53 protein-coding genes and 1 tRNA gene (2 of these 54 running past the window's edge) are annotated in these 55393 nt (G+C 65.0%); 22 read left to right on the top strand and 32 right to left on the bottom strand.

The window, feature by feature from the left end:
- The 5 genes from phnK to phnG all read right to left on the bottom strand — a co-directional run.
- A protein-coding gene (gene phnK, locus ACLI1C_RS07620) for a phosphonate C-P lyase system protein PhnK (protein WP_411396274.1) crosses the window boundary here: on the bottom strand, window positions 1-652 show its 5' portion. 125 nt of this gene lie to the left of the window's left edge; only the first 652 of its 777 coding nucleotides appear in the window; its start codon is at window positions 650-652; its stop codon lies off the left edge, out of view.
- 180 nt (window positions 653-832) lie between these two features.
- Window positions 833-1705 (bottom strand): alpha-D-ribose 1-methylphosphonate 5-phosphate C-P-lyase PhnJ, encoded by an 873-nt coding sequence (locus ACLI1C_RS07615; protein WP_411396273.1) that lies wholly within the window; start codon window positions 1703-1705, stop codon window positions 833-835.
- A 181-nt stretch (window positions 1706-1886) separates the two neighbouring features.
- Window positions 1887-2975, bottom strand: a complete 1089-nt coding sequence (locus ACLI1C_RS07610; protein WP_411396272.1) for a carbon-phosphorus lyase complex subunit PhnI — start codon at window positions 2973-2975, stop codon at window positions 1887-1889.
- 1 nt (window position 2976) lies between these two features.
- Window positions 2977-3576, bottom strand: coding sequence for a phosphonate C-P lyase system protein PhnH (gene phnH, locus ACLI1C_RS07605; RefSeq protein ID WP_411396271.1), 600 nt, complete (start codon window positions 3574-3576; stop codon window positions 2977-2979).
- Window positions 3576-4031 carry a phosphonate C-P lyase system protein PhnG gene (phnG, locus tag ACLI1C_RS07600; protein ID WP_411396270.1) on the bottom strand — a complete coding sequence of 152 codons (456 nt, stop codon included), beginning with the start codon at window positions 4029-4031 and terminating at the stop codon, window positions 3576-3578. The genes phnH and phnG overlap by 1 nt, the downstream gene beginning before the upstream one ends.
- Before the next feature lie 76 nt (window positions 4032-4107).
- Between phnG and phnF the strand changes: the two genes are divergently transcribed.
- Window positions 4108-4833, top strand: coding sequence for a phosphonate metabolism transcriptional regulator PhnF (gene phnF, locus ACLI1C_RS07595; protein ID WP_411396269.1), 726 nt, complete (start codon window positions 4108-4110; stop codon window positions 4831-4833).
- Window positions 4834-5045: 212 nt separating this feature from the next.
- On the opposite strand, the gene phnN is transcribed toward phnF, so the two are convergent.
- The 5 genes from phnN to ACLI1C_RS07570 all read right to left on the bottom strand — a co-directional run bounded on the left by phnN (window position 5046) and on the right by ACLI1C_RS07570 (window position 11462).
- Window positions 5046-5609 (bottom strand): phosphonate metabolism protein/1,5-bisphosphokinase (PRPP-forming) PhnN, encoded by a 564-nt coding sequence (phnN, locus tag ACLI1C_RS07590; RefSeq protein ID WP_411396268.1) that lies wholly within the window; start codon window positions 5607-5609, stop codon window positions 5046-5048.
- Window positions 5606-6754: an alpha-D-ribose 1-methylphosphonate 5-triphosphate diphosphatase gene (locus ACLI1C_RS07585; protein WP_411396267.1), complete on the bottom strand. Its 1149-nt coding sequence runs from the start codon at window positions 6752-6754 to the stop codon at window positions 5606-5608. The genes phnN and ACLI1C_RS07585 overlap by 4 nt, the downstream gene beginning before the upstream one ends.
- Window positions 6755-6951: 197 nt before the next feature.
- Complete coding sequence (locus tag ACLI1C_RS07580; protein ID WP_411396266.1) at window positions 6952-9135, bottom strand: esterase-like activity of phytase family protein; 2184 nt, start codon at window positions 9133-9135, stop codon at window positions 6952-6954.
- A gap of 87 nt (window positions 9136-9222) precedes the next feature.
- A complete protein-coding gene (locus ACLI1C_RS07575) occupies window positions 9223-10056 on the bottom strand; it encodes a YoaK family protein (protein ID WP_411396265.1) in 834 nt (277 codons plus the stop codon).
- Window positions 10057-10190: 134 nt separating this feature from the next.
- Window positions 10191-11462, bottom strand: a complete 1272-nt coding sequence (locus tag ACLI1C_RS07570; RefSeq protein ID WP_411396264.1) for an O-acetylhomoserine aminocarboxypropyltransferase/cysteine synthase family protein — start codon at window positions 11460-11462, stop codon at window positions 10191-10193.
- A gap of 212 nt (window positions 11463-11674) precedes the next feature.
- On the opposite strand from ACLI1C_RS07570, the gene ACLI1C_RS07565 reads away from it, so the two are divergent.
- The 6 genes from ACLI1C_RS07565 to ACLI1C_RS07540 all read left to right on the top strand — a co-directional run bounded on the left by ACLI1C_RS07565 (window position 11675) and on the right by ACLI1C_RS07540 (window position 19383).
- Window positions 11675-12478 (top strand): hypothetical protein, encoded by an 804-nt coding sequence (locus ACLI1C_RS07565; RefSeq protein ID WP_411396263.1) that lies wholly within the window; start codon window positions 11675-11677, stop codon window positions 12476-12478.
- Window positions 12479-12717: 239 nt separating this feature from the next.
- Entirely contained in the window at window positions 12718-13449 is a 732-nt protein-coding gene (locus ACLI1C_RS07560; protein WP_411396262.1) for an ABC transporter ATP-binding protein, read from the top strand.
- 2 nt (window positions 13450-13451) lie between these two features.
- Window positions 13452-15815, top strand: a complete 2364-nt coding sequence (locus ACLI1C_RS07555) for an ABC transporter permease (protein ID WP_411396261.1) — start codon at window positions 13452-13454, stop codon at window positions 15813-15815.
- Between the two features lie 4 nt (window positions 15816-15819).
- Window positions 15820-17001: an efflux RND transporter periplasmic adaptor subunit gene (locus ACLI1C_RS07550; RefSeq protein WP_411396260.1), complete on the top strand. Its 1182-nt coding sequence runs from the start codon at window positions 15820-15822 to the stop codon at window positions 16999-17001.
- A 44-nt stretch (window positions 17002-17045) separates the two neighbouring features.
- Window positions 17046-18299, top strand: a complete 1254-nt coding sequence (locus ACLI1C_RS07545) for an MgtC/SapB family protein (RefSeq protein WP_411396259.1) — start codon at window positions 17046-17048, stop codon at window positions 18297-18299.
- 109 nt (window positions 18300-18408) lie between these two features.
- Window positions 18409-19383 carry an alpha/beta fold hydrolase gene (locus tag ACLI1C_RS07540; RefSeq protein ID WP_411396258.1) on the top strand — a complete coding sequence of 325 codons (975 nt, stop codon included), beginning with the start codon at window positions 18409-18411 and terminating at the stop codon, window positions 19381-19383.
- A gap of 16 nt (window positions 19384-19399) precedes the next feature.
- Here ACLI1C_RS07540 and ACLI1C_RS07535 read toward each other — a convergent pair.
- From ACLI1C_RS07535 to ACLI1C_RS07525, 3 genes are all read right to left on the bottom strand, one after another.
- Window positions 19400-19490 (bottom strand) — tRNA-Ser (locus tag ACLI1C_RS07535).
- A 117-nt stretch (window positions 19491-19607) separates the two neighbouring features.
- On the bottom strand, window positions 19608-20306 hold the full coding sequence (locus tag ACLI1C_RS07530; RefSeq protein ID WP_411396257.1) for a glutathione S-transferase N-terminal domain-containing protein: 699 nt from the start codon (window positions 20304-20306) through the stop codon (window positions 19608-19610).
- 96 nt (window positions 20307-20402) lie between these two features.
- Entirely contained in the window at window positions 20403-20843 is a 441-nt protein-coding gene (locus ACLI1C_RS07525) for a glyoxalase superfamily protein (protein WP_411396256.1), read from the bottom strand.
- 335 nt (window positions 20844-21178) lie between these two features.
- Between ACLI1C_RS07525 and ACLI1C_RS07520 the strand changes: the two genes are divergently transcribed.
- The gene (locus ACLI1C_RS07520; protein WP_411398258.1) at window positions 21179-21946 is read left to right on the top strand and encodes a sulfite exporter TauE/SafE family protein; all 768 of its coding nucleotides are present in this window, start codon (window positions 21179-21181) and stop codon (window positions 21944-21946) included.
- A gap of 136 nt (window positions 21947-22082) precedes the next feature.
- Here ACLI1C_RS07520 and ACLI1C_RS07515 read toward each other — a convergent pair whose 3' ends face one another.
- The 7 genes from ACLI1C_RS07515 to ACLI1C_RS07485 all read right to left on the bottom strand — a co-directional run bounded on the left by ACLI1C_RS07515 (window position 22083) and on the right by ACLI1C_RS07485 (window position 30143).
- Window positions 22083-24173, bottom strand: coding sequence for a molybdopterin-dependent oxidoreductase (locus ACLI1C_RS07515; RefSeq protein WP_411396255.1), 2091 nt, complete (start codon window positions 24171-24173; stop codon window positions 22083-22085).
- Between the two features lie 707 nt (window positions 24174-24880).
- A complete protein-coding gene (locus tag ACLI1C_RS07510; protein WP_411396254.1) occupies window positions 24881-25480 on the bottom strand; it encodes a hypothetical protein in 600 nt (199 codons plus the stop codon).
- A gap of 243 nt (window positions 25481-25723) precedes the next feature.
- Window positions 25724-26038 carry a quaternary ammonium compound efflux SMR transporter SugE gene (gene sugE / locus ACLI1C_RS07505; RefSeq protein WP_411396253.1) on the bottom strand — a complete coding sequence of 105 codons (315 nt, stop codon included), beginning with the start codon at window positions 26036-26038 and terminating at the stop codon, window positions 25724-25726.
- Window positions 26039-26172: 134 nt separating this feature from the next.
- The gene (locus ACLI1C_RS07500; protein WP_411396252.1) at window positions 26173-26979 is read right to left on the bottom strand and encodes a hypothetical protein; all 807 of its coding nucleotides are present in this window, start codon (window positions 26977-26979) and stop codon (window positions 26173-26175) included.
- A gap of 23 nt (window positions 26980-27002) precedes the next feature.
- Window positions 27003-28973, bottom strand: coding sequence for a DEAD/DEAH box helicase (locus ACLI1C_RS07495; protein ID WP_411396251.1), 1971 nt, complete (start codon window positions 28971-28973; stop codon window positions 27003-27005).
- Between the two features lie 261 nt (window positions 28974-29234).
- Window positions 29235-29657, bottom strand: a complete 423-nt coding sequence (gene ndk, locus ACLI1C_RS07490; RefSeq protein WP_411396250.1) for a nucleoside-diphosphate kinase — start codon at window positions 29655-29657, stop codon at window positions 29235-29237.
- A gap of 108 nt (window positions 29658-29765) precedes the next feature.
- Window positions 29766-30143 (bottom strand): hypothetical protein, encoded by a 378-nt coding sequence (locus ACLI1C_RS07485; protein ID WP_411396249.1) that lies wholly within the window; start codon window positions 30141-30143, stop codon window positions 29766-29768.
- A 194-nt stretch (window positions 30144-30337) separates the two neighbouring features.
- On the opposite strand from ACLI1C_RS07485, the gene ACLI1C_RS07480 reads away from it, so the two are divergent.
- The 3 genes from ACLI1C_RS07480 to ACLI1C_RS07470 all read left to right on the top strand — a co-directional run bounded on the left by ACLI1C_RS07480 (window position 30338) and on the right by ACLI1C_RS07470 (window position 33576).
- On the top strand, window positions 30338-32209 hold the full coding sequence (locus ACLI1C_RS07480) for an ABC-F family ATP-binding cassette domain-containing protein (RefSeq protein WP_411396248.1): 1872 nt from the start codon (window positions 30338-30340) through the stop codon (window positions 32207-32209).
- Window positions 32206-32637, top strand: coding sequence for a cupin domain-containing protein (locus tag ACLI1C_RS07475; RefSeq protein ID WP_411396247.1), 432 nt, complete (start codon window positions 32206-32208; stop codon window positions 32635-32637). Before ACLI1C_RS07480 ends, ACLI1C_RS07475 begins: the two co-directional genes overlap by 4 nt.
- A 75-nt stretch (window positions 32638-32712) precedes the next feature.
- Window positions 32713-33576: a DUF4344 domain-containing metallopeptidase gene (locus ACLI1C_RS07470; RefSeq protein WP_411398256.1), complete on the top strand. Its 864-nt coding sequence runs from the start codon at window positions 32713-32715 to the stop codon at window positions 33574-33576.
- Here the strand turns inward: ACLI1C_RS07470 and ACLI1C_RS07465 are convergent.
- From ACLI1C_RS07465 to ACLI1C_RS07455, 3 genes are all read right to left on the bottom strand, one after another.
- On the bottom strand, window positions 33569-34186 hold the full coding sequence (locus ACLI1C_RS07465) for a YitT family protein (protein WP_411396246.1): 618 nt from the start codon (window positions 34184-34186) through the stop codon (window positions 33569-33571). The two genes, ACLI1C_RS07470 and ACLI1C_RS07465, sit on opposite strands and share 8 nt — an antisense overlap.
- Entirely contained in the window at window positions 34183-34629 is a 447-nt protein-coding gene (locus ACLI1C_RS07460; protein ID WP_411398255.1) for a DNA polymerase III subunit chi, read from the bottom strand. The genes ACLI1C_RS07465 and ACLI1C_RS07460 overlap by 4 nt, the downstream gene beginning before the upstream one ends.
- Before the next feature lie 233 nt (window positions 34630-34862).
- Complete coding sequence (locus ACLI1C_RS07455) at window positions 34863-36344, bottom strand: leucyl aminopeptidase (protein ID WP_411396245.1); 1482 nt, start codon at window positions 36342-36344, stop codon at window positions 34863-34865.
- Between the two features lie 210 nt (window positions 36345-36554).
- On the opposite strand from ACLI1C_RS07455, the gene ACLI1C_RS07450 reads away from it, so the two are divergent.
- The 6 genes from ACLI1C_RS07450 (at window position 36555) to rsmA (ending at window position 43939) form a co-directional block, all read left to right on the top strand.
- Window positions 36555-37625 carry an LptF/LptG family permease gene (locus ACLI1C_RS07450; protein WP_411396244.1) on the top strand — a complete coding sequence of 357 codons (1071 nt, stop codon included), beginning with the start codon at window positions 36555-36557 and terminating at the stop codon, window positions 37623-37625.
- Complete coding sequence (locus tag ACLI1C_RS07445; protein WP_411396243.1) at window positions 37622-38692, top strand: LptF/LptG family permease; 1071 nt, start codon at window positions 37622-37624, stop codon at window positions 38690-38692. The genes ACLI1C_RS07450 and ACLI1C_RS07445 overlap by 4 nt, the downstream gene beginning before the upstream one ends.
- A gap of 59 nt (window positions 38693-38751) precedes the next feature.
- Window positions 38752-41001 (top strand): LPS-assembly protein LptD, encoded by a 2250-nt coding sequence (locus ACLI1C_RS07440; protein WP_411396242.1) that lies wholly within the window; start codon window positions 38752-38754, stop codon window positions 40999-41001.
- A 97-nt stretch (window positions 41002-41098) separates the two neighbouring features.
- On the top strand, window positions 41099-41998 hold the full coding sequence (locus ACLI1C_RS07435) for a SurA N-terminal domain-containing protein (protein ID WP_411396241.1): 900 nt from the start codon (window positions 41099-41101) through the stop codon (window positions 41996-41998).
- A gap of 91 nt (window positions 41999-42089) precedes the next feature.
- Window positions 42090-43088, top strand: coding sequence for a 4-hydroxythreonine-4-phosphate dehydrogenase PdxA (pdxA, locus tag ACLI1C_RS07430; protein ID WP_411396240.1), 999 nt, complete (start codon window positions 42090-42092; stop codon window positions 43086-43088).
- Entirely contained in the window at window positions 43085-43939 is an 855-nt protein-coding gene (gene rsmA, locus ACLI1C_RS07425; protein WP_411396239.1) for a 16S rRNA (adenine(1518)-N(6)/adenine(1519)-N(6))-dimethyltransferase RsmA, read from the top strand. The genes pdxA and rsmA overlap by 4 nt, the downstream gene beginning before the upstream one ends.
- Here rsmA and ACLI1C_RS07420 read toward each other — a convergent pair.
- The 8 genes from ACLI1C_RS07420 to fabD form a co-directional block, all read right to left on the bottom strand.
- A complete protein-coding gene (locus ACLI1C_RS07420; protein ID WP_411396238.1) occupies window positions 43936-45177 on the bottom strand; it encodes an MFS transporter in 1242 nt (413 codons plus the stop codon). The genes rsmA and ACLI1C_RS07420 overlap by 4 nt on opposite strands.
- A gap of 34 nt (window positions 45178-45211) precedes the next feature.
- Window positions 45212-45850 (bottom strand): guanylate kinase, encoded by a 639-nt coding sequence (gmk, locus tag ACLI1C_RS07415; RefSeq protein WP_411396237.1) that lies wholly within the window; start codon window positions 45848-45850, stop codon window positions 45212-45214.
- Window positions 45851-45860: 10 nt separating this feature from the next.
- A complete protein-coding gene (locus tag ACLI1C_RS07410; RefSeq protein WP_411396236.1) occupies window positions 45861-46751 on the bottom strand; it encodes a YicC/YloC family endoribonuclease in 891 nt (296 codons plus the stop codon).
- Window positions 46748-47869: an endolytic transglycosylase MltG gene (mltG, locus tag ACLI1C_RS07405; RefSeq protein ID WP_411396235.1), complete on the bottom strand. Its 1122-nt coding sequence runs from the start codon at window positions 47867-47869 to the stop codon at window positions 46748-46750. The genes ACLI1C_RS07410 and mltG overlap by 4 nt, the downstream gene beginning before the upstream one ends.
- Window positions 47870-48033: 164 nt before the next feature.
- Window positions 48034-49296, bottom strand: coding sequence for a beta-ketoacyl-ACP synthase II (fabF, locus tag ACLI1C_RS07400; RefSeq protein ID WP_411398253.1), 1263 nt, complete (start codon window positions 49294-49296; stop codon window positions 48034-48036).
- Between the two features lie 41 nt (window positions 49297-49337).
- The gene (locus tag ACLI1C_RS07395; RefSeq protein WP_035100440.1) at window positions 49338-49574 is read right to left on the bottom strand and encodes an acyl carrier protein; all 237 of its coding nucleotides are present in this window, start codon (window positions 49572-49574) and stop codon (window positions 49338-49340) included.
- Between the two features lie 250 nt (window positions 49575-49824).
- Window positions 49825-50562: a 3-oxoacyl-[acyl-carrier-protein] reductase gene (gene fabG, locus ACLI1C_RS07390; RefSeq protein WP_411396234.1), complete on the bottom strand. Its 738-nt coding sequence runs from the start codon at window positions 50560-50562 to the stop codon at window positions 49825-49827.
- Between the two features lie 56 nt (window positions 50563-50618).
- Window positions 50619-51569, bottom strand: coding sequence for an ACP S-malonyltransferase (gene fabD, locus ACLI1C_RS07385; RefSeq protein ID WP_411396233.1), 951 nt, complete (start codon window positions 51567-51569; stop codon window positions 50619-50621).
- Window positions 51570-51752: 183 nt separating this feature from the next.
- On the opposite strand from fabD, the gene ACLI1C_RS07380 reads away from it, so the two are divergent.
- Window positions 51753-52133, top strand: coding sequence for a VOC family protein (locus tag ACLI1C_RS07380; RefSeq protein WP_411396232.1), 381 nt, complete (start codon window positions 51753-51755; stop codon window positions 52131-52133).
- A gap of 114 nt (window positions 52134-52247) precedes the next feature.
- On the opposite strand, the gene ACLI1C_RS07375 is transcribed toward ACLI1C_RS07380, so the two are convergent.
- On the bottom strand, window positions 52248-52613 hold the full coding sequence (locus ACLI1C_RS07375; RefSeq protein ID WP_411396231.1) for a hypothetical protein: 366 nt from the start codon (window positions 52611-52613) through the stop codon (window positions 52248-52250).
- A 303-nt stretch (window positions 52614-52916) separates the two neighbouring features.
- Between ACLI1C_RS07375 and rpsF the strand changes: the two genes are divergently transcribed.
- The 4 genes from rpsF to ACLI1C_RS07355 form a co-directional block, all read left to right on the top strand.
- On the top strand, window positions 52917-53318 hold the full coding sequence (gene rpsF / locus ACLI1C_RS07370; protein WP_411396230.1) for a 30S ribosomal protein S6: 402 nt from the start codon (window positions 52917-52919) through the stop codon (window positions 53316-53318).
- Between the two features lie 18 nt (window positions 53319-53336).
- Window positions 53337-53591, top strand: a complete 255-nt coding sequence (rpsR, locus tag ACLI1C_RS07365; protein WP_046169334.1) for a 30S ribosomal protein S18 — start codon at window positions 53337-53339, stop codon at window positions 53589-53591.
- Window positions 53592-53825: 234 nt separating this feature from the next.
- Window positions 53826-54398, top strand: a complete 573-nt coding sequence (rplI, locus tag ACLI1C_RS07360; RefSeq protein ID WP_411396229.1) for a 50S ribosomal protein L9 — start codon at window positions 53826-53828, stop codon at window positions 54396-54398.
- 268 nt (window positions 54399-54666) lie between these two features.
- Window positions 54667-55393: the 5' end (the start) of a replicative DNA helicase gene (locus tag ACLI1C_RS07355; RefSeq protein WP_411396228.1), read on the top strand. The gene runs 761 nt beyond the window's last position; 727 of the gene's 1488 nt are visible here — the first part of the coding sequence; the start codon lies at window positions 54667-54669; its stop codon lies off the right edge, out of view.

Below are 55393 nucleotides of genomic sequence, written 5' to 3'. Positions count from 1 at the left end.
GCAGACGGGCCACGGCGAGGTCGTGGGTGACGACGATGGCGGCGAGGCCGAGTTCGCCGACGAGGCCGCGCAGCAGGTCGAGGAGACGGGCCTGCACCGAAACGTCGAGGCCGCCGGTGGGTTCGTCCATGAAGACCAGGCGCGGGCCGGTGACGAGGTTGCGGGCGATCTGCAGGCGCTGGCGCATGCCGCCGGAAAAGCTGCGCGGCTGGTCGTCGATGCGGTCGGCGGCGATTTCCACCCGGCCGAGCCAGTCCAGCGCGGTTTCCCTGATGTGCCCATAGTGCCGGTCGCCCACCGCCATCAGGCGCTCCCCGACATTGGCGCCGGCCGAGACGGTCATGCGCAGGCCATCGGCCGGGTTCTGATGCACGAAGCCCCAATCGGTGCGGATGAGGAAGCGGCGTTCGGCCTCGGAGAGGTCGTAGATATTGCGCCACTCGCCGTCGCGCATGCGGTAGAGAGTCCGGCCCGAGCTGGGTTCCAGCGTGGCTGACAGGGAGTTCAGCAACGTGGTCTTGCCCGAGCCGGATTCCCCCACAATGGCCAGGACTTCGCCCGGCCAGAGCTCGAAACTCACATCGGCGCAGCCGAGGCGGCTGCCGTAATACTTGGTCAGGCTGTCGACGCGGAGAAGGGGTTCAGTGGTCATTGGAGGTCTCGCTTTCTTCACCTCTCCCTCTGGGGGAGAGGTCGACCCTCTTGGGTCGGGTGAGGGGGCCTTTTCCACGCACCGCACCAATCAAAGGCCCCCTCACCCGGCCTGCGGCCGACCTCTCCCCCGAAGGGAGAGGTGAAGAGGTGCCCAACCCGATATTTCCTGCAGCGCCGATCATTCCGCCGCCTCCACGCCCAGCGCGCCTACATGTCCCGCCGTGCGGCGCTCCTCGCAATGGTCGGTGTCGGAGCAGACATACATATGCCCGCCGCGGTCATCGAGAATGACCTCGTCGAAATAGACCTGTTCGGCGCCGCAGAGGGCGCAGGGCTGCTCGAAATGCTGGATGGTGAAGGGGTGGTCCTCGAAATCGAGGCTCACCACTTCGGTATGGGGTGGGACGGCGTAGATGCGGTGCTCGCGCCCTGCCCCGAACAGCTGCAGCGCTTCGCTCATGTGCATCTTTGGGTTGTCGAATTTGGGCGTCGGCGAGGGGTCCATGACGTAGCGGCCCTCGACCTTGACCGGATAGGCATAGGTAGTGGCGATGCGGCCGTGGCGGGCAATGTCCTCGTAGAGCTTGACATGCATGAGGCCATATTCTTCCAGCGCATGCATCTTGCGCGTCTCGGTTTCGCGCGGTTCGAGGAAGCGCAGAGGCTCGGGGATCGGCACCTGATAGACCAGGATCTGTCCCTGCCCCAGCGCCCTTTCGGGAATGCGATGGCGGGTCTGGATGATGGTGGCATCGGCAGTGTGGGTGGTGGTTTGCACCTGCGCGACCTTGGCAAAGAAGGCACGGATCGAGACGGCATTGGTGGTGTCGTCGGCGCCCTGGTCGATGACCTTGAGCACGTCATCCGGGCCGATGATCGAGGCCGTCACCTGCACGCCGCCGGTGCCCCAGCCATAGGGCATGGGCATTTCGCGGGAGGAGAACGGCACCTGATAGCCCGGAATGGCGATGGCCTTGAGAATGGCCCGGCGGATCATCCGCTTGGTCTGCTCATCGAGATAGGCGAAGTTGTATTGGGCGATGGCGGTCATGCTGAAGCTCCCATGATCGATGCTTGGAGGACCCCCCACCCAACCTCCCCCTGGAAGGGGGAGGAGCCGCGCCGCGACTGGGGCAAAATCGAGCCAAACACACCAGCCAGTCCCTCCCCCTTCCAGGGGAAGGTTAGGTGGGGGTACGTCCGCATACGCGGCATTCTGGAAACCAGCCGCGTCACTCTGCTGCCTCCTGCATCTCTGCGGCTTCATGCTCGGCGCGCATGCGGCGGATCAGATCGAGTTCGGCCTGGAAATCGACGTAGTGGGGGAGCTTGAGGTGTTCCACGAAGCCGGTGGCCTGGACGTTGTCGGAGTGGGAAATGACGAATTCCTCGTCTTGCGCGGGAGCCACGATGTCTTCGCCGAACTCGCGGGCCCGCAGGGCACGGTCGACGAGGGACATGGCCATGGCCTTGCGCTCGGCCTGGCCGAAGACCAGGCCATAGCCGCGGGTGAATTGCGGGGGCACTTTCGCGCTGCCCTTGAACTGGTTGACCATCTGGCATTCGGTGACGCGGATGCGGCCGAGATTGACGGCGAAGCCGAGCTCGGGAACGTCGAATTCGACATCGACTTCGCCGATGCGGATTTCGCCGACAAAGGGATGGCTGCGGCCATAGCCGCGCTGGGTGGAATAGCCGAGCGCGAGGAGGAAACCCTCGTCGCCGCGGGCCAGGGCCTGGAGGCGCAGGTCGCGGTCGAGCGGGAAATCCAGCGGTTCGCGGGTCAGGTCACCCACTTCGCGGTCGGGATCGGTCTCGCCATCGGGTTCCATCAGGCCCTGGCGGCCGAGCATGTCGGTCACCCGCGGCGCCTGTTCGGCATCTGCCTCGCGGGTGGCGGGCTGAGGCACCTCGCCGGTAGCGATGGCGGGATCGAGCAGGCGGTGGGTATAGTCGAAAGTCGGCCCGAGCATCTGGCCGCCGGGCAGGTCCTTGAAGGTGGCCGAGATGCGGCGCTCGATCAGCATGGTGCCGGTATCGACAGGGTTGGAATAGCCGAAGCGGGGCAGCGTGGTGCGATAGGCACGGACGAGGAAGATGGCCTCGATCAGGTCGCCGCGCGCCTGCAGCAGCGCCAAAGCGGCCAGTTCCCTGTCATAGAGCGAGCCTTCGCCCATGGCGCGGTCGACGGCGAGGCCGAGCTGCTCGACGATCTGGTCGAGGCGCAGGGCCGGCACCGAGCGGTCGCCGCGGCGGCGATCGGCCAGGAGGGCATGGGCATTGGCAATGGCGGCTTCCCCGCCTTTGACGGCAACATACATGTCAGTGTCCTTCCTCGAGGCGGGTGCTGCGCGGCAGGCCCATGACCTCGCCATCGGCCACCAGCAGCAGGTCTATGCCGCGCGGGAACAGGTCGCGATTGGCGGACCATTGCGCGACGAAATCCAGGGGCAATCCGAGGGGGCTGATATGACCGTGGCCCTTGATGCCAGGACCGCGCGTGATGAGCATCTCACCACCGGTCAGCGCGGGTACGGCCAGGACGATGGTGGTGGAGCGATCGGGATATTCCTGGGTGCCGAGATTGAACTGGTCGAGGCGCGGCAGGTGGGCGGGACCGGTGGCAAAGGCGAAGACCGCCCTGCCCGGCTCTGGCACCACGCCGGCACCGGTGTGGAAATTGACGAAGTCGAGGACGCCCGCATCGGCACGCAAAGTGTCATCCAGCCAGAGGCCGGTATCATGATCGGCCAGGGTCAGCAGGATGCTGGCCAGTCCGGGGGGCAGGCTGCTGTGGAGCGAGGGCGGCGTGACGAGCCGGCGGGGCGTGCCGGGATTGGCCAGCGCGTCCATGATGGCGCGGAAACTGCCCTGTGCCTGCAGCACCGGATCGGCAAAGCCGCCGTCGAGACCGATATCCATCAGTTATCCCCCCGCACCATGGTGAAGAAATCGACGCGCGTCGCGGCGGTCTCGTCGCGGCGCTGCTGGTCGGCGTCTGCCGCAAGCGTCTGCAGCGGCGCGATGATTTCGGCCTGGACGCGTGCCGGTTCGCGCTGCCACAGGGCGTCGATCACGGCAATGACCTCGGCCTTGGCCATGTCGCGGCCAAGGCAATAGCCGTGTCCCACTTCGCCACTGGCAATACGCACGCTGGCGCGGCTCACTGTCGCTTCGCCAAGGTTGAACGGCGCGCCGCCGCCACCGGCCCGGCCGCGCACCATGACGAGGCCGATCTCGGGCCCGCGTACCTTGGCGTGAGCGGGTTTGTCGGCCCAGCGGTCCCACAGCGCGGCCAGGGACCGGGTCGGAGCGCTGGCCAGTACGTCCAGCACCGCCTTGCGCGCGTCACTGCCGGTTGAAGATCGGGTCTGCATGCTTGCCTCTATTTGTCTAATGAAATAGACAACTATTGTCCTCAATCCGGTCCTACGCTTCTCGTGTGAAAATGCAATGACAGTTGCGAAAGACATTTCTGGCGGGGTCGCCCTGTGGCGGCGCATCGCCGATGCCATCCGGCTCGATATCGTGGGCGGCAAGCTGGCGAGCGGTGACCGGCTGCCGACCGAGGCTGTTCTGGCGGAGCGGTTTTCCGCCAATCGCCACACGGTGCGCCGGGCGCTGGCCGTGCTGGCCGATGAGGGCGTCGTGGGAGCCGAACAGGGGCGCGGCACCTTCGTGCGCTGCGCAAGGCGGCTGAGCTATCCCATCGGCAAGCGGACACGGTTTTCGGAAGGGCTGGCCGGCCAGGCCAGGATCACCAGCGGGCAATTGCTGTCGAGCCGCATCGAGAATGCCAGCGCCGCGGCCGCCACGGCGCTGGGTATCAAGGCCGGGGCCAAGGTGGTGCGCATGGAGACGCTGTCGCTGGCCGACGGGCGACCGCTATCGCGTGCCACGGCCTGGCTGGACTATCGGAGCTTCGCCGACTTTGCGGGGCGCTACACGGCGCTCGGCTCGTTCACGGCGGTGTTTGCCAGCTATGGCGTTGCCGACTATTCACGCGCCTCGACGCGCATTTCGGCGCGCCATGCCGACGTGGAGGAGACCAAGCTGCTGGGCCTTACGCCCGGCGCCATCCTGCTGGTTTCGGAGGCGGTGGATGTCGATGCGGCGGGCAATCCAATATCCTACGCGCTCAGCCGGTTTCCGGCGGAGCGGATGGAGCTGGTGGTTTAGGGTTTCGGGGGATAACCCCCACCTCGCCTCCCCCCGGAAGGGGGAAGAATCCGGATGGTGCTGGTCGCAGATGGTGCCCTTGAGGTGAATCGGTCAGGGGGCCTTCCCCGCGCACCGTATCAAGAAGAGGCCCCCTCACCCGGCCTGCGGCCGACCTCTCCCCCAGAGGGAGAGGTGATCCGGTGCATGGCCTGCAGGTTGGGGAGTGTGGACTAGGCGCGTTCCACCAGCTTGGCGGCGTCTTCGAGGAGGCGCACGAACTGGTCGCCCGCGGTCTCCAGCTCTCCGGAATTGTCGATGCGGATGGTGCTGGCCGGAAGGCGGCTGTCGACGCTGCGGTCGAGGCGGCGCTGGATGGATTCGGCGGTTTCGCGGCCGCGATTGGCGAGGCGCTGGGCGATGACGTCGCGGTCGGCGGTGACCGAGACGACCAGGGCCTCGGGATAGCGGGCGACCAGCGCCGGGATCACGCCGCGGGAGAGGTTGGCGACCACGACCTTGCCGGCGGCCAGATCGCGCTCGAGGGCGATGGGCAGGCCATAGCGCAGGCCATGCGCATCCCAGCTGAGGGCGAAGGCGCCATCGCGCTCGGCCAGTGCGAAGGCTTCGGCATCCATGCTGTCGTGATCTTCGCTGCCGCCATCGGCCTGGCGCGTCACGACGCGGCGCACGAAGACGACGCGGCCGGTTGCCGCCAGGCGTTCGCGGGCAAAGCCGATCAGGCTGTCCTTGCCGACACCGCTCGGGCCGACGACGGCGACGAAGGTTCCGGTCATATCACCCGCCTGCCCTGCCGCCAGACGGTGCGCACGATGGGAATGCCATCTTCGACGCGCACCTGCACGAAATCGGCGCGCTTGCCGATGGCGACTTCGCCGCGATCGTGGAAGCCCGCGGCCTCGGCCGGGCGCTTGGTGACCATCTGGATGGCCCGGGCGAGGTTGATCGCCTGGACATTGTCGGCGAGGGAGAAGGCCGATTGCAGCATGGAAAAGGGGATGTAGTCGGAGGAGAGGATATCGAGCAGATCGGCCTCGGCCAGGGCGCGGGCCGAGACATTGCCGGAATGGGAGCCACCGCGGACGACGTTGGGGCCACCCATCAGGATGGCCATGCCGGCCTGGCGCGAGGCCCTGGCCGCTTCGAGCGTGGTGGGGAATTCGGCGACTTCGGTGCCCAGGGTAACGGCTTCCTCGACATGGTCGCGAGTGGCGTCGTCGTGGCTGGCGATGACGATGCCCTTGTCGCGGCAGATTTCGGCAATGGCGCGGCGATGCGGCCCGGCATGGGCAATGGACTCGGCGTTGCGGCGCTGGATGAAGTCGTCGAGGGCCGCGTCGCTCATCTTGAGCTTGCCCTGGTAATAGACCCGGTAGGCATCGGCGCTGGCGAACTGGCGCTGGCCGGGCGCATGGTCCATCAGCGAGGCCATGCGCACCTGCGGATCGTCCTGGAGCACGGCGAAGCTTTCGAGGCAATCGGGGGCCGAGACTTCGCAGCGCAGGTGGATGTGATGCTCGGCGCGCAGGCGGCCGGCGGCATTGCCGGCGCTGATGGCGTCGGCCAGGGTCTTCATCTCGGTGGCGCCGAGGTCGGCATGCTCATCCATGCCGACGCGCAGGGCGTCGAGCACGGTGGTGATGCCGGAGGCGGCGATCTGGGCGTCATGGGCCTGCACGGCGGCGACCGGGTTCCAGCGCACCTTGGGGCGCGGGGCAAAGTGGGTCTCAAGATGGTCGGTATGCAGTTCGACGAGGCCCGGGATAAGGTAGTCGCCATCGAGGTCGTGACCGGTGCGCGAGGATGGGCCGATATCGGTGATGATGCCGCCATCGACCCGGACCGAACCATCCAGCACGGTGTCGGCCAGGACGATCCGGGCATTGGTCAGGACGAGTTCCCCAAGGGCGACGGTGTTCATGGTGCGGACGATTCTGCGGTTCGTGAAAGCGGTTATTGCGCCCTGCGGTAGCCCAGTTTGATGACAGTTTGGCGACTTTGCGGTGCAGCCTATCGGGCAGCCCTGAAGGAACCGTAGCCAGTCGTCGCGCGTGGGCGGCCGAAAAGCAAGGGGCCGGATCCGCGGATCCGACCCCTGTTTGTTTGGATGCGGAACGGCTAGAGCGCGCCGATGGACCAGAAGAAGGTCTCGCCCGAGCTGTCGTCCACGCCGTCATTGTCGGTGATGACGTAACCGGTGCCGGTGGAGTCGATGGCCAGGCTCTCGACCTTGTCGACGACGTAGCCGTTGAAGGCCATGAGGTCGGGCACGAGGTCACGCACCAGTTCCTTGCTCACGACGGGCAGTTCGCCATCGAGCGGGGCCGAGACCAGTTCGCTGACCGGCACGCGATAGATGGCCTTGAGCTGGGCATTGGCGGCGATCTGGTTATCGCGCTCGACGATATAGGCGAAATCGCCATGCACGGTGATTTCCGACAGGCCGACCCAGGCACCCTCAGCAGGGGCCTCGAGCGGATAGCGGACGGCGCCCCATTCCTCGCTGGCCGGGTTGTAGGAGACGAGCTTGACGAAGCCCTTTTCGTCATTCTTCCACTCGCGCTGGATGGCGATCCACAGGGTCATGTCGTCGCCCTCGCCGATGGCGGCAATGCCTTCCGAACCCGAGCGGATTTCATGGGCCAGCAGAGCGGCCGGGAAAGCGATCTCGTCTTCGATCTCGCCATCGGCATTGACGTGGAACAGGGCATGCGGGGTCAGATCGCCGGTATCGCCTTCGGAGGCGAGCCAGAAGCCGCCTTCGCCGTCCAGCGTGATGCCTTCGAGGTCGAGCTTCTGGGCCGGCGCACCGTTGCGGGTGATGACGGTTTTCTTGACGATGCGGGCCGGCTTGGCAGTGGCGTCGATCTCGTAGATGGCGGCTTCGGCGAAGACGCTGTCGCTGACGGCATAGAGAATGCCGGGCTTTTCGGCATCGCCAACGGCGCCGGACAGGGCAGCCCAGCCGATCGGCTTAGCGTCGGCATCGAGATCGGACATGATGGTCGGATAGGCCGGCTCGCCTTCGGCAAGCTCATAGATCATGACATGGGCCGGCGCGGCGCCATCGGGCGACAGGTCGGTCTCGTTGGCGGTGACGTAGAGATTGCGCGAGGGGATGGCCAGGGCGCCTTCCGGGCCGACGCCGGAGGGCAGCGACTGCCAGTATTCCGGCACATCGCCGGTGTCCTTGTAGACAGCGACCAGCGAGGAGCGTTCCTGGTTGACGAAGATGAAGCGGGTGTCGCCGAAGGTGCCGACTTCCATGCCTTCGGGCTCGACGCCCTTGGCATCGGACCGGCCTTCCGGATAGTGGCCCAGCTGGGCGGCGATATATTCCATCGAGACGCCGCTCTCGTAGAGCTCGGTGCCGTCCTTGTGGAAGATGGTGAAGCCGCGCGAGCCGCCTTCGTAGTCGCCTTCATTGGCCGTGATGATGCGGTTTTCATCGAGCCACTGCACGGCATCGGGCTCGCGCTTGCGACCGGGCTGGCTCTCGGTGAAGCTCAGCTTGCCGTCTTCGGTGGCGTCAATGCCGTCCAGATCGACAGTGCCAGCGCTGAAGTCGTTGATGATTTCGCCGGTCTTGCCGTTCAGAACCACGATGTGGTTGTTTTCCTGCAGGGTGACGACCAGTTCGTCGAGGCTGTTGAAATCGGTATATTCCGGCTCGGCATCCTCGCCGGCGAAGTCGGCGACGCCGGCCAGTTCGGTGACGCGCATGGTGGCGCAATCGACGGAGCCTTCGGCGACGTCGAAGAAGGTGATGTTGCCACTGGGCAGCTGCGGAAGGGCACCGTCGTTGAGGTCCTCGTCGCGCTGGTTTTCCATCGAGATGGCGATCAGCGAGCCATCCATGTTCTTGGCGATGGCGTCGGGCTGGCCACCCAGTTCGCAGGTGACTTCAACAGCCTTGCTCGCCTGGTCGATGACCGCGAGATAGCCCTTGGGCGCGGTGAAATCTTCAGTCGTGTCGACGGTGACGAGCACCTTGCCGCCGATGAAGGTGACCGAGGTCGGACCGCCTTCGAGCGTGACGAAACCGCCGGCCTTGGGCGCGGTCGGGTCGGTGATGTCGACAAAGCCGATGCCGCCCAGCAGCGCGTTGGAATAGACCAGGGTCATGCCATCTTCGCTGGCGTTGATAATCTCAGCCGAGTTCTCGACGCCCTCTTCGGCATCGGGATTGTTGAGAGCGACCGGGAAGCTGGCAATGCGGTTGAAGTATTCGGCGGAAGTGGCCGACGCCGTCGTGGCCAGCAGCGTCGCGGTCAGCGCGAGCAGGAATTTGGATGAAGACATGATGGAGCCCCTGTTGCAGTGGGCTCCGCATAGGGCGGCCATGCTACAGGCCGATGACGTGGATATGACGGCTGCATGACAGCCGGCTCAGGCGCCGGGCGCGCGCCCGACGGCGTCGTTCAGCAGGCGCGGCGCGGCCATGACCATGAGCACGGCGGCCAGCGGAATGGAGAAGACATAACCGAGGTGGCCGAAGCCAAGGGCGCCCACGACGCCGCCGAGGAAGAACATGCCGACGACGCGCAGCAAGATGCTCAGCTTCTTGCGGTCTGCCGTGACCCGGAGAGCCTCGGCCTTGGTCTTGTCCCTGTGCCAGTAGAGATATTTGCCCAGCTCGATGCCGATATCGGTGACCATGCCGGTGAGGTGGGTGGTGCGCATGCGGGCGCCGGAAATCTTGGTAATCGTGGCGTTCTGCAGGCCCATGATGAAGCAGAGCAGCGGCGCAGCGAGCGCCATGAACTGCGGCGCTTCCTGGCTGGCCGTGCCCAGCACGCCGAAGGCCAGCAGGAGCAGTGCCTCCAGGGCGATGGGATAGGCATATTGCCGGGTCCGGGCGTTGCGACGGCCCCAGTTGATGAGGACGGCGGAGCAGCCCGCGCCCGCAGTGAAGGCCACGAGGGCGACGATGCCGGCCCCGACAATGCCAAACAGGCCCAGAGCCAGGTTGTCGGCAATGGACGAGACAATGCCCGTCATGTGGGAGGTGTATTGGCCGATGGCGAGAAATCCGCCGGCATTGATGGCGCCCGCGACGAAGGCGAGAACCACGCCCAGAATCGTGTCGGTCACGCCCGATCGCCGATGGGCGACGGCGGTGCGCAGAAACTGCATGCGACTGCGGCGGCGGGGACGGTGTTCGATGGCAGTTCCGATCTGATGCCCTGAAACGGCGCGATCGGCCGAGCGGGTGCTCGGCATGGCGCGTCCAGTGCTGATGACGCTGGGGTGGTGCCGATGTTGGCACGCGCCCTGCCCGCGCTCAAGAGCACGCAACCTTGGAACAGGTGGCCCGGCGATGGCCTGCGTCAGCAACCATCGCCGGGACGACAGGATCAGGACTTGGCGAGTGCCTGCTCGATATCGGCGAGGATGTCATCGATATGCTCGATGCCCACCGAGATGCGCACCAGATCCTCGGAGACACCAGCGCGGGCCAGCTCTTCAGGATTGAGCTGGCGATGGGTGGTCGAGGCCGGGTGGCAGGCCAGCGACTTGGCGTCGCCGATATTGACCAGCCGCAGGATCATGTTGAGCGCGTCGATGAACTTGCCGCCGGCTTCCTGTCCACCCTTGATGCCGAAGCTGACAATGCCCGAGGCCTTGCCCTTGGTGATGCGCTTGGCGACCGCGTTGTACTTGTTGCCGGGCAGCGCGCCGTAATTGACCCAGCTCACCTTGGGGTGGCTCTCCAGGAACTCGGCCACTTTGAGCGCATTCTCGCAATGGCGGTCCATGCGCAGGCCTAGGGTCTCAAGACCCATCAGGAACAGGAATGCGCTGTGTGGCGACAGGGCGGCCCCGGTATTGCGGAGCGGCACCACGCGGCAGCGCCCGATATAGGCTGCAGGCCCCAGCGCCTCGGTATAGACCACGCCGTGATAGGAGGGATCGGGCTCATTGAGCACGGCAAAGCGCTCCTTGTTGGCCTTCCAGTCGAACTTGCCGCTATCGATGATGATGCCGCCGATGGAATTGCCATGACCGCCGATATACTTGGTCAGGGCATGCACAACGATGTCGGCGCCGAAATCGAAGGGGCGGCAGAGATAGGGCGTCGCCACGGTGTTATCGACGATGAGCGGCACGCCATGCTTGTGCGCGATCTGCGCCAGCCTCTCGATGTCGACGACATTTCCGGCCGGATTGCCGATGGATTCGCAGAACACGGCCTTGGTCCGGCCGTCGATGGCCTTGTCGAGGGCGTCGAAATCATCGCCCGCGGCCATGCGCACTTCGATGCCCTGGCGTGGGAAACTGTGCATGAAGAGGTTGTAGGTGCCCCCATAGAGCTGGCTGGTGGCGACGATGTTGTCGCCCACCCCGGCAATGGCCTGGATGGCATAGGTGATGGCCGACATGCCCGAGGCAACCGCCAGGCCGGCAATGCCGCCCTCCATTTCCGCGACGCGCTTTTCCAGCACATCGGTCGTGGGGTTCATGATGCGGGTATAGATATTGCCGGGGACCGCCAGATTGAACAGGTCGGCGCCATGCTTGGTATCGTCGAAGGTGAACGAGGTGGTCTGGTAGATGGGCACTGCCGCAGATTTCGTCGTCGGGTCAGGCGTATAGCCGTGGTGCAGCGCCAGTGTTTCAAGCTTCATGGGTATTCTCCTCCGTCAGGCCAGTGCCGGCCCAAATCAGGGCGCCACAATAGCGGCCAGCGACTTTATGCCAAGCCCATGGTGGAGGAGGTGGGGCTCGGGGTTGCATGTGTGGCGGGCTGAGCGACTGTAGTTGCGATGGGGACAAAGACGGCCCAGCGCTAGGCGAAAAACACGACATCAGCTAACTGTCGACCTAGTGAGGACCCTTAATGCTGATGCTAGTTCCGCGCCCGCTTAGGATAATTGGCAACGCCATATTGCTATTTTTTGCGGTTTTGGGCGGTATCCTGTCGCTAGCGCAGCTCCCGCAATTCTGGCAGCCGGTTGACGCGCGGACGGTGATCCTAAGGCTAGAGGACATCGTAGTAGTAACTCCAAGCGTGTTTGGACCTCGGCTGCAGTTTGACGACCGAGCACTGGGTAACGATCAATTAGTTGAGACGACCATCACCCTCTGGCGTGACGGGGGAGCCCCGATAGAACCCGACATGATCCGTCGCCCCTTGCAGTTTAAGATGCCCGCTGGGTCGCGCGTCGCTGCAGCGAAAATTGTTGACCAATATTCCAGCATACCGAACAACTTCAGTGTTGCACACTCGGACGATGAGGTGGTCATTGGATGGAAAGTATTCGACCCCGACATGGCCGTGAAGGTCGCAATAGCCCGCATAGGCTCCGAAGACTCCCCCACCTACCTGGACAACATTGGCCCAGGAATCAACGTGACGAATAATAGGTACAACACCGCTAAGACGGTTTATTATTGGGGAGTGCTGGGAGTGGCCTTCGTTTTGGCCGGCGCTTTTATATCAGGCGCTAACTTGGGCGCGCTCGACAGAATGGCTACTTGGGGCGACAAAAGAATTGAGCGTCTTCCAAAACCGATCCAGATCGCGGTTGCATTGGTAACTACAGTCATTGTCATATTCGGGCTAGTTGCGGCCCTTGTTGGTTCGTTTCGCTTCATCCCATGGCTGCAAGCGCTAGTGGTGCCTCCGATACCGTTCACCTGATCCTTGCCTGGAATGGGGCCCCGGCCCACCCTCGTCGTAGCCACGCCTCAAGATCCAAGCTAGCCGGCACGACATCTTCCCGAAGACCGCAACTCGCCACCGATTTGACATGCGTCAATCACTGGGTGGCGGAAGATGCTTAGCTTGGGCCAGCAGGGCGCGTATCGTGTCCTGGGTCATGTCCACGGACCGTGGTGTCCGGCAGGTCCCGCAGATGCGGCAATATGGCGGAATATTGCATGCCCGATGAGCCAGCAGACGATGCCCGCGCCCACCTGCTCCGAACGGAGAAGCTGACCAAGACCTATGCCATGGGCTCGACGACAGTCGTTGCCCTGGACGCAGTGGACTTTGCCGCGCGCGCCGGAGAGTTCATCGTCATTCTCGGCCCGTCCGGTTCGGGGAAATCGACCTTTCTCAACCTGGTGGGAGGCCTCGATACGGCCACGTCCGGACAGGCCTGGTTCCGGGACCAGCAGATCACCGGGCTGGGCGACGCCGCCCTTACCCGCTACCGGCGCAACAGTGTCGGCTTCGTCTTCCAGTTCTACAATCTGGTGCCGAGCCTGACGGCACGGGAGAATGTGAAGCTGGTCACCGAAATCGCCAAGACGCCGATGCGGGCCGAAGAGGCACTGGACATGGTGGGGCTGGCTGATCGCATGGACCACTTTCCGGCCCAGCTATCGGGCGGCGAGCAGCAGCGGGTTGCCATTGCCCGCGCCATTGCCAAGCGCCCTGACCTGCTGCTGTGCGACGAACCGACGGGGGCGCTCGACTCCAAGACCGGCATTGTCGTGCTGGAGGCGCTGACCAAGGTGAATGCGGAAATGGGCACGACGACGCTGGTCATTACCCACAATGCCGCCATTCGCACCATAGCGCATCGTGTCGTGAGCTTTGCCGACGGCCGGATCGCCTCGATCGAGCGCAATGCCGACCGGCAAGCGGCCGCATCGGTGCGGTGGTAGCGATGAGCGCCCTCCACATCAAGCTGTTCCGGGAGATGCGGCGCCTGTGGGCGCAGGTGCTGGCAATCGCGCTGGTGATGGCTGCAGGCGTGGCGACGCTGCTGATCGGCGTGGGCACCTACCAGTCGCTGGACCAGACGCGCAATGCCTATTACCAGGCCAATCGCTTCGCCCATGTGTTCGCGACGGTGACGCGGGCACCCCGTTCGGTGCTGCAGGATATTGCCGATATCGATGGCGTCCTGTCGGTGGACGGGCGCATTTCCAAGATCGCGCTGGCAGATATCGAAGGGGTCGAGGAACCTGCTTCGGTGTTGCTGGTGTCGCTCGCCGAGGACGGCGTGCAGGGGCTGAACCGGCTCTATCTGCGGAGCGGACGGCTGCCCGAACCATCCGGCGCCACGGAGGCGGTGGTCAGCGAGATTTTCGCCGCGGCGAACGGCTTTCGCGCAGGGTCGCAGCTCAAGGTCGTGATGAATGGGGCACAGCGTCAGCTGACGCTGGTCGGCGTCGCGCTTTCGCCAGACTATGTCTATGCGGTAGCACCGGGCGAGATCATGCCGAATGAGGGCCGCTTCGGTGTGGTCTGGGTGCCTGAATCGGTGCTGGCGGGGGCGTATGACCTGAGTGGCGCCTTCAATGCCGTCTCCGTCCGGCTGCTGCCGGGGGCCTCGGAGCGGGAGGTGATTGCGCGGCTTGACCGGCTGCTGGCGCCGTTTGGCGGCCAGGGCGCCTATGGACGGGCGCAGCAGACCTCGCACGCCTATCTCGACTCCGAACTGATGCAGCTGCAATCCATGAGCCGGGTGCTGCCCCCGGTATTCCTGCTGGTGGCGGCGTTCCTGGTCAACATGACGCTGACCCGGCTGATTGCCCTCGAGCGCGAGCAGATCGGCCTGCTCAAGGCGATCGGATATTCGGCATGGTCGATTGGCTGGCACTATGTCGAATTCGTGCTGCTGATCGCGGTGCTGGGTATCGCCATCGGCCTGGCGCTGGGCACCTGGGCCGGGGGTGCGCTCACCGAGCTTTACGCGCGGTTCTACAGCTTCCCCGTGCTCGTGTTCAGCCGCGAGCCCAGCCTCTATCTCATTGCCGGGGGCACGACGATGGCGGCCGCGGTGCTGGGGGCGCTCCGCGCGGTGCGCGCCGCGGCGCGGCTGCCACCGGCCGTTGCGATGTCGCCGCCGGCGCCCCCGGCCTATCGCAACCTGCTCGCGGGCCGGTTCGGCTTGGTGATCGAGCTGCGCAAGACCTGGGTCATGGTTTCGCGCCACCTGCTGCACTGGCCCTGGCGCACCGCCGGCGGGGTAATCGGGCTGGCGCTTTCGGTGGCGGTGCTGGTCGGATCGCTGTGGTCGGTGGGCGGGGTCGACTACATGATCGACTACACGTTCAACCGGACCGAACGGCAGGATGCGACGATCAATTTCCTGGGCACCCGCCCCGCCTCGGCAGCGCAGGCGGTGGAGCGGCTGCCCGGCGTGCTGGCGGCGGAGCCGTTCCGGGCCTTGGGGGTGGAGATCGGCAGCGGGCACGTGACCCGCCGGATCGCCATTATCGGCCGTCCGGCGGCGGCCAGCCTGACGCGGCTGCTGGACACGAACCTGACCCGGGTGGGCATTCCCGAATCCGGTCTGCTGTTGACGCGGTCGCTGGCGGACATCCTGCGCGTGGGGCCGGGAGACATCGTCAACATCCGCCCGCTGGAAGGGACGCGCCAGAGCCGTCCGGTCCATGTCTCGGCGCTGGTGGAAGGCTATCTGGGCCTTGGCGCCTATATGGAGCTGGGCGCTCTGCAGGACCTGGTGGCCGAGGGAGACCAGATTTCCGGGGTCAATATCTCGGTGGATACGCTGATGCAGGACGCGCTGTTCGCGCGGCTCAAGCAGACGCCGTCGCTGGGGCAGATCTCGATGCAGACCGTGGCATTGCAGCAGTTTCGCGCGACCATGGCGCAGAACCTCTATGTGATGATCGGGGTGCTGGTAGGCTTGGCGGGCATCATAGCCTTTGGCGTGGTCTACAACTTCTCGCGCATTTCGCTCTCCGAGCAAGGCCGGGAGATGGCCAGCCTGCGGGTACTGGGTTTCACCCGGGCGGAGGTTTCCACCCTGCTGCTGGCCGAAATTGCCGTGCTGACGCTGCTGGCCCAGCCCCTAGGCTGGGGGCTGGGGTTCCTGGTGGCATTCGGCATGGTGGAGGGGTTTTCTAGCGAGATCTTCACCATGCCCTTCGTCATCGGGCCGGAGGTGTTCGCCTATTCGAGCCTTGTCGTGATGACCGCCGCGCTGGTGTCCGGATTGATCGTGCGGCGGCGCATCGACCGGCTCGACATGATCGCCGTTCTCAAGACCAGGGAGTAGACACATGTGGAGCCGCATCGTCAGCATCGCGGTCGTTCTGGCCCTTGCCTCGGCCGTGGCCTGGGCGCTCTGGCTACGGCCGATCAGCGTGGAAACGACAACCGTCGCGACCAGTGACCTCGTGGTTACGGTTGAGGTCGATGGCACCAGCCGCATAAGGGAAGTGTTCCAGGTCTCGGTGCCGGTCGCCGGGCGGCTGACGCGGGTGGGCCTGCATGCCGGGGACGGCGTCGAGGAAGGCCAGACGCTGGCATCGATCCAGCCGGTCGATCCCGGACTGCTCGACGAGCGCTCGCGTCGCATCGCGGAAGCCGCGGTGCAGGCAGCGCTGGCGGGCATTGCCGTGGCCGAGGTGGGCCTGGCCCAGGCCGAGACCAACAGCGCCTTTGCCCAGGCAGAACGGGAGCGGACCACCACACTGGCGGAACGCGGGCTGGTCTCGACGCAGGCGGAGCAGCGGGCGGTCCTGGCTGCCGAGACGGCGCAGAAGAGCGTCGAGGCGGCGCGCGCCACGCTGGTGATGCACCAGCGGGAGCTGGAAAGCGCCCAGGCCGCGCTGATCGAGGGGGGCAGCGCGCCGACCGGGGCGTGCTGTGTCGACGTGAAATCGCCGGCGAGCGGACAGGTGCTTTCGGTTCTGGCCGAGAGTGAACAGGTGATGCAGGCGGGCACGCCCCTGATGGTCATCGGCGATCCGGACGACCTGGAGGTGCAGGTGGATGTGCTGTCCAATGACGCGGTGCGCATCGTCACCGGCGCGCCGGCAAGCATCGAAGGATGGGGCGGGGACCCGCTGCGTGCCGAGGTCGTGCTGATCGACCCCATGGCCGTGACCAAGGTGAGCGCCCTTGGAATCGAAGAGCAGCGGACGGGGGTAACCCTGCGCTTCCTCGACGGACCCGAAAGCAGGCCCGGCCTTGGCCATGGCTATCGCGTCACCGCCAGTATCGTGGTGTGGGAGGGCAAGGATCTCGTGACCATTCCGCTCGGCGCGCTGTTCCGCAGCGGGCAGGACTGGTCGGTCTTCGTGGTGGAGGACGGGGTTGCGCGCCTCCGGATATTGACGCTTGGACAGCGCAATGCCGAGCTGGCGGAGGTGGTCAGCGGGCTCGCGCCCGGCGAGACGGTCATCATCCACCCCGGCGACAATGTTGCCGATGGTCGGGCGGTGACGCCATGGAACTGACGCAAGTCGGGCCCCTCTCCTTTCCGGTCGTGCGGTAGGCGGCGATGGAGCAAACCGATCTCCTCAGCCGTCTCGGCGTCGCCCTCGCCATCGGCCTGCTGGTCGGGCTGGAACGGGGCTGGAGCCAACGCGGCCACGAAGACCACCGGCGAGCCGCCGGCTTTCGCACCTTCGCGCTGTCGGGCCTGCTGGGCGGAGTGGCCGCGCTGATATCGGCCAGCACCGGTGGCGTCGTGCTGGGCCTCATCTTTGTCGCCTATGCGGGGGTGTTCGCCGCCTTCCACTGGCTGGAGGCCACGGTGGACCAGGATGTGAGCGTCACCTCGGTGATCGCCGGCCTGCTCACATTCCTGCTCGGCTCGCTGGCCGTGCTGGGGGACATCGGGGTTTCGGTGGCGGGCGCCGTGGCGATGACGGCGCTGCTTGCCTTCCGGGAGCAGCTGCACCGCTGGGTCAAGACCCTGACCTGGGCGGAGATCAGCTCGGTTCTCATCCTGCTGGCGATGACCTTCCTGCTGCTGCCGCTGCTGCCGAACCGGACGATCGACCCATGGGGGGCGATCAATCCCTACGAGGTCTGGTTGCTCACCATCCTGATCGCCGCGGTGTCCTTCATCGGCTATGTAGCGGTGAAGATCTTCGGCGATCGCATGGGCATATTGCTCGCGGCGGCCTTCGGGGGGCTGGCGTCATCCACGGCGACAACGCTCGCGCTGGCCCGGATGAGCAAGGAGCGGCCGGAATCGGCCCGGCTGCTGAGCGCCGGGATCCTCCTGGCGGGCGTTGTGATGATGGCGCGGGTGGCGGGCATTACCCTGCTGCTCAACGCCCCGCTGGCAAGCCAGACCATCGGGCCGATTGCGGCGGCCGGCGCCCTCCTCGGGCTGGGCGCATTCCTTTTGACGCTGGGCCATGGCGGGCCGACCGATCCACTGACCACCACCAGGAATCCGCTGGCGATAGACACGGCGCTCAAGCTGGGCGCGGTGATTGTCGCCGTCATGCTGGCGGCCGGCTATCTGCGCACGGTCCTGGGCTCGGCCGGGGTGGTGCTGGTGGCGGCGGTGTCCGGGATCGTGGATGCCGACGCGCTGACAATCTCGATGGCACATATGGGCGGGAACGGGGTGGAGCTGCGGGTCGCCGCCCAGGCGATCATGGTCGGGGTTGCCGTCAATACCGTCACCAAGGCCGTGCTGGCCTTTTCAGTCGGAGACCGGGGCCTTGGCCTGACTGTCGCCGCCGGGAGCCTGGCCGCGCTCGCGGCAGGTCTTGGTGTCGCACTGGTGGCGGCCTGACGGCCCGGCCATGGAGGGCGCGACCCATCGTTCGATGGCTTGATCCGGGTCAAAGACACTCGGCCTGGCGACCGGCACCCTGCGACAAGAGCTTCCGAGAGGCCTCGTGATGAAACCACTTCGCGTTGCAGCATTGGCTGGCCTAGTCGTCCTGGTGGTCGCAGGCGTGACGATCTATCTGTCCTTCGCGGCTGATATGCGAAAGGCCTATGCCGCAATCACCGGCCGGAGCGCGATTGTCGAGACGGCCGCGGGGCCGATCGAATATGCGGAGGCCGGGACTGGGCCCGACCTGCTGACCATTCACGGCGCGGGCGGCGGGTTCGACCAGGGGCTTGAGAATGCCGCGTCCATGCTGGGCACGGGCTTCCATCTGGTTTCGCCCTCCCGCTTTGGCTATCTCGCGACCCCAGCGCCACAGGACGTGTCGCCCGCCGCCCAGGCCGACGCCCATGCCGCCCTGCTTGATGCGCTGGATATCGAGAGGGCTGTCATCCTGGGGGTTTCGGCCGGGACCCGGTCGGCGCTCGAGCTGGCGCTGCGTCACCCCGACCGGGTGAGCGCGCTGGTTCTGGTGGTGCCGGCCACCTATGCCGCAGACATGGTGCCCCTAGAGACGCAGCGGGAGGCGGACTTTCCCTTCGTGCTGTGGCTCGTCAATGCCGGGGCCGATTTCGCCTGGTGGGCACTTGAGCATGTTTCGCCGGATACGCTGATCCGCTTCATCGGCGTCCCCCCGGAACTGGTGCACGACGCCTCTCCCGCCGAGCAAGAGGCGGTGATGACGATGGTGCGGAGCATCGAGCCGCTGTCGGCGCGGTTTGCCGGCATCAACATTGACAGCAATCCCGACCTGACCGAGCGGCCGCTGGAGAGCCTGGCCGTCCCCACGCTGCTGATCACCGCAAAGGACGATCTGTTCAACACCTGGCCCTCTGCAGAGTACGCGGCGGCGCACATTCCCGGCGCACGGCTCATCGTCTACGATAGGGGCGGACACTTGCTGGTGGGCCATGGCGAGGCGGTGCGCAAGGAGATCGCGGATTTCCTGGCCGAGGCCGGGGTAGCGGCTGGCAGGGACTAGTCGGGTTTGGGGGAAGTGGCGGAGAGGATGGGATTCGAACCCACGAGACCCTTTTGAGATCTGCGCCCTTAGCAGGGGCGTGCCTTCGGCCACTCGGCCACCTCTCCGTCACCGGGTGGATAGCGGGCGGGGTGAGGCATGGCAAGCGGTTTTTGGCCCGCTGGGGATAGTGGCCCGGTTTGCAGGGGCCGGGTCCGGTTGGTGCCGGACCCGACTGGTTGAGATCAACGCTGGTTGAACAGAATCTTCTGGGCGTCCTTGTCCTCGGCCAGGCTCTTGGCGGGGACATCCTTGCCCCAGGCCAAGCCGCGGGCGACGGCCGGACGGGCGTTGAGGCGCTCGATCCAGGCCAGGGCATTGGGGTATTCGGCCCGGGTGATGTTATAGCGCTCCCAGGACTGGGCCCAGCCAATGGAAGCGATGTCGGCGATGGAATAATCGCCGGCTATGTAGTCGCGGCCCTCGAGCTGGGTGTTGAGCACGCGGAACAGGCGATGGGTCTCGTCGGTGTAGCGCTTCATCGCATAGGGGATTTTCTCGGGCGCATAGACGTTGAAGTGGTTGTTCTGGCCCAGCATGGGGCCGAAGCCGCCGACCTGCCAGAACAGCCATTCATCGACCTTGACCTGCTGGCGCAGGTCTTCGGGATAGAACTGGCCGAACTTGATGCCGAGATACTTGAGGATGGCGCCCGACTCGAAGATCGCGATCGGCGCCCCGCCCGGGCCCTCGGGATCGACAATGGCCGGGATCTTGTTGTTGGGCGAGATGGCCAGGAATTCCGGCTTGAACTGGTCGCCCTTGCCGATATCGATGCGGTGATAGGTCCACGGCACGCCCAGTTCCTCGAGCATGATATGGACCTTCTGCCCGTTTGGCGTGGGCAGCGAATAGGCTTCGATCGGCTGGGTCTGAGTGGTCATTGCCGGTTCCATTGTTGATTTGATGCGTCAAACTATCGGCATTTGACGATGAAGGGCAAGGCAACAAAATTCGTTGCCCTGCCCATATGTAGCTCATCATGCCCGCTTGAGGATCATCTGTGGATTGCCATTGCCCCGCAGCGCCGAGGAGATGCCGTGCCTGTCGATGGTGGACACGACGCGGTGGCGCAGGGCCGCGAACATGAAGGTGGGCGTGACATTGACGGGGGTGTCGAAGGTCACGGTCACCGTCATGTGCTGCATGTCGCCCAGGAGCTGGACGCCGATGAGCAGGCCGGTAAAGGGCTGATCGAGATAGAGCCCCTTGACCCGCATGCCGACCTGGAAGGGCACGGCCACCCGATCGGGCAAGGCGGCGCGGGCAGTGTTCCAGTCGCGATAGCCATGGGCGCGGGCGACGGCTTCGAGCGCGGCGCCATGCGACAGGGTTTCGCCGGCCAGGGCGCGCTCCTGACGGAGGGACTTGGCTTCGGATTTCAGGGTCTGGGCGGAAGGGGTGTCGAGTGAAAACGACATGACGAGGTCCTCTCATGCAAATGGGGCGACTGTTTCCATGGGGGCTCGCTTTGCCATGATGCGCCTTGCAGGGGATGAACCGGAGTTCGTTCTCATGCGCGGAGACTGGACTTCACCATCGGAAATGCTTCCGGCGAGCGGCGGGTGCCAGCGACCTGAGCCGGATATGTGCGCGACGGGGCGCTTTGTCAACGGCATGGCGGGCATGCGATCAATCGCGGTGATGGGGTGATCAGCGATTTGTGTTGGGCGAACTGATGCGACCAGCGTATGTGCGCAGACCAAGACCCCAACCCGACCTCCCCCTGAAGGGGGAGGAGAAGAGGCCCGTGACCATGATCGAAACACTGTTCCTGTTGATTGCCGGCCTATTGGGCGGGGCGGTCAATTCGCTGGCGGGCGGAGGGTCGTTCATCGTGTTTCCGGCCCTGCTGTTTGTCGGGGTGCCGCCGGTGATCGCCAATGCGTCCAACACCTATGCGGCCCTTCCCGGCTATGTGAGCGGGACGGTGGGCTATTGGCATGCCATGGCCAAGCACAAGGACAGGCTGGTGCTCTATGCCATCATGGCGGCGGTGTTCGGCTATGTGGGTGCCGAGCTGCTGCTGGTGGTATCGGACGAGCTGTTTTCGCTGGTGGTGCCCTGGCTGATGGGCTTTGCCGTGCTGCTGTTCATCTTCGGCAACCGGATCAATGGCCTGGTCGCGTCGCTGCATGGCGGGCGGCGGGGGATGAAGGTGCTGGGCCAGGCGCTGCTGATGGCGTTCCTTGCCGGCGTCTGCGTCTATGGCGGGTTCTTCAATGCCGGGCTGGGCATTCTGCTGCTGGCCTTTCTCGCCACGGCGGGGATGAGCGACATCCATGCCATGAACGGGCTCAAGCTCTATATCTCGGCCATCGTGGCGCTGGTGGCGGTGGCGCGGTTTGCGCTGAGCGAGTCGATCGACTGGTATCACGGCTCGATCGCGCTGGTGGGCGTCGTGATCGGCGGCTATCTGGCGGCCAAATATGCGCATCACATTCCGACACAATGGATTCGGATGGCCGTGATTGTCTATGGGGTGTTCATGACCGGGTATTTCTTCTGGGGGGCTTACGCCTAGTCCCCGCCATTCGGGCATAGCCCTCATGGCCTTCTTGGCTTGAAAGGCTCCACCGGAGCCTTTCATCCGCTGCGCGGATCGCCGGCGAAGTCACCTCAAATCGCTCCACTGGAGCGATTTGCCCGCTGGGACGGCTCTAAGCCCGCCTGATCCAGACCGCGGCGTCGTGGAAGGCAGCGCCGCCGAAGGGGGGGGCGGGCGTGGCGTTGGTGAGGGTGTTGATGCCCCTGCCCCCGCGATGGGCCTTGTTCTGGTGCAGGCCCTCGGCGATGAGGACGCCGGTGGGCAGGCCGGTGCGGATGCGGGCAGTGAGGTCGACCGAACCGCGGCGATTGCCGAGGGTGACGAACTGGCCCTCTTCGATGCCGAGACGGGCGGCGTCATCGGGATGGATGAAGACCGAGGGCACGCCTTCGCGCTTCCGGCTGCCGGGCGTTTCGTTGAAGCTTGAATTGAGGAAGGCGCGGGCCGGGCTGGTGGCGAGGCGGAACGGGTGCTCGGCATCGGTGGCCTCGGTGATAGCCCAGTGGTCGGCGAAGCGCGGCATGTCGGCCGGGTCGCAGGTCCAGAGATAGCCCTTTCTGTCGGCGACATCCTGCCAGTTCGGGGCGAAGCGGAAGCGCTGGTCGGGCCAGGCGAAACCATCGGCAAAACGAGCCGCGGCGTCGGGGCGTTCGCGATCGACGAAGCCGGTCTTTTCCACTTCATCGAGCGCGGGATAGCTGGAGCGACGGAAGGTTTCGGCGACGACGTCGCGGTCCGCCATGTGGAAGCTCTCGTCTTCGAGGCCGAGGCGCAGGGCCAGGGCGTTGATGACTTCGTGGTTGGAGCGGGTCTCGCCGGGACGCTGGATCAGCGCGGGGCCGTAGAGCACGCGGGTATGGCCGCCGCGGGTGTAATAGTCGTTATGTTCGAGGAACATGGTGGCGGGCAGGACGATGTCGGCCAGTTCGGCCGTCTCGGTCATGAACTGCTCATGCACGACGAGGAAGAGGTCGTCGCGGGCGAGACCCCGGCGGGTCAGCGTCTGGTCGGGGGCGACAGCGGCGGGATTGGTGTTCTGGACGATCATGGCCCTGACCGGACCGCCCTGCTTGAGCGCCCTCGGGTCGCCAGTCAGGATCGGGCCGATCTCGGACATGTCGAGCCAGCGCGGATCGCCCTTTTGCAGATGCGTGCCGGTGAGGCGGGACTTGTCGAGTTTCCAGGTGCCCGAATTGGAGTGGAAGGCACCGCCGCCGCGATGCTGCCAGGCGCCTGTCATGGCAGGAATGCAGAGGGCGGCATGCATGGCGGTGGAGCCATTGCGCTGGCGGGTGAAGCCATAGCCGAGGCGGAAATAGGAGCGCGGCGTGGTGCCGACGAGATGGGCGAAGGCCTCGATCTCGGCCACGGTCAGGCCGGTGATTTCGGCGGCCCATTCGGGCGTCCTGCCGGCGAGGTGGGCTTCGAAATCGGGCCCGAAATCGGTGTATTTGGCCATATAGGCGCGGTCGGCCAGACCATCGCGCAGCAGGACATGCATGACGGCGACGGCCAGCGCGCCATCGGTGCCGGGGCGGAGGATCAGGCCCAGATCGGCCTGGGCCATGGTGGCGGTCTGGTAGATGTCGATGACGACGACCTTGGCCTTGCGCTCCTTTTTGGCGCGCATGGCATGGGTCATGACATTGACCTGGGTATGCACGGCATTGGTGCCCCAGATGACGACGCAGTCGCTCTCGGCCATCTGCTCGGGATTGACCCCGCCGAGCATGCCGGTGCCGGCGATGTAGCCAGGCCAGGACGTGCCGGTGCAGATGGTGTCATATTGGCGGGAATAGCCCTTGGCGGCGCGCAGGCGGTCGATGCCGTCGCGATGCACATGGCCCATGGTGCCGGCATAATAGTAGGGCCAGATGGCCTCGGCGCCGTGCTCGGCTTCGATCTGGGTGAAGCGGGCGGCGATCTCGTCGAGGGCTTCATCCCAGGAGATCCGGGCGAACTGGCCGCTGCCCTTGGGGCCGGTGCGGCGGAGCGGGTGCAGCAGGCGCTCCGGATGGTGCACGCGCTCGGCATAGCGGGCGACTTTTTCGCAGATGACGCCGGCGGTATAGGGATCATCCTTGGCGCCACGCACCCGGCCGATGGTGGCATTGTCGATGATGTCCACATCCAGCGCGCAGGCGGATGGGCAATCATGCGGGCAGACCGAACGGGCGGTACGGAGGGCGACGGGCTGGTTCATGGGTGGAGATTAGCGGAGGGCCGGACCGCGCTCAATTGAATTGGGGTGATGCCGGGCATTTGCGGCGTGAATGGGCGTGCGGAGGCGCCGCCTGGGTCGCGGTTGTCAAAAACGAGCGGGCCCCGAGGCGGATGCCGCCTCTGGAAATTTAAAAAACGAGACGGTAGTCGCCTCGGGGTGCCGGTTTTTGGAACAGTCCCGGTTATCGCGCAGCATGATCGCTCGCCATGCTGCGGCCAGGTCTCGAACCTGCGCGAGAGGCAAAGCCCGCGCCCGGCTCACCCCAGCCACTGTTCGCCTGCAGGCCGCCCGTGCGGGGTGATGGGCAGGAGTGTGCCACAGGTTTTGGGGAGGGGGATAAGCGTGGGGATAAGTTGGGGGGCTCGATGCCGCAGTCGACAGGGATCAAGGGTGGGTGTGGTTTGGCCCCGATATCCGGGCTCCCGTCACCCCCTCCCATCCTTCTCACCTCAAATCGCTCCACTGGAGCGATTTGCCCTTCGGGACGGATCGGAGCCCATCAAGGGGGAGGTGCCGTCCCGTGGGTGGGGTAGCATCGTGCGCCCGTCGTTCGGCAAGAGAAGAGCCCTCGGGTCGAGCACGAGGGTGACGTGCGGTGGGTGGGGTACGCCCTGCCATTCGAGCGCAGCTCTCATGGCCTCTGAACCCAAAATCGCTCCACTGGAGCGATTTTGCCTTCGGCCGGCTCAGAGCGAGGCAAAGGCCTTGGTGGAGGTTTCGGCGTTGCGGCGGGCGCGGTTGGTGGCGTGGATGGCCAGCTGGGCGGCGCCGGAGTGGAACTGGGAGAAGGTGACGCGCTGGGCATCGTGCGTGGCGATGGTGACGCCGCGCCAGCAGGGCCGGACGGCGCGGACGTCGGACCAGGCGATGCGGGTTTCGCGGCCGAGGGCGCTGCGGTGCTCCAGCACGGAATTGTTCCAGCGCACCTTGGTGAAGAGCCCGCCAAGGCCGATGGCGACAGCGCCCGAACCCAGCATGACGGAGGCGATGAAGGTGGCCACCATCTGGGTGGCTTCAACGTGCCGCGTGCCACCGATGACGATGATGGCGCTCATCAGCACCACGGCGAGAGCCGCCGCGCCGTAGCAGGCAAAATATTCCACCATGGAGGGGCGCAGTTCGGACCAGCCATCGACGCTGACGGCTTCCTCGCTCTGGACCAGGCGCAGGGCCAGGAAAGCGGCATAGCCAAAGGCAACCACCCCAGCGGCGCGGGCGAGCGGCAGACCTTCGGTGAGGGGGATGTATTTGAGGGCGATGAGGGAAACGATTACGAATAGTGGCAAAGCCACTTCCTGCCAGCGCAAAGGCACTATTGCTCTCCAACTGTGAACTTGGGGGGCCGGCGACGCGAATTCGGCATTCCTGTGTCGCGAATCTAACAAGCCACGCTGATTTGGCCATTAACAAAATGGGGAGCGGGCCGGTTCGCGTGGAACTTCAACTTTTTTGTCACAGTCCCGGCGCTGAGAAGATGATTCAAGGCGCCGGCAAAGTGATTCAGGCCGGCGCCTCAAACATTTGAAATATCAAGAGAAAAGCTTGAGGCCGACGATGCCGGCGACGATCATGCCGATGCAGGCCAGGCGCGCCACGGTCGCCGGATCGCCAAAGAGATACATGCCAAGCAGCGCCGTGCCGACGGTGCCGATGCCGGTCCAGATGGCGTAGCCGGTGCCGACCGGCAGATCGCGCAGGGCCAGACCGAGCAGGATGACGCTGACGATCATGGCCGCGACAGTGAGCGCCGTGGGAACGAGTCGGGTGAAGCCGTCGGTATATTTGAGGCCGATGGCCCAGCCCATTTCGAACAGGCCGGCAATGATGAGGTAGACCCAGGCCATGGGGATGACTCCTGAAAGGCGGGTCGTCCCGGCCGAAAGACATGCACCCGAGGTCGTCCTGGGCGGAGTGGTGATAGGACAAATGGGCACAAAGGTGAAGTGCCGCAAGGGCAGATCAGATGTGCCGGCGGGGACTAGCCGGGCGGCAGGTCGATGCCTTCGCGGGCGCAGAGGGCGGCCATGGCGCTGCCGGGCGCGGGAAGCGGCATGTCGGCGCGGCCGCGGCGGGTGAGCTGGCTGCGCCAGAGGTGGATGGCGAGGGTCTCGGGCCTGATGGCGGGATCGACGCTGGAGCCGGGCGTCATCAGCGCCGGGATATCCTCATAGGGGATGGGATAGAGCACGCTGCTGGGCAGGACGCGTGACGCCAGGCCGCGGCGCGCGACATAGTGGGTGAGCGCCATGGGGCCGGTGGCGCCATATTGCATGTCTTCTGGGGCAATCTTCTCGCCGAAAAGGCGGCGGACCGCGACCTCGATGCGGCGGACAGGCGGCAGATGCGGCTCGAACAGGGGCCGCTCGGCCTGGGTGAAGATGGCCAGCAGATCATCGAGCAGCGGCGCATCGGCCGGGATATGCAGCACGGCGCCGTTCACCGAGCCGGGCCGCTCATAAGCCATGAGATAATCGGGCGGCCCCTCGATGGGGCGTACGCAATAGACGTCGAGATCGGCATAGACGCCCCTGCCCTGCCTGAGGGCCATCATGCGGAAATAGTCCGAGAAGACGCCGGGCGTGCCCTTGCCCTTGTAGAAGACCAGCTTGTCACGCGGCAGCACCTTGGCGGCGTCGCGCGCGACGGCGCCGGCGGGCAGGCCGGGCACGGGATCGAAGGAATAGACCTCGACCGTGTGCCCGTGCCGGTGGAAGGAGGCGATCGAGAGCGCCTCCAGCCAGCTCATGGGGCCATGCCAGAAGCTCACAATGGTGGGTAGAGTCATTGCGTCACGGTGCTCGCCAGAGTTCAGACCTGCGGCTTGCGCTTGGGCTTGTGGTCCTTCTTGGCAGGCTTTTCCTTCTTGGCAAAGGGCGCGCCTTCGGCAGGCTTGCCGGCCCATTTGGGCTTGCCCTTGTCCTTGCTGGGCGGCGCCTTGTTGACCTTGGGCGGCCGCGGCTTGTCGAAATCGGGCCTGGGGGCACGCGGGGCTTCGGCCTCGGCGGGGTTCCAGCCACCGGTGGCAGGAGGAGCCTCCAGATCATCCGGACGCAGACCGGCCGAGCCATAGCGGGCCTGACGATCGGCGCGGCCGGGGCGCGGCGCGTCGGGATCGAAGCGCTCGACCGGGCCTGGCGGGCGACGCTGGCTGGGCGGAGGGCCGGCGCGGCGTTCGCCCGGACCATCGACGGGCGCAATGGTGACGCCACGTTCGCCGCTACCATTCTTTTCGACGCTGCGGGCAAAGGCATCGGCCTTCTGGGCGGCGACCTCGAAGATGGATTCGGTATCGAAGATTCGGATCGAGCCAATGGCGGTCTTGGTGACGCCGCCGGCCTTGCACAGCATGGGCAGCAGCCAGCGCGGCTCGGCCTTGTGCTTGCGGCCAACGGTGACCTTGAACCAGGTGCCGCCCTCGAACTTTTCGCGCGTGCGCGGGTCCTTGTCGCCGGGCTTGTCGAAGACCGGGGCGTCGGAGACATCCTCGGGGGCGGGACGGGCGGCCAGCTGCTGGCGCAGATAGGCGGCAGCAATGGCCTCAGGCGTGTAGCGCGCCAGAAGCTGGGAGACGAACTCGGCCTCTTCCTCGCCGACCGGCTGGGTCAGCCCCTCGGCGGTGAGGATGCTCTCGCGGTAGCGGGCCTCGATTTCCTCGGCGGAAGGCGGGGCCATCATGGTGACGTCGAGGCGGGCCGTCTTGAGGATGCGCTGGGCGACGGCCCGGCGATGCATCGGCGCGATGATGACGCAGGTGCCCTTGCGCCCTGCCCGGCCGGTGCGGCCCGAGCGGTGCAGCAGCGTATCGGCATTGGTGGGCAGATCGGCGTGGATGACGAGATCCAGGTTGGGCAGGTCGATGCCCCGGGCGGCGACGTCGGTGGCGACGCAGATGCGGGCGCGGCCATCGCGCATGGACTGCAGCGCATTGGTGCGCTCGGACTGGCTGAGCTCGCCGGAGAGGGTGACGACGTCAAAGCCTCGGTTGTGCAGGCGCGCCGAGAGGTGCTTCACGCCCTCGCGGGTGGAGGCGAAGACGATGGTGTTGACGGCCTCGTAGTAGAGCAGCGTGTTGATGATGGCGTTTTCGCGCTCGGCGGAGGGGACAAGCATCAGCTTGTAGTCGATGTCGGCATGCTGCTCGGTGCCGCTGGAGGCAGCGACGCGCAGGGCATCGCGCTGGAAGGTCTTGGCCAGCTGGGCGATGGGCTTGGGAACAGTGGCCGAGAACAGCAACGTACGACGGTCTTCGGGAGCAGCGTCGAGGATGAATTCGAGGTCTTCGCGGAAGCCCAGGTCGAGCATTTCATCGGCTTCGTCGAGCACGACGGCGCGCAAAGCCGACATGTCGAGGGCGCCGCGGGTGATGTGATCGCGGAGGCGCCCCGGCGTGCCGACGACGATATGGGCGCCGCGTTCGAGGGCGCGGCGCTCGGTGCGCGCATCCATGCCGCCGACGCAGGAGGCGGTGCGGGCGCCGGTTTCGGCATAGAGCCATTCGAGTTCGCGCTGCACCTGGAGGGCCAGCTCGCGGGTCGGGGCGATCAGCAGCGCGAGCGGCGCGCCGGTTTCGGTGAAGCGTTCGGCATCGCCCAGCAGGGTCGGCGCGATCGCCATGCCAAAGGCAACGGTCTTGCCCGAGCCGGTCTGGGCGGAAACGAGCAGGTCGCGCCCGCTGGTCTGGTCTTCGATGATGGCGGCCTGGACCGGCGTCAGCGTCTCATAGCCTTTGGCGGCGAGGGCGCGGGCAAGCGGGGCAAGGATGGTATCAGGCAGGGACATTACTGGCTTTCTGGACGCCGCCAAACATTGGCGTCATGGCCGCATGGGGCGGGAGGCCCGGTTTGCGGATGGAATTTGAGGTCGAGGCCATGGTGGTTGGACACACCATAGCACAAACAAGCAAAAAGGCCGCCCGGCGGGCGGCCTAGGATTCGAGTGCATTGCGCGGCCGGTCCGGCCCTTCGCATGGCTCAGGGCGTTCGCCCCTCAAATCGCTCCACCGGAGCGATTTGCCGGCTGGCAAGAGCCAGCCGTCAGGTCTCACCCAACCAGTTCGTCGTCGTTGAAGAAGAACTTGATTTCCTGGGCGGCGGTTTCCGGGGCGTCGGAGCCGTGGACCGAGTTTTCGCCGATCGAGAGGGCGAATTCCTTGCGGATGGTGCCGGGAGCGGCGTTTTCCGGATTGGTGGCGCCCATCACTTCACGGTTCTTGAGGATGGCGCCTTCGCCTTCCAGGACCTGGACGACGACGGGCGACGCGATCATCTGCTCGACCAGCTCGCCGAAGAAGGGGCGTTCCTTGTGGACCGCGTAGAAGCCTTCGGCCTGAGCGCGGGTCATGTGGATCTTCTTGAGGGCGATCGGGCGGAGACCGGCTTCCTCGAACTTGGCGATGATCTTGCCGATGAGATTGCGGCGGACGGCATCGGGCTTGATGATGGAGAAGGTGCGTTCGAGCGCCATTGGGTCGATCCTTGAATGGGTCTGTTGGGAAGGTGGCGCCTTGTAGCGGGAGACTGCGACGGAGGCAAGACGGGTGGCGGCCAATGCTGGCCGCCACGATTGCAGGGGTCAGTCCTCGTCGACGCGGTCGGTGCCGGTCGCCATGACCGTGCCGTCGGGAGCCAGCAGGGTGACATCGACATGGGTGACGGTTTCGTCGGCTTCGATGGCCTGCTCGACCTCGATTTCCACCGCCTGCATGGTGCAGACTTCCGCGGTGCTCGTGGTGGGGAAGGTCACCGAAAGCGTGCCATCGACGAGCTCGCCCAGTTCTGCGGTGCCGACCTCTTCGCAGGCGCCGCCGGTATATTCGAACTCGATCTTGACCTGGCTGGCATTGAGCCGATCGGCGTCGAGATCATCAAGGGTGCGCGCCTCCTGGGCATGGACCATGCCGGGGATAACGGAGAGGGTGGCAAGGGCGAGAACAAGCTTCATCGAGGTCATGGACGGTCCTTTCTGGTTGGACAGGCATAACGCCCGACAGAGAAAGTGGCTCCAGCGGGGACGGCAGCCATGCCGTAAAGCCGGTTGCCATGACCGGCGCTTAACTCTATCCAACCGCAAACACTTCGTTGCAGGCTTGGGGCCACGGTTTTGCCGTCGCCAGCGTGAGCCCGCCTTCCACAGATTGCCGCATCATGCTGACCATCACCAACCTCACCTATCGCATCCAGGGCCGCGAGCTGTTCGAAGACGCGTCGGTGGTGCTGCCGACCGGCTCCAAGACGGGCTTCGTGGGCAAGAACGGGACGGGCAAGACCACACTGTTCCATTTGATCCAGGGGCATATCTCGCTGGATTCAGGCTCGATCGAGCTGAACAAGAAAGCGCGGATCGGGGCGGTGGCGCAGGAAGCGCCGGCCGGCAATGAGAGCGTGCTCGACGTCGTGCTGGCAGCCGACAAGGAGCGGACGGCGCTGATGGCGGAGGCCGAGACGGCCACCGACCCGGACCGGATCAGCGAGATCTATATTCGCCTGGCCGATATCGACGCGCATTCGGCCGAGGCGCGGGCCTCGTCCATTCTCAAGGGCCTGGGCTTCGAGCAGGACCGGCAGAATGCGCCGACGCATGAGCTGTCGGGCGGCTGGCGCATGCGCGTGGCGCTGGCCGGCGTGCTGTTCAGCCAGCCCGACCTGCTGCTGCTCGACGAGCCGACCAACTATCTCGATCTTGAAGGCACGCTGTGGCTGGAAAAGTACCTCGCGACCTATCCCTATACCGTCTTCATGATCAGCCATGATCGCGACCTGCTGAACAAGTCGGTCAACTCGATCATCCATCTCGAGCATCGCAAGCTGACCTTCTACAAGGGCAATTACGACACGTTCGAAACCACGCGTCGCATGCAGATGGAGCTCAACAACAAGGGGCGCGACAAGGCGCTGGACCAGGTTGCGCATCTGCAGAAATTCGTCGACCGCTTCAAGGCCAAGGCGAGCAAGGCCAAGCAGGCCCAGTCGCGCATGAAGATGATCGAAAAGCTCAAGCCACCGGCAGCCATGTTCGATGAATATTCGGCGCCATTCACCTTCCAGCAGCCCAAGGCCGAGCAGGCGACGCCGATGATCACGCTGGACGGCGTGTCGGCGGGCTATGGCGACAAGACCATCCTGCGCCACATCAACATGCGGATCGATCCGGGTGACCGCATCGCGCTGATCGGCGTCAACGGCAACGGCAAGTCGACCTTCGCCAAGCTACTGGCCGGCGACATCAAGCCGATGGGCGGCAGCTTCGGCAAGGGCAAGAAGCTGGAAATCGCGCATTTTGCGCAGCACCAGATGGACAAGCTCAAGCCGGACTGGACGCCGTTCGAGCATGTGGTCGAGCTGATGCCGACGGACAGCGAGGCCAAGCGCCGCTCGCGGCTGAGCCAGATGGGCCTGACCAAGTCGCGCATGGATACGCTGGCCAAGAACCTTTCGGGCGGCGAGCGCGCCCGCCTGCTGATGGGCCTGATCACCTTTTCAGGCCCGGGCATGATGATCCTCGACGAGCCGACCAACCATCTCGATATCGACAGCCGCGACGCGCTGGTGCATGCGCTCAACGATTATGAAGGCGCCGTGCTGATCATCAGCCACGATCGCCACCTGATCGAGGCGACCTGCGACACGCTGTGGATCGCCGAAGGCGGCACGATCCGCGAGCTGGACGAGGATCTCGACAGCTACCAGCGCAGCATCACCTCCACCAAGGAGGGCAAGGGCGGCAGTGGCGTCAGCAAGGCGGATCGCAAGGCCAACAAGGCCGAGGCGGCAGCCCGCCGGGCCGAGATTGCGCCGCTCAAGAGCTCCATCAAGGACGCGGAAACCAAGATTGCCCGCCTCAAGGTGGAAATCGGCAAGATCGACGCGCAGCTCGAGGACCCCAAGGTCTACAATGGGCCGCCGGACCGGATGATCGCCCTGGGCAAGGACAAGGCGCGCTTCAGCGCCGACCTTGAGGCCACCGAAGAGCAGTGGCTGGCGCTGAGCGCCGAGCTCGAGAGCGTCGAACGCGCATGAGCAGGCTGGCCGCCAGGGACGTGATCGAGACGCTGGGCATGCAGCGGCACCCCGAGGGCGGCTGGTATGTGCAGACCTTCGAGGATGCCGAACAGGCGGACGGCCGGACACGGTCCACGGCCATCTACTATCTGCTCGAAGCGGGCGAGGCATCGCATTGGCACCGGGTCGACGCGGTGGAGGTGTGGCACTGGTATGCCGGGGCGCCGCTGCGGCTGCGCCTTTCTGACGGGAAGCATGTGGATGAGCACATGCTGGGAAGCGACCTCGCGGCCGGCCAGCGCCCGCAGGTGATCGTGCCGCGTGCGGCCTGGCAGGCGGCGGTGAGCACGGGCGAGTGGACGCTTGTCGGTTGCACGGTGGCGCCGGGATTCCAGTTTTCCGGCTTCGAGCTGGCGGAGGCCGACTGGGCGCCGGGAAAGGATTAACCGGAGTGGGGCCAGTCGGTTGACAGTTGATGCCCCCTGCCCTTTGCTGGCGGCCTGAATAGACGAAAGTGCGTGATGCGCCCTGTTGCCAAGCTGCTTGCTGCCTTATCCCTGTGCATGCTCTGCCTTGCAGGTGCGGTGCAGGCGCAGGAACTGACCAAGAAGCAGCGCGCTGCCGTCCATCGCTTTGCCTACAATAACAGCCTGTTCGTGCTGTATCACGAGCTGGGCCACCTGCTGTTCCACCAGTTCGACATGCCCGTGCTGGGCCGGGAAGAAGACGCGGCGGACAATGTCGCCACCTGGATCCTGCTCAACAAGCGCGGACCGGAGGCAGAGCAGGCGCTGGTCGATGCGGCGGAGGGGTGGATCCTGTCCGGGGTCGCCTATGACAGCGGCGGCAGCGAAAGCGACTATGCGGCCGTGCATAGCCTCGACAAGCAGCGGGCCTACCAGATCGTCTGCCTGATGGTGGGCATGGACGAGACCTCGTTCCGCCCCATCGCCAATGAATTCCGCATCATCCGCGACCGGCAGCAGAGCTGCCAATGGGACTATGACACGGTCGACCGGTCACTGCGGTCGCTGCTGGGCGGGCGCGGCGACAAAAGGGGCACCGAGGTGGTGGTGACCTATCATGATGCGGGGCAGCGCCTGAAGGAAGCGGCCCAGGCCTTCCGGGCCAGCGGCGTGTTCGACCAGGTGGCCGACGAGCTGCGCAGAAACTACAGCCTGGGCAAGACGGTGCAGTTCAACGCCAAGCGTTGCGGGGAGCCCAATGCCTTCTACGATCCGGAAACGATCGAGGTCATCTTCTGCTACGAGCTGATGCAGGACTATATGGATCTCTATTCGGAGAGCCTTGCCAAGGACCTCGAGCCGGCAGCGCCCCAAGTGGAGCCGCGCAAGCAAAAGAAGACTAAGATCGAGGCTAGCTGAAGCCGACGTAGCGTCCGGGCTTGTGATTGGTGGCGATGATCATGTTGAGCACCAGGGCGCCCAGGATCGAATAGATCACGCGGTCGACGGGCAGCACGAAGAAGGCCGAGGCCAGGATCACCGCATCGACGCCGAGCTGGAAATAGCCGGCGCGAATGCCGAAATTGTCCTGCAGGTAGAGCGCCAGAATATTGATGCCGCCAACGCTCGCCTTGTGGCGGAAGAGCGAGAGAATGCCCAAGCCCATCAGCCCGCCGCCGACCAGAGACGCATAGAGCGGTTCGATGCGGGAAATGTCGATCCAGGCGGGTATCTGCGCGGAGAAATAAGAGACCATGCCGACGCAGGCAAAGGTCTTGAGGGCGAAGGGCCAGCCCATGCGCAGCACGGCCAGAATGTAGAATGGCAGGTTGATGGCGAAGAACAGCCAGGCAAAGGGAATGCCGGTGCCATACTGCAGCAGCAGGGCCAAGCCGGCCGTGCTGCCGGTGGTCAGGGTGGCCTGGGCATAGAAGACGATGCCGAGCGATACCAGCATGGTGCCGATGAACATGGCGAAGATGTCTTCATGCAGCTGATGGCGGCTGGGCGTGGCGAGATCGGTGCTCATGCCTTCTTGACCCAGCGGCCGTCGGTTTCCTGCTGCCAATAGGTCAGATCGTTGCCCGGCTTCAAGGCCTTCCAGGCGAGGCGCGCTTCGGCGACCGCATCGGGATCGTGGCCGGAGAACATGTAGACGATGCGCTCATAGCCATCGGCGGACTGGGGCACGGCGCGATCGATGAAAAAGCGCACGGCGGCGCCGTTGGGATTGTCAGTACCGGTCGTGATCAGCACGGGCTGGTGCGCGTCGGTCGTTTCACCCGCCAGACCATGGGCAAGGAAGCTGTCATCGCGGAAGGTCCACAGATGGGCATCGAGCGCCTCGGCGCGCTCGGTGGAGCCGACTTCAACCACGGCCCGCCAGCCGCGCTCCAGGGTCTTTTCCAGAAGCGCGGGAAGGACCGCTTCGAGCGGGCGAACTTCAAGGTGATAGAAGAGGACGTCAGACATGGATGCAGTTAAGCCCTTCATGTGGCCGGGCGGAAGATTGAATCGGCGAATGGGTGGGTTGTCGCGGCTTGTTCCTCCCTTCTCCCCTTGAGGGAGAAGGTGCCCGAAGGGCGGATGAGGGGTTTCTTTCTTGGTCTTCAGCATGGGTGAGCGCAGCACCCCTCACCCGGTTCCGCCGCTAAACGCGGCAGAACCACCCTCTCCCTCAAGGGGAGAGGGGGAGAAGCGCACCCCTAACCCTGGTAATAATCCCTGACCAGCCGATCGAGCAGCGCGACGCCGAAGCCGGGGGCCCAGGAGGTGTTGACTTCGGAGGTCCCTGCCCCAAAGGCCGTGCCGGCGATGTCGAGATGGGCCCAGGGCACGTTGTTGACGAAGCGCTGCAGGAACTGGGCGGCAGTGATCGAGCCGGCGGGGCGGCCGACCGAATTGCGGATATCGGCGAACTTGGACTCGATCATCTTGTCGTAGGCCGGGGCCAGCGGCATGCGCCAGAGCTTTTCGTTGGCGTTGAGCCCGGCATTGAGCAGCTGGATCGAGAGCTCGTCATTGTTGGAGAAGAGGCCGGCATGCTCGTGGCCCAGGGCAACGATGATGGCGCCGGTGAGGGTCGCCAGATTGATCATGAAGCGGGGCTTGAAGCGGTCCTGCGTGTACCAGAGAGCATCGGCGAGCACGAGGCGGCCCTCGGCATCGGTATTGATCACCTCGATCGTCGTGCCGCTCATGGCCTTGACGATGTCGCCGGGCCGGACCGAGCCGCCCGAGGGCATGTTCTCGACGAGGCCGATGACGCCGACGGCGTTGACCGGGGCCTTGCGGGCCGCAAGGGTATGCATCAGCCCGGTGACGGCGGCGGCGCCACCCATATCGCCCTTCATGTCTTCCATATTGGCGGCGGGCTTGATGGAAATGCCGCCGGTATCGAAGACCACGCCCTTGCCGACGAAAGCCAGCGGCGCCGCGCCGACATCGCCGCCGCGCCAATGCATGATGACGAGACGCGCCGGGCGATCAGAGCCCTGGGCAACGCAGAGCAGCGAGCCCATGCCGAGCTTTTCGAGGGCTTCGGGCTCGAGGATTTCGACCTCGACGCCCAGATCGGACAACTGGGCGGCGCGGGCGGCGAATTCGACGGGGCCCAGGATATTGGCCGGCTCGTTGACCAGATCGCGGGCAAGCAATGTGCCTTCGACCGTGGCATTGCGATCGGCGATGGCGGTTTCGGCCGCGGCGGGATCGGCCACATGCAGGGTGACGGCAAGGGCCGCGGGCGCGTCGTCGCTGCGGGCGGACTTGTATTTGTCGAACTTGTAGTGGCGCAGGCGCAGGCCCGCGGCCAGTTCGGCGATGGCGGCGGCGCTGGCCCCTGCTTCGTCCAGGATCACCGAGACCGAACCGGCGCGGGTGGCGGCGAGCTTGTGCATGAGCGAGCCGCCGCGGTCGGTCCAGCCGTTGAGCGGGGCGTCGGCAACGGGCTTGCCGCTGCCCAGCACCAGGAGGCGGCGGCCACCCTTGCCCATGACATCGAGCGCCTGGCCCTGCTTGCCCTTGAAGGCGGCGGCCGCCGCAGTCTCCACCCAATCCAGACCGGTGGCGGCCCAGATGGCGGCGGCGGCGCCCGCGGGCGCGGCGTCTTCAGCGGCGTAGATGATGGTCAAGGGTGCGGCGGCACCGGCAAAGGGGGCGGTACGAATGGAGATGGTCTGGGACATGGAGGGCCTTGATTGGCAAAACGGGCGGGGGCCGAAGACGGCCGCAATGGCTTTACATTGAGGTGTTTCCCGCCCGCGTCAATCCCGCAACAGGGGCGCGGACAAATCGGTGGACGACGCGCTGCGCGCTTGTGTGGCACGGCAAACTGCACCAAGGTCCGGCGCATCTGCGGGACCTGCCTGCGGGCCGGAATAGACTGACCTGACTGCATGAAGAGACTGACCACCTATCTTGCCCGGCTGTTCGTTGCCGACGCGCTGATCCTGTTCGGTGTCGTCTGTTTCCTGCTGTGGCTGGTCAACTGCCTGCGCTCGTTCGACGTGGTCTCGGTCAAGGGGCAGAGCATACTGGTGCTCGGCGTGCAGGCGCTGCTGACCATGCCGCCGCTGGCGATCTCGTTTTTCTATGTGTGCATCGGCATCGGGCTCACCCGGGCGCTGCAGGCGCTGCAGGCCAATCGGGAGCTGCATATCATCCACACCAGCCATGGGCTGGGATCGCTGTGGCGGGCCACGGCTCTGGTCGCCGGGGCGGGCGTGGTGGGGGTGCTGCTGCTCTCGAACTTCATCGAGCCCTATGCCAATCGCCGGCTGAACATCCTCAACGCCAGCGTGGCGGCGGACCTGGTCAGCTCGACACTGCGGCCGGGGCGCTTCACCCAGGTGACGCCAGGCGTGGTGCTGCTGATCGGGGGCCGCGGCAGCGATGGGGAGATCAACGAGTTCTTCGCCGACGACAGGCGCGAGCCGGAGACGCGGCGGACCTACATTGCCGATTCTGCGCGGGTCTCGACCGATGGCGAGAACTACGTGCTCGAGCTGCGCAATGGCACGCTGCAATATACCCAGTCCAACGGGCGGTTCTCCGAAATCTCCTTTGCGCGCTACGACCTCAGCGTGGACCAGCTGTCGCAGCCCGTGGCGCAGACGGACCCGATGCTGGCGGAGGACAGCATATCGCTGATTGCCCAGGCCCTCTCCCGCGGCGAGTGGAGCCCGTCCCTGCTGACCCTGTTGGCCAACCGGGCGGCCGAGGGCCTGCGGGTGGTCGGCATGGCCATGATGGTGCTGGCCATCATGGGCTTTCCGAGCGGACGACGCACGCGGTTCAATGTGCCGATGGAGGCCGTGGTGCTGCTGATCGCCTTCAGCGAACGCGGCCTCAGCGCCTATAGCCCGCTGGGCACGGGGACCGGGGCGCTGCTGCTGATCGTGGTGGCCGGGGGCGCGCTGCTGCTGCGCACGCGGCCGCGGCCCATACCCATGGTGGCGGCACAATGAGCCGGATCGACTGGATCGTGCTCAACCGGCTGGGCAGCCGGATCGGGGTGACCGTACTGGTGTTCTACGGGCTGATCGCGCTGGTCGAGTCGCTCGACACCTGGCGCTTCAACTTCGTGGCGGACAATCACGGGCTGCCCATGGCGGTGGTCATGGTGGCGATGAGCGGGGTCAAGTGGACGATCAAGACCCTGCCCGTCACCGTCTTGATGGGGGCCATTCTCGGCTTCATCGACCTCAAGGCGCGGCATGAACTGACGGTGATCCAGGCCAGCGGCATCTCCATCTGGCGGACGGTGCGCGCGCCGGTCATCGCGCTGGCGGCGGTGAGCCTGCTGGTGGCATTGGGCGTCGAGACGCTGAGCACGCAGATCAACCGCCAGCTCAGCCCGACGCCGCCGGGCCAGGCAGCCATGCTGACGCCGCCAGGCGAGGTCTGGCTCGAACAGCGCAGTGGCGACACGCATTATGTGATGATGGCCACGGGCATGCAGCCGGGTGGCGCGGTCTTGGGCCAGGTAACGCTGTTTCACCTGGGCGAGAGCGATTCTGCGCGGGTGGAGGCCGCCGAGGCGCGGCTGGAGAATGGGCAATGGGTGATGCCCGAGGCCATTGTGCGCAACCCTGACCGGCCGGCGCAGCGGGTGTTCAACTACACGGTGCCGACCAGTTCGTCGGCGACCGAAATCGGGCTCAAGCTGGCATCGACCGAAGACATGACGTTTTTCGAGCTGGCGCGCCTGCTGCAGGCCGGCGTCGCCGATGCCAGCATCCGTACGGCGGGGACGATGCGGCTGATCAAGCTGCTGGCCCTGCCCCTGGTGCTGACGGGCTCGCTGTTCATTGCATTTGCGTTTACCGCAGGTTATCGAAGAGGCTCTAATTATGGTCCTGCGGTTCTCTATGGGATCGTGCTGGGATTTGTTGTGTTCGTGATTACCGAGATGGCCGACCGAGCCGGGTCGACCGGCGTTCTCGATCCCACGTTTGCGGCAGTCGGACCGGCGTTTGTAGCCATCGTCATCGGCGTGACGGTGCTGCTGTACAAAGAAGACGGGCGCGCGTGAGTATGATGGCGAGTGCCAAGAGGGGGATTTCGCCACACCGCCTGGCTCTGGCCAGCGCGATGATTGCGCTTACCCTGACCGCCAGCGCCTCCGCGCAAGGCCTTGTTCCCATAGATTTTTTCAATGCTCCGATCGACAGCTCGGCACCATCGGCGATCGAGGCTTCGACGCTGACCTTCGACAGCGTCAACAATATCATCACGGCCAGCGGCGATGTGGTGCTCAGCCAGGGCGGCTATACGCTGACCGGGCAGAGCCTGGTCTATAACCGGGGTGCTGGTACCCTCAAATTTGTCGGCGATGTCACCATTCTGGACCCCTCCGGCAATCTGGCCGAAATGGTGGACTTGGATGTCACCGGCGGCATGAAGCAGGCCTTCATGAATGCGCTGACCATCACCACCTATGATGGCGCGCGCATCACTGCCGACAGCGTGGATTACGACGCCGCGCTGCAGACGCTGATGGAAAAGGCGAGTTATGCGCCCTGCGGGGACTGCATCGACGATGCCGGACGGCGCATCGGCTGGTCGGTCACCACGTCGCGCGTCACCTATAATGCCGAAGACGGCTCGGTGGCTCTCGAGCAGCCGACACTGTCGGTTCTCGGCATTCCAGTGGCCTGGCTGCCCTATCTGTGGCTGCCCGATACCAGCGCGAACACCGTCGCCAATGTGCGCACGCCGATCTACGACTATAGTGAGAAAACCGGGCACACGCTGATCGTGCCCTATGCGGCCTATTCCAGCCGCTGGACCGAGATCGTGCTGACGCCGACCTTCATGAGCCGGCAGGGTTTCCTGCTTGGCGCCGAGTGGCTGCAGCGGTTTGACAATGGCTCGTTCCAGATCAAGGCTTCCGGACTCTACCAGTTCGACCAGTCGGCCTTTACGTTCACCGAAGCGAAGCGCGACTGGCGGGGTGCGGTCCAGACGTCGGGTGAATTCACCCCGATCGAAGACTGGACGGTGGGCTGGAGCTATGTGGCCTTCACCGACGCGGCCTATCTGCCCGACTATCGGCTGACCACGGCAAAATCCTCGGTCAACCAGGTCTATGCGACGCATCTAGCCGATGACACCTTCTTCGACGTCCGCCTGCAGCAGTTCAACCTGCTGGGCGACGTGACGGCTGCGTCGCAGGGGCAGCAAGGCAAGGCCCTGCCGGTGGTGCGTTTCGAGCATGTCGAGGACCTGGGGCCGGATGCGGGGCGGGTCGAGATCAGCGGGCGCCTGCTGGGCGTGCATCGGGACCTGGACTCCCAAACCACCGTCAATGGCGTGCCCTATACATTCGGCTATGCCGGCAACAAGCAGCATCTGAACCTGCAGGCCGGCTGGCAGCGGCAGTTTATTGGCTCGGGCGGGTTTGTGGCGACGCCTTATCTGGGCGGACGCGGCGACGTGGCCTATTACGACGGCACCAGTGCCGCCTTGCCCGGCGCGACGACGCTATGGAGCGCCACGCCGATCGCAGCCATGGATGTGCGCTTTCCGATGGCGGCCAATGACGGTTCGACGGTCCACCTGATCGAGCCCATCGGCCAGCTGGTCTATCGCGGCTCCAACACGACGGCAGTGGGCATCACCAATGACGATGCCCAGAGCTTTGTCTTCGATGACACGAATTTGTTCAGCTACAACCGCTTTTCGGGCGGTGACCGGCAGGAAACGGGGCTGCGGGCCAATATTGGCGGGCGCTACCAGGCCAATTTCGCAGATGGCGGCTTTTTCGAAGTCATTGCCGGCCAATCCTTTCAGCTGGCGGGCAGCAATGCCTTTGCGGCCGCCGACCCGGCGCAGACCGGGGTGGGCTCCGGGATGGACGTTACCGCCTCCTACGCCGTGCTGGGCGCCTATGCCTCGTTCGCCGAAGGCCTGACGTTGGGCGGCAAGCTGCAGGTCGACACCGCCAGCCCCCGGGTCACCCGGACAGGCCTGGGCGTGGGCTATGCCAATGCCGGCTATGGGGCCAGCGTCGACTACGGCTTCCTGGCTGCCAATGCGGCCGTCGGCACGCTGAAGGACCAGCATGAAATCGGCGGCACGATCACCATTCCAGTGGCCGAATACTGGTCGGTCAGCAGCAATGCCTCCTGGGACCTGGCCGGCAACAGCTGGCTGCAGGTGGGTGGCGGGGTGACCTATGACGATGGCTATGTGGTTATCGGCGCCAATGCCAACCGCACCGGGCCGACGCATAGCTCGCCCAACGCAACCACGGTGACGGCGACGTTCCGGCTCAAGGCTCCGGCGGGGTTCAATGTCGGCTACCAGGGCGCAGTCCCGCTGACCTTGCCCAGCTTCTAGGCAATATCGGATTTTGGCCTCATTCATGGGGCAATTGACAGAGCGCAGTTCCCGCCGCATTGAGGGCGGGTGCTTTGACGCGAGGCGGAAGAATACGATGACCAAAAATCTCTGGAGGCGCGCAGCCAGCGCCATGATCGTGGGCGCGATTCTGACCATCGGTGCGGCCATGCCGGCCGTTGCGCAGGCCGCCCGGGTGACCGTGAACGGGACCCCGATCACCGACCTGCAGGTGGCGCAGCGCCAGAAACTGTTCGCGCTCGAAGGCAGCAGCGGCGGTTCCAAGGGTGCCACGGAACAGCTGATCGACGAAGCCATCCAGATCAGCGAAGCCAAGCGCCTCGGCATTACCGTTTCCAACGCACAAATCGATGAGGCGCTGCTGCAGATCGCGCGCAACATGAATGTGAGCCAGGACCGTCTGATCAACATGCTGCAGCAGGGCGGCGTCGGCATGGACACGCTCAAGGACCGGCTGCGCGCTGCCATCGCCTGGAATGCCATCACCGAACAGGTGATCATGCCGCAGGTGCAGATTTCGGAGCTGCAGCTCGATGAGCAGGCGGCCAACAAGGTGCAGGACTACCAGACCTTCGATTACATCCTCAAGGAAGTGATCTTCGTGGGCAGCGGGTCGGGCGGTCGCGCCGGGCAGGCCAACAGCTATCGCTCCAAATTCGCCGGCTGCGATACGGCCGTGGACCTGTCGCTGGCCTTTACGGACGCAGCGGTGATCGATGTCGGCCGGCGGCATGCAACGCAGCTGCCGGAAGCCATTGCCAAGGAACTGGCCGGGCTCAATGTCGGCGGCATCACCAAGCCGCGCGTGGTCGAAACCGGCGTTTCCATGCTGGCCGTCTGCGAGAAGGCCCAGGCGGAAGACCTGACCTTCATCAAGAGCGACCTGCGCGCCGAAGCCGGCAATGACGTGCTTGTCGACCAGAGCGCGGCCTACATGGCCAACCTGCGCAAGCAGGCCAAGATCATCTACAACTGAGACAGGCCGGCCCGCTTCGGCGGGCCGCTCTGTTATTCGCAAGAACTGGCCCGCGTGACGGGCCTTACGCTGTTCACCGACGGGGGCCGAGATGGACAAGCTGCTGGCCATCAGCATGGGTGAACCTGCGGGCGTGGGTCCCGACATCATCCTGGCACTCTATGCGCAACGCGCCGAACTCGGCCTGCCGGCCTTCTGCGTCTTCGGCAATGCCGAATTCCTGAGGGCGCGCGCAGCGCGGCTGGGTCTCAGCATCGACATTGTCAACGCCGACCCCGCAGGCGCAGCTGCCGCTTTCGCCAATGCCCTGCCGGTCGTCGAGGTGGACGGGCTGGTGCCCGACCATCCGGGGCAGGCATCGCATGTGTCGGCGGGCGCGGTGATCCGATCCATCCAGATGGCGGTCGAGGCGACGCTGACGGGCGCCTGCCGGGGGCTGGTGACGGCGCCCATCCACAAGGGTGCGCTCTACAATGCCGGCTTCAAGCATCCCGGGCATACCGAATTCCTGGCCGAACTCTGCGCCCGTGGCGACAAGCCGCGCCTGCCGGTGATGATGCTGGCGCATGGCGGGCTGCGGACGGTGCCGGTGACCATCCACGTGCCGATCAGCCAGGTGCCGGGGCTGCTGACCAAGGCGCTCATCGTGGAGACGGTGCAGATCGTGGCGCATGACCTGCGGCACCGCTTCGGCATTGCCAATCCGCAGATCGGGGTGGCGGGGCTCAACCCGCATGCCGGCGAAGGCGGAGCGATCGGGCGGGAAGAGCTGGAGGTCATCGGACCAGCAGTGGCCCAGCTGCAATTCGAGGGGATCGGCGTGGAAGGCCCCCTGCCCGCCGATACGCTGTTTTATCCAACCCATTGGGCGCGCTATGACGCGGTCGTGGCCATGTATCACGACCAGGCGCTGATCCCGATCAAGACGGTGGCCTTCGAGGAGGCGGTGAACGTGACGCTGGGGCTGCCCATCGTGCGCACGTCACCTGACCATGGGACGGCCTTTGACCTGGCGGGCAGCGGCCGCGCCTCGCCGGCAAGTTTTCTCGCCGCCATAAGGATGGCCGATGCCATGACGGCCTCCACATGAGCCAGATCGACAACCTGCCGCCATTGCGCGAGGTGATTGCCGAGCATGGCCTGCGCGCCAAGAAGGAACTGGGGCAGAACTTCCTGCTCGACCTCAACCTGACCTCGCGCATCGCGCGGGTGGCGGGACCACTGGAGGGCGTGCGTGTCATCGAGGTGGGACCGGGGCCCGGCGGGCTGACACGGGCGCTGCTGGCCGAAGGTGCGCGCGAGGTGATTGCCATCGAGCGGGATGCGCGGGCCCTGCCGGCGCTGGCGCAGATTGCCGAGGCCTATCCGGGCCGGCTGACGGTGATCAGCGGCGATGCCATGGAAATGGACTATCGGCTGTTGGCCGACGGGCCGACGCGGATCATCGCCAACCTGCCCTACAATATCGCGACGCCGCTGCTGACGGGCTGGCTGACGCTGGACCCCTGGCCCAGCTTTTTCGAGAGCCTGACGCTGATGTTCCAGCGGGAAGTGGCGGAGCGCATCTGCGCCAAGCCGGGCGAGGATCCCTATGGCCGGCTGGGCGTGCTGGCGGGCTGGCGCACCGACGCACGAATTGCGTTCAATGTCGGCCGACAGGCCTTCGTGCCGCCGCCCAATGTCACCTCGGCCGTAGTGCATCTGGTGCCCAAGGCAGTGGGTGACGACGTGACCGTCAAGGATCTGGAGCATATTACGCGCGCCGCCTTCGGGCAGCGGCGCAAAATGGTGCGGCAGAGCCTGAAGGCCGCCGGCGTGCCGGTGGAGGGCCTGTTGCAGGCCGCGGGGCTGCGGGGAGACGAGCGGGCCGAGGAACTGCCCGTGGCGGCGTTCCTGGCCATGGCGCGGGCCCTGCCGGCGCTGCGCAAGGCGGCGGGCTAGACGCCGGCTGGCGGCTCGGCAGGACGCTCGGGTACGGGCAGGACCGGCAGGAACATCAGGCGGATGGAAACGAGGAAGGCGGCAAGCGCGGCGCCGCCGCTGACCAGCATGACGCCCGGCCAGCCCCAGGCCATCCAGGCATAGCCGCCGAGCGTGCCCAGCACCGACGAGCCGAGATAATAGGCGAAGAGATAGATGGCCGAGGCCTGGGCGCGCCCGACCACGGCGCGGCGGGCAACCCAGGCGCTGGCTATGCCATGGGCGGCAAAATAGCCGATGGTGGCAATGGCGAGGCCGGCAATGATGACCGGTGTCGAGGGGATGAGCGTCAGGAAGGTGCCCGTGGTCATGACGAGCACCAGGGTCCAGTAGACCTTGCGACGGCCGAGGCGCTGGGCCAGGCCGCCGGCCCAGGCCGAGCTGATGCTGCCGAAAAGATAGACCACGAAGATTGCCGCGATGGCCGAGTGGCTGAGGTCGAACGGCGGCAGGGCGAGACGAAAACCAGCATAGTTGTAGAGGGTCACGAAGCTGCCCATGAGCAGGAAGGCCGAGGCGAAGAGCCAGGGCAGGCCTTTGTCAGTGAACTGGACAGTGACGAGACGCACCAGGTCGCGCATGCCAAGGCGGGAGCGGGCGGAGTTGTGCGGCGTGGGCAGCAGCAGGACCACCGCGAGCGCGGCAACGGCAATGGCGAGCCCCAGCACCAGCAGGGCCGGACGCCAGCCGATCCAGTCGGTCAGAACGCCCGATACCAGGCGCCCGGCCATGCCCCCGATAGCGGTACCGCCGATATAGAGCCCCATGGAAAAGCCCAGGGCATCGGGATCCATCTCTTCGGCGAGATAGACCATGGCGACGGCCGGCAGGCCGGATAGGGTCAGCCCCATCAGCGTGCGGATGGCGATCAGCGACCACCAGTTTGGCGCGAAGGGCAGCAGCAGGCCGAGCGTGGCAGTGAGCAGGATGGCCCAGACCATCAGGGTCTTGCGGCCCAGGCGGTCGGCGACCCAGCTGGCCAGGAGCAGCGCGACGGCCAGCGTGGCCGTGGTGGCAGAGAGAGCGAGGGAACTGGTACCGGCGTCCAGGCCGAATTCGGCGGCGAAGATGGGCAGCAGCGGCTGGACCGAATAGAGCGACGCGAAGATGGCGAAGGCCGAGAGGAAGAAGGCCGTGTTCGCACGGAGGAAAGCCGGGGTGCCGCGCCGGATGGCCGCCGGAACCTGCGCCTCAACCATAAATGCTCACCTCACCCATCGATTCAACGGGCTGTCACAGCGAATCGATCTGGTTCTGCAAGTCCTTGACGAAATTATCCAATTGGGTGAGGCGCGGCCGGGCCAGGCGGGCGGCGGCAAGGATGGAGCGCACCTTCTGGGTCGACGCCTCAAGGTCATCATTGATGATGATGTAGTCGTATTCGGAATAGTGCTGCATCTCGAGCTTGGCGTTGCGCAGGCGCTTTTCGATGGTGCCGACACTGTCCTGCGCCCGGCGCTCAAGGCGGGCGCGAAGCTCCTTGATGGTGGGGGGCAGGATGAACACGGTGACCATGTCCTTGCGGCTCTTTTCATAGAGCTGCAGGGTGCCCTGATAGTCGATATCGAAGAGGATATCGTTGCCGGCAGCCAGCTGCTCCTCGACCTTGGCGCGGGGGGTTCCGTAGAAATTGTCGTGCACCTGGGCCCATTCGAGCAGCTCGCCATCAGCCTTCATGCGATTGAAGGTGGGCACATCGACGAAGTAGTAATGGGTGCCCTCGACCTCATCGGTGCGGCGGGCACGCGTGGTGACCGAGACCGAGAGGCGGATATTGGGATCCTGGCCGAACAGGGACCGGGAAATCGACGACTTGCCCGCACCCGACGGCGAAGCGATAACCAGCATGACGCCGCGACGCTGGGATTCCATCAGCCAGTTCCTATTCGATATTCTGCACTTGTTCGCGTAGTTGATCGATCGCCGCCTTGAGGTCAAGGCCGATGGCGGTGAGCTCCACCGCATTGGATTTGCTGCACAGCGTATTGGCTTCGCGATTGAATTCCTGCGCCAGAAAGTCGAGCCGCCGGCCGACGGCGCCACCGCCCCGGATGAGCTGGCGGGCATTGGCGATATGGGCCACCAGACGGTCCAGCTCCTCGCGGATATCGGCCTTGGTGGCGAGTAACAGGGCCTCCTGGGCGAGGCGTTCTTCGGGAATGGTGATGTCGTCGGCGATGGCGGCGACCTGCTCACGCAGGCGGGCGAGAATGGCCTCGCGGCTGCGTGCGGGGTGCTCTTCGGCCTGCGTCACCAGGGCCTCGATCTGGTCCAGCCGGTCGAGCAGAATGGCGGCGATCTGGTTTCCTTCCTGACGCCGCGCCAGAACGAGATCGACCAAGGCCTGGGAGGCGGCGTCGAGTATAGCCGCGACCAGCGCTTCTTCGGCTTGGGCGGACATGGGGCTGTCGCGCTGGTCCAGCACGCCCTTGAGACCGAGAATGCCGTCGAGGGTGGGAGCGGTCGCTTCGACCTTGCCCTTGAGGTCATCGAGGGCGGCAAGAACGGTTGCCAGTGCCTGGCGGTTGACGAGCAGCTCGCCCCCTGCCCCATCGCGCTCGACCGACAGGCTGAAGGTGACCGAACCGCGCGAGACCATCTTGCCGATCAACTGGCGGATGTCGCCCTCGAGAGCGTCAAGGCCGGGGGCCAGGCGCAGCCTGATATCGAGGCCGCGCCCGTTGACCGACTTTACCTCGCAGGCAAAGGACGCGCCGGGCACCGAGCCAGTGGCCCGGGCATAGCCGGTCATGCTGGCAAGCGTCTGGCTCACTGTGCGGCCGGGGCGTCAGAGTTCTCGGCGGCCTGCTCTGCCTCAACGGCCTGGCGGGCCGCCTCGGCTTCCGCTTCGGCCTGTGCGGCGGCTTCGGCTGCTATGCGGCGGTATTGCGCGACATTGTCCTGATGCTCGGCATAGGTTTCGGCAAAGACGTGGCCTTCGCTGGGCGAGGCACCCTTGGCGACGAAGTAGAGGTAGTCATGCGTGTCGGGATTGGCGACAGCGCGCAGGGACTCGACGCCGGGATTGGCGATGGGCGTGGGGGGCAGTCCATCGATCTGATAGGTATTGTAGGGCGTCTGCGCCTCGATCTCGGAGCGGCGCAGGCCGCGCCCAAGGGTCGATTGCCCCTTGGTGATGCCGTAGATGATGGTCGGGTCGGACTGCAGGCGCATGCCGTCACGGAGGCGATTGACGAAGACCGCGGCAACCTGTGGCCGCTCGCTGGCAAGGCCGGTTTCCTTCTCGACGATGGATGCCAGCACCAGCAATTGCTCGGGCGTCTCGACCGGCAGGTCGGGAACGCGGCTTTCCCAGACGGCGGCAAGCTCGGCGGCCATGGCGGCCTGCATCTTGTCGAGGACCGACTGACGCGTATCGCCCGGGGTGTAGTCGTAGCTGCCGGGCAGGATCGAGCCTTCCGGGGGCAGCGAGGTGACTTCGCCAACCAGGTTGCCATCGGCATTGAGGCGCTGGATCGCCTCCCAGGAGGTCCAGCCCTCTGGGATGGTCACCGCATAGCGGATCGGGTTGCCCTCGGTGAGTTCCTGCAGGATGTCGGCCATGCTGGCGCCGGCCGGAATACGGAAATCGCCGGCCTTGAGCGCGGCCTGCCGTTCGGTGAGGCGGCCGCCGGCCTGGAAGATGTACTGGTTGGAAATAAGCCCCTGCTCTTCGAGGCGCGTCGAAATGGACGCCAGGCCCGAGCCCGATTCGACGCGGAAGGTCGCTTCCTCGGTGAGGGGACCATCGCCATAGAACTGGGACGCGCCATAGACGACGAGCCCGCCGGCTACCAGCAGACCGATGACCAGCAGGGTCAACAAGCCATTGAGGATATCGACGAAACCATTGCTTGAGCGGCGGCGGCGCCTGGGCTTGCGATCATTCATCGTGCTGGATCATCCTCGAAGCCCATTCGCGTTGGGCGCGACGGGTCTTGTCATCGTTTTGAGTCAGCCTCATGGCCGGCGGCATTGTTGGTGTGCCGGGGGCACAAAGACAAGAGGCACACCGCGTAACAACGCGGTGTGCCTCCATTTGAATCGTGGAAAAGTCAGCCGACCTTGCGCATCACCAGGCTGGCATTGGTGCCGCCGAAGCCAAAGCTGTTGGACAAGGCCACGTTGATCTCCGTCTTGAATGCCGTCTTGGGCACCAGATTGATCGCGGTTTCGACCGAGGGATTGTCCAGATTGAGCGTCGGCGGCGCGATGCCGTCGCGCATGGCGAGCAGACAGAAGATGGCTTCAACCGAGCCGGCGGCACCCAGGAGGTGGCCGATGGCCGATTTGGTGGAGCTCATGACCGTCTTGGGCGCGGCATCGCCCAGAACGCGGGTTACCGCGCCCAGTTCGATCTCGTCGCCGAGGGGCGTCGAAGTGCCGTGCGCATTGATATAATCGATCTCGGAGGCATCGATACCGGCGCGCTTGATCGCCGCGCTCATGGCGCGGAAACCGCCATCGCCATCGGGCGAGGGAGCGGTGATGTGGTAGGCATCGCCCGACAGGCCATAGCCGATCACTTCGCCATAGATCTTGGCGCCACGCGCCTTGGCGCGCTCATAGTCTTCGAGCACGACAATGCCGGCGCCTTCGCCCATGACGAAGCCGTCGCGGTCCTTGTCGTAAGGACGCGATGCCGCGGTGGGGTTGTCGTTGAAATTGGTCGACAGGGCACGGGCGGCGGCAAATCCGGCCAAAGCCAGACGATTGACGCAGCTTTCGGCACCGCCGGCGACCATGACGTCTGCATCACCAAGGGCGATCAGCCGGGCGGCATCGCCGATGGCGTGGGCGCCCGTGGAGCAGGCGGTCACGACCGAATGGTTCGGCCCCTTGAGACCGAAACGGATCGAGACATACCCCGAAGCGAGATTGATCAGCCGGCCCGGAATGAAGAAGGGGCTGATGCGGCGCGGGCCCTTCTCGTGCAGGGTGATGGACGCATCGTAGATGCCGCCAACGCCACCAATACCAGAGCCGATCAGGACGCCTGTGCGTTCCTGCTCTTCCTGGGTCTTGGGCTCGACACCGGCATCGTCGATGGCCTGCTTGGAGGCAGCCATCGCGTAAACGATGAAGGGGTCAACCTTGCGCTGCTCCTTGGTATCCATCCACTCATCGGGATTGTACTTGCCCTCGGCGTAATCGCCGAGCGGCAACCGATGTGCGATCTGGCACGCGATATCATCGACCTCGAAATCGTCGATGCGCTTGGCACCACTCTTTCCGGCCAGGATATTGGCCCAGGTGGCCTCAACTCCGCAGCCGAGGGGCGTAACGAGGCCCAACCCGGTGACGACAACGCGGCGCAATTCCATGCTTTACCTGCCTAACTCGACCAAGCCCGGGGGGCTTAGCCGACGGCCTTAGTGAGGAAGGAGACGGCGTCGCCGAAAGTCTGGATCGACTCGGCAGCGTCATCAGGAATCTCGACCGAGAATTCTTCTTCGAAGGCCATCACCAGCTCGACCTGGTCGAGAGAGTCCGCACCCAGATCGTCGATGAAGCTAGCCTTTTCGACAACCTTCTCGGCATCCACATTGAGGTGTTCCACAACGATCTTGCGGACCCGATCAGCGACATCGCTCATATTGACTTCCCTTTTCGAAATCGAGGTTTCGTTTCGCTTCTTTATTGGCGCAGTGCCAAATCTTCAAGCACCGTGTTTGGCTGACCGACAGGCAATGTAGGCGCGCTTTCCGGCGCCCGCAAGGCAGTCTGCCACGGCTATCAGCGGGGCCGAGTATCACACTTGCAGCGGCTTGCCCAGCAGCCCGTATGCCGGTTTTCAACGGCTTTCGCCCGGTTTTGTTGCCACGCCGAATGTTGCATCGACACCATCAGATCATCGCCATGCCGCCGTTGACGTTGAGTGTATGGCCGGTGATGTAGGCCGCGCCGTCGCTGGCCAGGAAAACCGCACAGGCGGCGATTTCCTGCGCCGTACCCAGCCGGTTGGCCGGAATCGTGGACAGGATCGACTCGCGCTGCTTGTCGTTGAGCTCGTCCGTCATGGCCGAGGCGATGAAGCCGGGCGCAATCGAATTGACCGTGATTCCGCGCGATGCGACCTCATGGGCCAGCGCCTTGTTCATGCCGATCAGGCCAGCCTTGGAGGCGGCATAGTTGCCCTGCCCCGGATTGCCCATGACACCCACCACGGAGGAAATGCCGATGATGCGGCCGAAGCGCTGTTTCATCATGCCGCGCAGAACGGCGCGGTTGAGGTGGAAGGCAGCCGTGAGGTTCACGGCGATCACCTCGTCCCACTCTTCGTCCTTCATGCGCATGAAGAGGTTGTCGCGCGTCATGCCGGCATTGTTGACGAGGATGTCGAGGCCACCCATGGCCGCCTCGGCGGCGGGGACGAGCTTGTCGACCTCGTCGAGCCTGGAGAGATTGGCCGGAAGAATCGCGCAGTCCTTGCCGATTTCTTTGGCCGTGTCTTCAAGCGCGCCAACGCGGGTGCCGCTGAGGGCGACGGTCGCGCCTGCGGCAGCCAAGGCCTTGGCAATCTCGCGCCCGATACCGCCGCTGGCGCCGGTCACTAGGGCGCGTTTTCCAGTCAGATCAAACATTTAGTCCTCCCCCACGGAGATAGTGACTCAAGTCCTTGATGGCTTGATTCAGGTTCTTAAGCCGATAGTGCCGCCACGAAGGCATCGATATCGGCCGGCGAGCTGACAGCGGTGGCGACAGTCTCGGTGTTGATGCGTTTTGCAAGGCCCGTCAGTACCTTGCCGGTGCCAAGCTCAGCCAGATGGGTAACGCCACCCGCGCCGGTCAGCCACGTCACGCTCTCGGTCCAGCGGACGACGCCGGTGACCTGCTCGACAAGGCGCTGGCGGATTTCGTCCGGATCGGAAATCGGGGCGGCAAGCACATTGGCAACCAGAGGAACGACCGGCGCCTGCATGGTGACTTCGGCCAGGGCGGCAGCCATGGCATCGGCGGCGGGCTGCATCAGCGAGCAGTGGAAAGGTGCGCTCACCGGCAGCAGGAGAGCACGCTTGGCGCCCTTTGCCTTGGCGATCTCGACGGCGCGCTCGACGGCGGCCGTGCTGCCCGAGACAACGACCTGGCCGGGGGCATTGTCATTGGCAACGTCGCAGACATCGCCCTGGGCGGCCTCGTCGGCCACTTCCTGGGCGGTTGCCACGTCGAGACCCAGCAGGGCCGCCATGGTGCCGTGGCCGACCGGAACGGCCTTCTGCATGGCCTGGCCACGCGTCTTGAGCAGGCGGGCGGTGTCGGCGATGGAAAAGGTGCGCGCGGCGCAGAGGGCGGAATATTCGCCCAGCGAATGGCCGGCGACGTAGCGGGCGTGATCGGCAAGGCGGATACCCTTGGCCTCGAGCACGCGGACGACGGCGAGACTGACGGCCATCAGGGCCGGCTGGGCGTTTTCGGTGAGGCGCAGGATATCGTCGGCGCCTTCGAACATGATGGCCGAGAGACGCTGGCCCAGGGCCTCATCGACTTCCTGAAAGACGGCGCGCGCCTCGGGATAGGCGGCGGCCAGGTCCTTGCCCATGCCGATGGCCTGGCTGCCCTGGCCGGGAAAGGTGAATGCATAGCTGGTCATGGTGTCGCCCCCTTTTGACTCAGTTAGACAATCCGCAGGCGGGCTGTCCAGTTGCGCGGGGTTTGAGCGGGAGTGTGTGGCAGAGTCAAGGCAGGATGGCGGCGCGGACCGCGAGCGCCTGTACACCCTGCTGGCAGAGGCGTATTTTGATGGTGTGACAGGCTCTCAGAAAGGGAGGAAGTTATGCTCACAGATCATCGTGCCTACGCAACCATCCCGGCTGCAGACATGAACCGGGCAAAATCCTGGTATCGGGACAAGCTCGGCCTGACACCCGCGCTGGAAGACGACATGGGCTGCCTCTACCGGGTTGGCGGCGGGACCAGCTTCCTGCTCTATCCCACGCCCAATGCGGGCAAGGCGCCGAATACCCTGCTTTCCTTCGCCACCGACGATGTGGAGGCCGAGGTTCGCGACCTGCGCAAGCATGGCGTGCGCTTCGAGGAATATGACATGCCGGGCCTCAAGACCGTCAATGGCATTGCCACGATGGGCAAGTTCCACGCCGCCTGGTTCAAGGATTCCGAAGGCAATATCCTGGCCGTCGGGGATGAACCCAACTAGGTCATCTTTGAGCCGGACGCGTGTTCGTTCCGCCCGGCTCACGCTCATCCGAATGTGTCAGGCCTGGCCGGAGGCTGCTGGCGGGGACAACTCTTCCGGTCCCACTGCCAGGGGTCAGCGCAGGCCCAGCGCATCCTCGGCGCTGCGCTCAGCGACGTCGCCGGCTTGAGTGATCTCGGCCTCGGTCTGGCCGAGTGCGCGTGCGGCGGCTTCTGCAGCGCGGCGGGCATTGACGACGGCATCGCGCTTGGCCTGATCGGTCATCGCGCCTGCCTGGTTGCGCAGGTCGTCGAAGGTACGCTGGGGGTTGGCAGCGGCCTCAACGGCGGGCGCCAAGGCATCGGGAACCTCGATCTGCACCGTAGTGGTGCCATTGGGTTCGGTCTGCACGGTGGCTGCCGGCTCGTTGGTCTGCGCGTTGTCGCAGGCGGCCAGGGTGAGCACGGCGAGGGCGGCGAAGGGCAGCAGCAGCTTGGTCATATAAGCAGTCTCGGTTGGATCAGGCCGCCTCCTAGCAGGTCAAAGCCGGCAAAGATGTGACCGCAAAGCAGCGCGCGAAGACGCAAGGGCCTTGTATTTCCGCCGTCCCTGGCCTATTGGACCGCCAGCAATTCGTTTGGCCGGGGGCTGAACGGAGGGTTTGCCATTTGGAATGGCGAATAGGGCATGCTGCCCGGCCTCCCGTGTTCCCGCTCTTTGCAAGACTGCTTTGACGCCTTTCCGGCTTCAAGGAGGCTCCGCGCCAGACATTGCTGTGTTTGAACCACGAAGGAAGGCGCATCAATGGCCCTTTACGAGCATATCTTCCTGGCACGCCAGGACGTTTCCCAGCAGCAGGTCGAAGAACTGACCGCTGCCCTGACCGAAGTCCTCGCCGCTGGCGGTGGCAAGGTCACCAAGAATGAATATTGGGGCCTCAAGGGTCTCTCCTACCGCATCCGCAAGAACCGCAAGGCGCATTACACGCTGCTGAACATCGACGCTTCGGCTCCGGCCGTCGCCGAAATGGAACGCCAGATGCGCATCAATGAAGACATCCTGCGCTTCATGACCGTGCGCGTGGACGAGCTGGAAGAAGGCCCATCGGCAATGATGCAGAAGCGCGACCGCGACGACCGCGATGGCGACCGTGGTGGCCGTCCTGGTGGTGGCTTCGGCGGCGAACGCCGTCCGCGTCGTTTCTAATTTTAAGGACATACAGCTATGGCAATCAAAGACCTTACCACCGCCCAGGCCCGCCGTCCGTTCCAGCGCCGCCGCAAGACCTGCCCGTTCTCGGGCGAAGGCGCGCCCAAGATCGACTACAAGGACGTCCGCCTGCTCAGCCGCTACGTTTCCGAGCGCGGCAAGATCGTGCCGAGCCGCATCACCGCCGTTTCTGCCAAGAAGCAGCGTGAACTGGCTCAGGCGATCAAGCGGGCTCGTTTCATCGGCATCATGCCGTATGCCGTCCAGTAAGTTCGCTGGGCTGGCGATCTAGCGGCGGTTCGCTGCGCTTCCGGTGCTCACGTACTCAAGTACGCTCCGCTCCGGTTCTCGCGAACCACCACTATCTCATCCAGCCCAACGACTTCCTGATTGGCCTACCGTCTTACCACGGGGGCCGGTGCTTTCTGAGCACATCGCTGGGGTTCCGGATGGTCCGGGGCTCCTAACCGTCCACGAGGGCGGGACAGCCAAAAGGAATCTCAAATGAAAGTCATTCTCCTCGAGCGTATCGGCCGCACCGGCTCGATCGGCGATGAAGTTGCCGTCAAGGACGGCTTTGCCCGTAACTTCCTGCTGCCCCAGGGCAAGGCACTCCGCGCCACGGAAGCCAACCGCAAGAAGTTCGAAGCCGAACGCGCCCATATCGAAAAGCGCAACGACGATCGCAAGAACGCCGCTGCCGGCATTGCCGAAGGCCTCAACGGCCGCGAAGTCATCATCATCCGCCAGGCCGGCGAAACCGGCCAGCTCTACGGCTCTGTCGCTTCGCGCGACGTCGTGGAAGCCCTGGCGGCCGATGGTTACACCATCCAGCGTTCGCAGGTCGACCTGGCAGACCCGATCAAGTCGGTTGGCGTGCACACCGTGTCGCTGAACCTGCATGCCGAAGTTGCCGTCACGATCACCGTCAATGTCGCCCGCTCGACCGACGAAGCTGCCCGCCAGTCGGCTGGCGAAGACGTCACCGTCACCGTCTATGAAGACGATGCGGACGGCGATTTCGCTGCCGGCCAGAAGGATGCGAAGCAGGACGACCGTTTCGACGACGAAGTCTAGTTTCAACGCAAACTGATCGAAGGCCGGGCCAGTTGCCCGGCCTTTTTTGTTGCCCAATCGTCCCGCCGGAGCGATTTGCCCGTTGGGGCGACTCGATGCGCGTGCCATTCTGTGGCCTTGCTCCCGTGCAAGTCATCATGGGCATAATCCCCGTTGTCCACAGTGTTCACAGCCCGTCGTTACGGCGCATTAACCAGCACTTCGATAGGCCAAGACTCTGGCCCGCATCGCGTGGTTAAGAAAGGTTAACGTTTCCTCCCGAGGCACCATGGCAGAGATCGCGCGGCTCCACCCGGCCGAAGACAAGTCCTTTCGTCTGGCACCCCACAATGTGGAGGCCGAGCAGGCATTGCTGGGCGCGATCCTGCTGAACAATGACGCCTTCTATCGGGTCTCGGACTTCCTCGAGCCGGTGCATTTCTATGAGCCGGTGCACCGCGACATCTATGAGATCGCCGGCAAGATCATCCGCGCCGGCAAGTCGGCCGACCCCACCACGATCAAGACCCACCTGCCCGAGCAGCTGCTGCCCGACGTGACGATGGCGCAATATCTCGCCAAGCTCGCCGCAGAAGCGACCACGGTGCTCAACGCCGCCGATTACGGGCAGGCGATCTATGACACGGCGATTCGCCGCAACCTGATCCTGGTCGGCGAGGAGATGGTGGCCGTTGCCTATGACGGCAGCGACGTCGAAATGACGCCGAACAAGCAGATCGAGAAGGTGGAAGGCGAGCTGTTCCAGCTGGCTGAAAAAGGCCGCTATGACGGCGGCTTCCAGAACTTTTCCAGCGCGCTCAGCGCCTCGATCCAGATGGCGGGCGAAGCCTATCAGCGCGACGGGGGCCTGTCGGGCATTGCCACGGGGCTCGATGACCTCGACCGGCAGATGGGCGGTTTGCAGGGCTCGGACCTGATCGTGCTGGCCGGGCGTCCCGCCATGGGCAAGACGTCGCTGGCCACCAATATCGCCTTCAACGTCGCCAAGGCCTGGA

This window comes from Devosia sp. XGJD_8, assembly GCF_046614475.1.
Lineage (GTDB): Bacteria > Pseudomonadota > Alphaproteobacteria > Rhizobiales > Devosiaceae > Devosia.
The sequence above is the reverse complement of the archived record's forward strand: the minus strand, read 5'-3'. Positions and strand labels throughout refer to the sequence as shown.

Excerpts from the sequence above, each read along its gene's own strand:
- ACLI1C_RS07615 (WP_411396273.1), bottom strand. The coding sequence starts at position 1,705 with ATGACCGCCATCGCCCAATACAACTTCGCCTATCTCGATGAGCAGACC.
- ACLI1C_RS07610 (WP_411396272.1), bottom strand. The coding sequence starts at position 2,975 with ATGTATGTTGCCGTCAAAGGCGGGGAAGCCGCCATTGCCAATGCCCAT.
- phnH (WP_411396271.1), bottom strand. The coding sequence starts at position 3,576 with ATGGATATCGGTCTCGACGGCGGCTTTGCCGATCCGGTGCTGCAGGCA.
- phnG (WP_411396270.1), bottom strand. The coding sequence starts at position 4,031 with ATGCAGACCCGATCTTCAACCGGCAGTGACGCGCGCAAGGCGGTGCTG.
- phnF (WP_411396269.1), top strand. The coding sequence starts at position 4,108 with ATGACAGTTGCGAAAGACATTTCTGGCGGGGTCGCCCTGTGGCGGCGC.
- phnN (WP_411396268.1), bottom strand. The coding sequence starts at position 5,609 with ATGACCGGAACCTTCGTCGCCGTCGTCGGCCCGAGCGGTGTCGGCAAG.
- ACLI1C_RS07585 (WP_411396267.1), bottom strand. The coding sequence starts at position 6,754 with ATGAACACCGTCGCCCTTGGGGAACTCGTCCTGACCAATGCCCGGATC.
- ACLI1C_RS07580 (WP_411396266.1), bottom strand. The coding sequence starts at position 9,135 with ATGTCTTCATCCAAATTCCTGCTCGCGCTGACCGCGACGCTGCTGGCC.
- ACLI1C_RS07575 (WP_411396265.1), bottom strand. The coding sequence starts at position 10,056 with ATGCCGAGCACCCGCTCGGCCGATCGCGCCGTTTCAGGGCATCAGATC.
- ACLI1C_RS07570 (WP_411396264.1), bottom strand. The coding sequence starts at position 11,462 with ATGAAGCTTGAAACACTGGCGCTGCACCACGGCTATACGCCTGACCCG.
- ACLI1C_RS07565 (WP_411396263.1), top strand. The coding sequence starts at position 11,675 with ATGCTGATGCTAGTTCCGCGCCCGCTTAGGATAATTGGCAACGCCATA.
- ACLI1C_RS07560 (WP_411396262.1), top strand. The coding sequence starts at position 12,718 with ATGCCCGATGAGCCAGCAGACGATGCCCGCGCCCACCTGCTCCGAACG.
- ACLI1C_RS07555 (WP_411396261.1), top strand. The coding sequence starts at position 13,452 with ATGAGCGCCCTCCACATCAAGCTGTTCCGGGAGATGCGGCGCCTGTGG.
- ACLI1C_RS07550 (WP_411396260.1), top strand. The coding sequence starts at position 15,820 with ATGTGGAGCCGCATCGTCAGCATCGCGGTCGTTCTGGCCCTTGCCTCG.
- ACLI1C_RS07545 (WP_411396259.1), top strand. The coding sequence starts at position 17,046 with ATGGAGCAAACCGATCTCCTCAGCCGTCTCGGCGTCGCCCTCGCCATC.
- ACLI1C_RS07540 (WP_411396258.1), top strand. The coding sequence starts at position 18,409 with ATGAAACCACTTCGCGTTGCAGCATTGGCTGGCCTAGTCGTCCTGGTG.
- ACLI1C_RS07530 (WP_411396257.1), bottom strand. The coding sequence starts at position 20,306 with ATGACCACTCAGACCCAGCCGATCGAAGCCTATTCGCTGCCCACGCCA.
- ACLI1C_RS07525 (WP_411396256.1), bottom strand. The coding sequence starts at position 20,843 with ATGTCGTTTTCACTCGACACCCCTTCCGCCCAGACCCTGAAATCCGAA.
- ACLI1C_RS07520 (WP_411398258.1), top strand. The coding sequence starts at position 21,179 with ATGATCGAAACACTGTTCCTGTTGATTGCCGGCCTATTGGGCGGGGCG.
- ACLI1C_RS07515 (WP_411396255.1), bottom strand. The coding sequence starts at position 24,173 with ATGAACCAGCCCGTCGCCCTCCGTACCGCCCGTTCGGTCTGCCCGCAT.
- sugE (WP_411396253.1), bottom strand. The coding sequence starts at position 26,038 with ATGGCCTGGGTCTACCTCATCATTGCCGGCCTGTTCGAAATGGGCTGG.
- ACLI1C_RS07500 (WP_411396252.1), bottom strand. The coding sequence starts at position 26,979 with ATGACTCTACCCACCATTGTGAGCTTCTGGCATGGCCCCATGAGCTGG.
- ACLI1C_RS07495 (WP_411396251.1), bottom strand. The coding sequence starts at position 28,973 with ATGTCCCTGCCTGATACCATCCTTGCCCCGCTTGCCCGCGCCCTCGCC.
- ndk (WP_411396250.1), bottom strand. The coding sequence starts at position 29,657 with ATGGCGCTCGAACGCACCTTCTCCATCATCAAGCCCGATGCCGTCCGC.
- ACLI1C_RS07485 (WP_411396249.1), bottom strand. The coding sequence starts at position 30,143 with ATGACCTCGATGAAGCTTGTTCTCGCCCTTGCCACCCTCTCCGTTATC.
- ACLI1C_RS07480 (WP_411396248.1), top strand. The coding sequence starts at position 30,338 with ATGCTGACCATCACCAACCTCACCTATCGCATCCAGGGCCGCGAGCTG.
- ACLI1C_RS07475 (WP_411396247.1), top strand. The coding sequence starts at position 32,206 with ATGAGCAGGCTGGCCGCCAGGGACGTGATCGAGACGCTGGGCATGCAG.
- ACLI1C_RS07470 (WP_411398256.1), top strand. The coding sequence starts at position 32,713 with ATGCGCCCTGTTGCCAAGCTGCTTGCTGCCTTATCCCTGTGCATGCTC.
- ACLI1C_RS07465 (WP_411396246.1), bottom strand. The coding sequence starts at position 34,186 with ATGAGCACCGATCTCGCCACGCCCAGCCGCCATCAGCTGCATGAAGAC.
- ACLI1C_RS07460 (WP_411398255.1), bottom strand. The coding sequence starts at position 34,629 with ATGTCTGACGTCCTCTTCTATCACCTTGAAGTTCGCCCGCTCGAAGCG.
- ACLI1C_RS07455 (WP_411396245.1), bottom strand. The coding sequence starts at position 36,344 with ATGTCCCAGACCATCTCCATTCGTACCGCCCCCTTTGCCGGTGCCGCC.
- ACLI1C_RS07450 (WP_411396244.1), top strand. The coding sequence starts at position 36,555 with ATGAAGAGACTGACCACCTATCTTGCCCGGCTGTTCGTTGCCGACGCG.
- ACLI1C_RS07445 (WP_411396243.1), top strand. The coding sequence starts at position 37,622 with ATGAGCCGGATCGACTGGATCGTGCTCAACCGGCTGGGCAGCCGGATC.
- ACLI1C_RS07440 (WP_411396242.1), top strand. The coding sequence starts at position 38,752 with ATGATTGCGCTTACCCTGACCGCCAGCGCCTCCGCGCAAGGCCTTGTT.
- ACLI1C_RS07435 (WP_411396241.1), top strand. The coding sequence starts at position 41,099 with ATGACCAAAAATCTCTGGAGGCGCGCAGCCAGCGCCATGATCGTGGGC.
- pdxA (WP_411396240.1), top strand. The coding sequence starts at position 42,090 with ATGGACAAGCTGCTGGCCATCAGCATGGGTGAACCTGCGGGCGTGGGT.
- rsmA (WP_411396239.1), top strand. The coding sequence starts at position 43,085 with ATGAGCCAGATCGACAACCTGCCGCCATTGCGCGAGGTGATTGCCGAG.
- ACLI1C_RS07420 (WP_411396238.1), bottom strand. The coding sequence starts at position 45,177 with ATGGTTGAGGCGCAGGTTCCGGCGGCCATCCGGCGCGGCACCCCGGCT.
- gmk (WP_411396237.1), bottom strand. The coding sequence starts at position 45,850 with ATGGAATCCCAGCGTCGCGGCGTCATGCTGGTTATCGCTTCGCCGTCG.
- mltG (WP_411396235.1), bottom strand. The coding sequence starts at position 47,869 with ATGAATGATCGCAAGCCCAGGCGCCGCCGCCGCTCAAGCAATGGTTTC.
- ACLI1C_RS07395 (WP_035100440.1), bottom strand. The coding sequence starts at position 49,574 with ATGAGCGATGTCGCTGATCGGGTCCGCAAGATCGTTGTGGAACACCTC.
- fabG (WP_411396234.1), bottom strand. The coding sequence starts at position 50,562 with ATGTTTGATCTGACTGGAAAACGCGCCCTAGTGACCGGCGCCAGCGGC.
- fabD (WP_411396233.1), bottom strand. The coding sequence starts at position 51,569 with ATGACCAGCTATGCATTCACCTTTCCCGGCCAGGGCAGCCAGGCCATC.
- ACLI1C_RS07380 (WP_411396232.1), top strand. The coding sequence starts at position 51,753 with ATGCTCACAGATCATCGTGCCTACGCAACCATCCCGGCTGCAGACATG.
- ACLI1C_RS07375 (WP_411396231.1), bottom strand. The coding sequence starts at position 52,613 with ATGACCAAGCTGCTGCTGCCCTTCGCCGCCCTCGCCGTGCTCACCCTG.
- rpsF (WP_411396230.1), top strand. The coding sequence starts at position 52,917 with ATGGCCCTTTACGAGCATATCTTCCTGGCACGCCAGGACGTTTCCCAG.
- rpsR (WP_046169334.1), top strand. The coding sequence starts at position 53,337 with ATGGCAATCAAAGACCTTACCACCGCCCAGGCCCGCCGTCCGTTCCAG.
- rplI (WP_411396229.1), top strand. The coding sequence starts at position 53,826 with ATGAAAGTCATTCTCCTCGAGCGTATCGGCCGCACCGGCTCGATCGGC.